At 38.1% G+C, this 57,671-nt stretch carries 41 protein-coding genes (1 of these 41 running past the window's edge); 30 read left to right on the top strand and 11 right to left on the bottom strand.

Translation table 11 applies throughout. The features are described 5' to 3' along the window. Both gpmI and OQX63_RS18355 read left to right on the top strand, forming a co-directional pair. On the top strand, positions 1-1,102 hold the 3' portion of the coding sequence (gene gpmI, locus OQX63_RS18360) for a 2,3-bisphosphoglycerate-independent phosphoglycerate mutase (protein WP_265852275.1). 422 nt of this gene lie to the left of the window's left edge; 1,102 of the gene's 1,524 nt are visible here — the last part of the coding sequence; its start codon lies off the left edge, out of view; the stop codon is at positions 1,100-1,102. Next, positions 1,102-1,632, top strand: coding sequence for a hypothetical protein (locus OQX63_RS18355; RefSeq protein WP_265852274.1), 531 nt, complete (start codon positions 1,102-1,104; stop codon positions 1,630-1,632). Before gpmI ends, OQX63_RS18355 begins: the two co-directional genes overlap by 1 nt. 53 nt (positions 1,633-1,685) lie before the next feature. Here OQX63_RS18355 and OQX63_RS18350 read toward each other — a convergent pair whose 3' ends face one another. Next, positions 1,686-2,306: a tetratricopeptide repeat protein gene (locus OQX63_RS18350; protein WP_265852273.1), complete on the bottom strand. Its 621-nt coding sequence runs from the start codon at positions 2,304-2,306 to the stop codon at positions 1,686-1,688. Positions 2,307-2,623: 317 nt separating this feature from the next. On the opposite strand from OQX63_RS18350, the gene lon reads away from it, so the two are divergent. Then, on the top strand, positions 2,624-5,095 hold the full coding sequence (gene lon / locus OQX63_RS18345) for an endopeptidase La (RefSeq protein ID WP_265852272.1): 2,472 nt from the start codon (positions 2,624-2,626) through the stop codon (positions 5,093-5,095). An 83-nt stretch (positions 5,096-5,178) separates the two neighbouring features. Further along, complete coding sequence (locus OQX63_RS18340; protein WP_265852271.1) at positions 5,179-6,129, top strand: lipid A deacylase LpxR family protein; 951 nt, start codon at positions 5,179-5,181, stop codon at positions 6,127-6,129. Positions 6,130-6,249: 120 nt separating this feature from the next. Here OQX63_RS18340 and arfB read toward each other — a convergent pair whose 3' ends face one another. Beyond that, entirely contained in the window at positions 6,250-6,657 is a 408-nt protein-coding gene (gene arfB / locus OQX63_RS18335; RefSeq protein WP_265852270.1) for an alternative ribosome rescue aminoacyl-tRNA hydrolase ArfB, read from the bottom strand. Between the two features lie 74 nt (positions 6,658-6,731). On the opposite strand from arfB, the gene cmk reads away from it, so the two are divergent. From cmk to rpsA, 5 genes are all read left to right on the top strand, one after another. After that, positions 6,732-7,412: a (d)CMP kinase gene (cmk, locus tag OQX63_RS18330; protein ID WP_265852332.1), complete on the top strand. Its 681-nt coding sequence runs from the start codon at positions 6,732-6,734 to the stop codon at positions 7,410-7,412. Positions 7,413-7,647: 235 nt separating this feature from the next. Next, complete coding sequence (locus OQX63_RS18325) at positions 7,648-8,478, top strand: 3-keto-disaccharide hydrolase (protein ID WP_265852269.1); 831 nt, start codon at positions 7,648-7,650, stop codon at positions 8,476-8,478. 60 nt (positions 8,479-8,538) lie between these two features. Further along, the gene (locus OQX63_RS18320) at positions 8,539-10,017 is read left to right on the top strand and encodes a TPM domain-containing protein (protein ID WP_265852268.1); all 1,479 of its coding nucleotides are present in this window, start codon (positions 8,539-8,541) and stop codon (positions 10,015-10,017) included. Positions 10,018-10,203: 186 nt separating this feature from the next. Continuing rightward, positions 10,204-11,184 (top strand): SH3 domain-containing protein, encoded by a 981-nt coding sequence (locus tag OQX63_RS18315; protein WP_265852267.1) that lies wholly within the window; start codon positions 10,204-10,206, stop codon positions 11,182-11,184. Positions 11,185-11,772: 588 nt separating this feature from the next. Continuing rightward, the gene (gene rpsA, locus OQX63_RS18310; protein WP_090500296.1) at positions 11,773-13,707 is read left to right on the top strand and encodes a 30S ribosomal protein S1; all 1,935 of its coding nucleotides are present in this window, start codon (positions 11,773-11,775) and stop codon (positions 13,705-13,707) included. Between the two features lie 248 nt (positions 13,708-13,955). On the opposite strand, the gene OQX63_RS18305 is transcribed toward rpsA, so the two are convergent. Beyond that, positions 13,956-14,093, bottom strand: a complete 138-nt coding sequence (locus tag OQX63_RS18305; protein ID WP_265852266.1) for a hypothetical protein — start codon at positions 14,091-14,093, stop codon at positions 13,956-13,958. 219 nt (positions 14,094-14,312) lie between these two features. Here OQX63_RS18305 and OQX63_RS18300 point away from each other — a divergent pair, with 219 nt between their 5' ends. Together OQX63_RS18300 and OQX63_RS18295 are read left to right on the top strand one after the other, a co-directional pair. Continuing rightward, positions 14,313-15,206 carry a S41 family peptidase gene (locus OQX63_RS18300; RefSeq protein WP_265852265.1) on the top strand — a complete coding sequence of 298 codons (894 nt, stop codon included), beginning with the start codon at positions 14,313-14,315 and terminating at the stop codon, positions 15,204-15,206. Between the two features lie 6 nt (positions 15,207-15,212). Continuing rightward, positions 15,213-16,877 carry a beta-N-acetylhexosaminidase gene (locus OQX63_RS18295; protein WP_265852264.1) on the top strand — a complete coding sequence of 555 codons (1,665 nt, stop codon included), beginning with the start codon at positions 15,213-15,215 and terminating at the stop codon, positions 16,875-16,877. Here the strand turns inward: OQX63_RS18295 and OQX63_RS18290 are convergent. Continuing rightward, positions 16,874-17,800, bottom strand: a complete 927-nt coding sequence (locus OQX63_RS18290; RefSeq protein WP_265852263.1) for an AraC family transcriptional regulator — start codon at positions 17,798-17,800, stop codon at positions 16,874-16,876. The two genes, OQX63_RS18295 and OQX63_RS18290, sit on opposite strands and share 4 nt — an antisense overlap. 333 nt (positions 17,801-18,133) lie before the next feature. Between OQX63_RS18290 and OQX63_RS18285 the strand changes: the two genes are divergently transcribed. The 3 genes from OQX63_RS18285 to OQX63_RS18275 all read left to right on the top strand — a co-directional run bounded on the left by OQX63_RS18285 (position 18,134) and on the right by OQX63_RS18275 (position 20,600). Then, positions 18,134-19,639, top strand: a complete 1,506-nt coding sequence (locus OQX63_RS18285; protein WP_265852262.1) for an aldehyde dehydrogenase family protein — start codon at positions 18,134-18,136, stop codon at positions 19,637-19,639. Between the two features lie 246 nt (positions 19,640-19,885). Next, positions 19,886-20,260 (top strand): DUF779 domain-containing protein, encoded by a 375-nt coding sequence (locus OQX63_RS18280; RefSeq protein WP_265852261.1) that lies wholly within the window; start codon positions 19,886-19,888, stop codon positions 20,258-20,260. Positions 20,261-20,402: 142 nt separating this feature from the next. Beyond that, positions 20,403-20,600, top strand: a complete 198-nt coding sequence (locus OQX63_RS18275) for a hypothetical protein (protein WP_265852260.1) — start codon at positions 20,403-20,405, stop codon at positions 20,598-20,600. 154 nt (positions 20,601-20,754) lie between these two features. On the opposite strand, the gene OQX63_RS18270 is transcribed toward OQX63_RS18275, so the two are convergent. After that, entirely contained in the window at positions 20,755-21,156 is a 402-nt protein-coding gene (locus tag OQX63_RS18270) for a thiol-disulfide oxidoreductase DCC family protein (RefSeq protein WP_265852259.1), read from the bottom strand. Positions 21,157-21,412: 256 nt separating this feature from the next. Here OQX63_RS18270 and pyrR point away from each other — a divergent pair, with 256 nt between their 5' ends. The 5 genes from pyrR (at position 21,413) to OQX63_RS18245 (ending at position 29,124) form a co-directional block, all read left to right on the top strand. Then, positions 21,413-21,961 (top strand): bifunctional pyr operon transcriptional regulator/uracil phosphoribosyltransferase PyrR, encoded by a 549-nt coding sequence (gene pyrR / locus OQX63_RS18265; RefSeq protein WP_265852258.1) that lies wholly within the window; start codon positions 21,413-21,415, stop codon positions 21,959-21,961. Between the two features lie 2 nt (positions 21,962-21,963). After that, a complete protein-coding gene (locus tag OQX63_RS18260; RefSeq protein WP_029279355.1) occupies positions 21,964-22,893 on the top strand; it encodes an aspartate carbamoyltransferase catalytic subunit in 930 nt (309 codons plus the stop codon). 491 nt (positions 22,894-23,384) lie between these two features. Beyond that, a complete protein-coding gene (locus OQX63_RS18255; RefSeq protein ID WP_265852257.1) occupies positions 23,385-26,408 on the top strand; it encodes a tetratricopeptide repeat protein in 3,024 nt (1,007 codons plus the stop codon). 4 nt (positions 26,409-26,412) lie between these two features. Beyond that, positions 26,413-28,110, top strand: coding sequence for a TonB-dependent receptor (locus tag OQX63_RS18250; protein WP_265852256.1), 1,698 nt, complete (start codon positions 26,413-26,415; stop codon positions 28,108-28,110). Positions 28,111-28,623: 513 nt separating this feature from the next. Continuing rightward, a complete protein-coding gene (locus OQX63_RS18245) occupies positions 28,624-29,124 on the top strand; it encodes a hypothetical protein (RefSeq protein ID WP_265852255.1) in 501 nt (166 codons plus the stop codon). 256 nt (positions 29,125-29,380) lie between these two features. On the opposite strand, the gene OQX63_RS18240 is transcribed toward OQX63_RS18245, so the two are convergent. From OQX63_RS18240 to OQX63_RS18225, 4 genes are read right to left on the bottom strand one after another with little or no spacing between them, the layout of a single operon-like run. After that, complete coding sequence (locus OQX63_RS18240; protein WP_265852254.1) at positions 29,381-30,976, bottom strand: SusD/RagB family nutrient-binding outer membrane lipoprotein; 1,596 nt, start codon at positions 30,974-30,976, stop codon at positions 29,381-29,383. Between the two features lie 7 nt (positions 30,977-30,983). Further along, positions 30,984-34,085 carry a SusC/RagA family TonB-linked outer membrane protein gene (locus tag OQX63_RS18235; RefSeq protein WP_265852253.1) on the bottom strand — a complete coding sequence of 1,034 codons (3,102 nt, stop codon included), beginning with the start codon at positions 34,083-34,085 and terminating at the stop codon, positions 30,984-30,986. 32 nt (positions 34,086-34,117) lie between these two features. After that, a complete protein-coding gene (locus OQX63_RS18230; RefSeq protein WP_265852252.1) occupies positions 34,118-35,131 on the bottom strand; it encodes a FecR family protein in 1,014 nt (337 codons plus the stop codon). 36 nt (positions 35,132-35,167) lie between these two features. Then, a complete protein-coding gene (locus OQX63_RS18225; protein WP_265852251.1) occupies positions 35,168-35,818 on the bottom strand; it encodes an RNA polymerase sigma-70 factor in 651 nt (216 codons plus the stop codon). Positions 35,819-36,100: 282 nt separating this feature from the next. Here OQX63_RS18225 and OQX63_RS18220 point away from each other — a divergent pair, with 282 nt between their 5' ends. The 7 genes from OQX63_RS18220 to OQX63_RS18190 all read left to right on the top strand — a co-directional run bounded on the left by OQX63_RS18220 (position 36,101) and on the right by OQX63_RS18190 (position 46,158). Next, a complete protein-coding gene (locus OQX63_RS18220) occupies positions 36,101-39,214 on the top strand; it encodes a SusC/RagA family TonB-linked outer membrane protein (protein WP_265852250.1) in 3,114 nt (1,037 codons plus the stop codon). A 17-nt stretch (positions 39,215-39,231) separates the two neighbouring features. After that, positions 39,232-40,869, top strand: a complete 1,638-nt coding sequence (locus tag OQX63_RS18215) for a SusD/RagB family nutrient-binding outer membrane lipoprotein (protein ID WP_265852249.1) — start codon at positions 39,232-39,234, stop codon at positions 40,867-40,869. A gap of 236 nt (positions 40,870-41,105) precedes the next feature. Beyond that, positions 41,106-42,062, top strand: coding sequence for an endo-beta-N-acetylglucosaminidase H (locus OQX63_RS18210; RefSeq protein WP_265852248.1), 957 nt, complete (start codon positions 41,106-41,108; stop codon positions 42,060-42,062). A gap of 334 nt (positions 42,063-42,396) precedes the next feature. Next, positions 42,397-44,217: a hypothetical protein gene (locus OQX63_RS18205; RefSeq protein WP_265852247.1), complete on the top strand. Its 1,821-nt coding sequence runs from the start codon at positions 42,397-42,399 to the stop codon at positions 44,215-44,217. Next, positions 44,217-44,921: a MotA/TolQ/ExbB proton channel family protein gene (locus OQX63_RS18200; RefSeq protein WP_090504722.1), complete on the top strand. Its 705-nt coding sequence runs from the start codon at positions 44,217-44,219 to the stop codon at positions 44,919-44,921. Before OQX63_RS18205 ends, OQX63_RS18200 begins: the two co-directional genes overlap by 1 nt. After that, on the top strand, positions 44,921-45,322 hold the full coding sequence (locus tag OQX63_RS18195; RefSeq protein WP_025144642.1) for an ExbD/TolR family protein: 402 nt from the start codon (positions 44,921-44,923) through the stop codon (positions 45,320-45,322). Before OQX63_RS18200 ends, OQX63_RS18195 begins: the two co-directional genes overlap by 1 nt. Then, complete coding sequence (locus OQX63_RS18190; RefSeq protein WP_265852246.1) at positions 45,322-46,158, top strand: energy transducer TonB; 837 nt, start codon at positions 45,322-45,324, stop codon at positions 46,156-46,158. Before OQX63_RS18195 ends, OQX63_RS18190 begins: the two co-directional genes overlap by 1 nt. A 269-nt stretch (positions 46,159-46,427) precedes the next feature. On the opposite strand, the gene OQX63_RS18185 is transcribed toward OQX63_RS18190, so the two are convergent. After that, positions 46,428-48,761, bottom strand: a complete 2,334-nt coding sequence (locus tag OQX63_RS18185; protein WP_265852245.1) for a gliding motility-associated C-terminal domain-containing protein — start codon at positions 48,759-48,761, stop codon at positions 46,428-46,430. A 269-nt stretch (positions 48,762-49,030) separates the two neighbouring features. Here OQX63_RS18185 and OQX63_RS18180 point away from each other — a divergent pair, with 269 nt between their 5' ends. The 4 genes from OQX63_RS18180 (at position 49,031) to OQX63_RS18165 (ending at position 56,148) form a co-directional block, all read left to right on the top strand. Next, positions 49,031-50,320, top strand: a complete 1,290-nt coding sequence (locus tag OQX63_RS18180; protein ID WP_265852244.1) for a bifunctional folylpolyglutamate synthase/dihydrofolate synthase — start codon at positions 49,031-49,033, stop codon at positions 50,318-50,320. Between the two features lie 67 nt (positions 50,321-50,387). After that, on the top strand, positions 50,388-52,046 hold the full coding sequence (pafA, locus tag OQX63_RS18175; RefSeq protein WP_265852243.1) for an alkaline phosphatase PafA: 1,659 nt from the start codon (positions 50,388-50,390) through the stop codon (positions 52,044-52,046). Between the two features lie 189 nt (positions 52,047-52,235). Continuing rightward, on the top strand, positions 52,236-52,604 hold the full coding sequence (locus tag OQX63_RS18170; protein ID WP_265852242.1) for a VOC family protein: 369 nt from the start codon (positions 52,236-52,238) through the stop codon (positions 52,602-52,604). 130 nt (positions 52,605-52,734) lie between these two features. Next, positions 52,735-56,148 (top strand): methylmalonyl-CoA mutase family protein, encoded by a 3,414-nt coding sequence (locus OQX63_RS18165; protein WP_265852241.1) that lies wholly within the window; start codon positions 52,735-52,737, stop codon positions 56,146-56,148. 55 nt (positions 56,149-56,203) lie between these two features. Here the strand turns inward: OQX63_RS18165 and OQX63_RS18160 are convergent, their stop codons facing one another. Further along, entirely contained in the window at positions 56,204-57,184 is a 981-nt protein-coding gene (locus tag OQX63_RS18160) for an acyl-ACP desaturase (protein ID WP_193423578.1), read from the bottom strand. Positions 57,185-57,671 lie beyond the last annotated feature (487 nt).

Raw genomic sequence — 57,671 nt, 5'->3', positions numbered from 1 at the left:
TGTACCAAACACTTTTATACATGCTTTTTTAGATGGCCGTGATACAGATCCAAACGCTGGCTTAGGTTTTATTACTGACCTTGAAAACCACATACAAAATTCTAATGCTAAACTGGCTACAATGGTTGGCCGTTACTATGCAATGGACCGCGATAACCGTTGGGAACGTGTGAAACAAGCTTATGATGTAATGGTGAATGGCGTTGGCGAAAAAACACAAGATGCTTTAGCCGCAATCAAAAAATCGTATGCGGATGGTATTACAGATGAGTTTTTAAAACCGATCGTATTAACACAAGATAATGGTACTCCTGTAGCGACTATTCAAAATGATGATGTGGTTATTTGTTTCAACTTCCGTACTGACAGAGGACGTGAGATTACCACAGCTTTAACACAAAAAGATTTCCCGGAGCAGCAAATGCATAAACTGCCGTTGTATTACGTGACCATGACTACTTACGACGAGAGTTTTGAAAATGTAAACGTAATCTTCACCAAAGATGATTTAACCCAAACCATAGGCGAAGTATTGGCCAATAACAATAAAAATCAGATCCGTATTGCCGAAACCGAAAAATACCCACACGTAACTTTCTTCTTTTCTGGCGGCAGAGAGGCTGAATTTGCAAATGAGAAGCGCATTTTAATCCCTTCACCTAAAGTAGCTACTTATGATCTTCAACCAGAAATGAGTGCTGCAGGCATAACTGATGCCATTACTAAAGAAATGGAAACAGGATGGGCTGATTTTATCTGCCTAAACTTTGCCAATCCAGATATGGTAGGCCATACAGGTGTTTTTGAGGCTGTGGTAAAAGCAGTGGAAACGGCAGATAAATGTGCCGAAACTGTAGTGAACAAAGGTTTGGAAAATGGTTATTCGTTCATTCTTTTGGCAGACCATGGAAACTCCGAATTTATGGTGAATGCTGATGGATCTGTTAATACGGCACATACGACCAACCTGGTTCCTTTCATTTTAATTGATAAAGATTATAAAACCATTGCCGACGGTAAATTAGGCGACATTGCCCCTACTATTCTAAAAATATTAGGCTTGGCTATTCCAGCAGAAATGACAGGAAACGTTTTAATATAATGATCAAAAAACTTTTTATCCCGGTATTTGCTTTGGCATTATTTTCCTGCAACCAGCGAAAAGAAGCTCAGGCAAATACTGATTTAGTGTATTTCGATATAAAAGGATATTTTAAAAAAGAAATTTCGCGTTTGCAAAAGCTAAATCCTATTATAAATAAAACGGTAAGCGTAAATGGTGAAACAGAAAGCAAAAGCTATAAAATTGCTGACTGGTCAAAGGAACTAGACATTTTTGTTAATGCAGATATCAATAAAACATCATGGAAAGGAAGTTTCAAAACAACAGAACAAAACGGAGTAGAAATTTATACTTCAGATCATAAAAAAATTCCCATTAAAAAGATTTCCATCACCTGGAAAGGTAAGAAGGCAGGTAAAATAGAGATTATTATCGATAATAAAAATATCTTATATCAGTCTCAGGATACTTTAACTTATTGCCCTGATAGCTTGTATGAAATCAAAAAACAACAGAAAATCAGATTGCTTAAGAATAAAAAGTACTCCATTGTTGGAAAACTAAAATAAAAAAAATGGGACCCGAATAGATCAGGTCCCATTTTTTATTTTAAAGGCTTTATTTATTTAAGGCTTGCAATCTGCGCCTTATCGTAAGTTACCCAATCGATTATATCTTTTCTCAATGGCTGTAAGGTTAATACCTTTTGAAAATCAGCAATAGAGTTATTAAACAGCGTTATGCAGGCTGCTTTTTCTTCTCTTTTCTTTGCTTTAAAAGACCTAAAAATTGCATAATCTTTATAAGCTAAGCCGCGGTTCTGAAACATCTGCGCATCCTCATCACCATTAATCTCTATGGCTTTTGTAAAATCTTTGAGCGATGCCAGATAAAAGTTCTCGCGCATGGTATTTAAAGACTCTTTAGGATCGTTGGCAATTTTTAACCTCGCTATACCTCGGTAATAATATGCCGAAACCTCAGTAGGCTTAATGTTTAATAATCGGCTGTAAGTGGCAATACATTTCTCGTACTCGTGATTTTGGAAGTAAGAATATCCAAGCATCTGGAGCACACGTGCATTATCAGGTGTTTTAGCATCAGCTTTTTCTAATTGCATAGCCGCAGTCCTGTAATCACCTTTCATCATGGCCTGCATGCTTCTTTCGTAATTGGTCTGCGCGAAACTACCCGTTGATGTAAAAATCATTAACCCTAAAATCACTTTTTTAAAATAGTCCATGTATGAGTAATAAGTGTAACAAATCTGACCCCTAACAGAATTTATAGGGGAATTTTTTCGCAATATAATCCTATTCTGATAATTTAAAAGTTTTTAATTTTCTTTCATTAAAAACCAGTTGTCCTAAACATTAGCTTAAACGCTAAAAAATGCTTTATATGATATTGGCAAAAATATTTATATTACTCTGCCTTTTTAACATATGATTAATATTATTTTCATTTTGGCACAAGAGTTGAATTTATGAAGTGAATACCAAAATTAAACAAATTAAATACGACTAAACTGCCAGTTTGTCGTTAGCGGAAAATGTGATAATGAGTAAACAAGATATATTTGATTTCCAAACAGCAATGCCAATTATAAATGAGGACACAGAGTTTTTTCCTTTAATGTCTCAACAGGACGAAGAGGAAATGAACAATGAGGAAACACCAGAAACCTTGGCCATATTGCCTTTGCGGAATACCGTTTTATTTCCAGGCGTAGTTATTCCTATTACAGTGGGAAGAGACAAATCGATTAAGTTGATTAAAGAAGCCTACAAAGGAAATAAGATTATTGGGGTGGTATCTCAAAAGGACGTTTCTATTGAAGATCCTACTTTTGACCAGCTTAATACGGTTGGTACGGTTGCCAATATTATTAAGCTATTGCAGATGCCTGATGGAAATACGACCGTTATTATCCAGGGTAAACAACGCTTCAGCTTAATTGAGGAAGTGCAGAACGAACCTTATATTAAAGCAGTTGTTAAAAAATTCGTAGAACAAAAGCACAAGGCAGATAAAGAGTTTAAAGCCTTGATCGCTTCTATACGGGAGATGTCTGCGCAGATTATCCAGCTTTCACCAAATATTCCAAGCGAAGCCAGTATTGCATTAAAAAACATTGAGAGCAATTCATTTTTGATCAATTTCATTTCATCAAATATGAATGCCGAAATGGCCGATAAGCAAAAAATCCTTGAAATGGATAAATTGCAGGAAAGAGCGCAAAAGGTAATGGAACTTTTGATGGTCGAATTACAGATGCTGGAGCTGAGAAATCAGATCCAATCCAAAGTGCGTACCGATTTAGATAAACAGCAACGCGATTATTTCTTAAATCAACAGCTAAAAACCATCCAGGAAGAACTGGGAGGAAATTCTGCCGATTTAGAATTTGATGCTTTACAGGAAAGGGCGAAAAAGAAAAAATGGACCCAGGCCGTTGCTGATCATTTTGATAAAGAAATAGATAAGTTAGGCAGAATGAATCCTGCTGCGCCTGATTATTCGGTACAGTTAAACTACTTAGAATTACTTTTGGATTTACCTTGGAGCGAATTTACAAAAGATAATTTCGACCTAAAAAGAGCACAGCGCATTTTAGATAAAGATCACTTCGGTTTAGAAAAAGTAAAGCAACGTATTATTGAATACCTGGCTGTACTGAAACTAAAACGCAATATGAAAGCACCTATTTTGTGTTTGGTTGGCCCTCCGGGAGTTGGTAAAACATCTTTGGGAAAATCAATTGCAAAGGCATTAGGGCGTAAATATGTACGTATGGCTTTAGGCGGTATCCGCGATGAAGCAGAAATCCGTGGCCACCGTAAAACTTATATTGGTGCCATGCCAGGCCGTATTATTTCATCCATTAAAAAAGCCGGAGCAGACAATCCTGTTTTTGTTCTGGATGAGATCGATAAAGTAGGTACCGATCACCGAGGCGATCCCTCATCAGCTTTGCTGGAGGTTTTAGACCCTGAACAGAACAATGCCTTTTACGATCACTATGTAGAGGTGGATTACGACTTATCAAACATCCTGTTTATTGCTACCGCAAACTCCTTAAGTACCATACAACCTGCTTTATTAGACCGTATGGAGATCATTGAAGTGAATGGATATACCATTGAAGAAAAAATAGAGATTGCCAAAAAATACCTGTTGCCTAAACAGAAAGAAAATCATGGTTTGCAAACCAAAGATATTGCCATTAAACCTGCCCTAATCGAAAAAGTAATAGAAGATTACACCAGAGAATCGGGCGTACGTGGTTTGGAGAAAAAAATAGGTTCGCTGGTGCGTGGTGTGGCAACAAAAATTGCCATGGAGGAAACCTATGAAGTAAATTTAACCAACGATGATGTAGAGCGTATTTTAGGTGCTCCTATTTATGATAAAGATTTGTACGAAGGCAATGAAGTGGCCGGGGTGGTAACAGGTTTAGCCTGGACAAGTGTTGGTGGCGATATCTTATTTATTGAATCTAGTTTAAGTCCTGGAAAAGGAAAATTAACCTTAACCGGTAACCTGGGTGATGTAATGAAAGAGTCGGCGGTGATTGCACTTGCTTATTTACGTGCACATGCTGCAGAATTTGGAATCGATTATACACTATTTGATAATTGGGACGTACACGTACACGTTCCGGCAGGCGCAACCCCTAAAGATGGTCCATCGGCCGGCATAACAATGTTAACGGCATTAACTTCGGCCTTTACCCAACGTAAGGTAAAACAGCATCTAGCCATGACTGGAGAGATTACTTTACGTGGAAAAGTACTTCCGGTAGGTGGTATCAAAGAAAAGATCCTGGCTGCCAAAAGGGCCAACATCAAGGAAATTATTCTTTGCAAGAGCAACCGTAAAGATATTTTAGAAATTAAGGAAAGTTATATCAAGGACTTACAGTTTCATTATGTAACCGAGATGAGCGAAGTAATTGATTTGGCATTAACTAAAAATAAAGTAAAAAAACCTTTAGATTTAAGTATTAAAATTGCTCCGATTGTAAACTAATTTATAATCTTTTAACAGAGAACGATCAAAAATCCAATTACAATAAATACTTTTATAGTCCCGATAATTATCGGGACTTTTTTATGAAATCACTTTTATTTGCACTAGTTTTTTGTTCGTTTGTATCAACTGGTTTTGCCCAATCTTTTAAAAATGAATTTGGTTTTAAAACCGAAAACGATGCTTATCTGGCAACTTTAAACGACAGGTACTATACGAACGGCCTATTTATTTATTTCCGCAGGGCTCTTAATGCCGAAAAATTATCGGATAAGATCGAAAAGAAAACATACGAAATTTCTGCAGGACAAAAAATGTATACGCCTTATTGGGGCCAGGTACCGAAAAAGGAAGATCAGGACAGGCCTTTTGCAGGTTATCTTTATGCAGGTGGTGCATACTCGGTTTTTTATAAAAATGAAAGCGTTTTAAAAACCAGTGTAGAATTAGGAACGGTTGGCCCTAACTCACTTGCTCAAAATGCGCAGCGTTTTCTCCATAAAACTGTTGGCTTTTATACCCCGGCAGGTTGGGATTATCAGATCAAAAATGAACTGGCTGTAAATCTTGCCGCCAACTACAGTAAATTACTTTTTAGGCCTGAAGATCCAATTGTAGATATTAGTGCACAGGGTTATGCCAATTTGGGCACCACTTTTTCGGGTTTGGGTACATCAGTTCTTTTTAGAGCCGGGAAAATCAATCAATTGTTCAATAGTGCTTACCATAATGCGATCATTGGAAATTCGAAAACCAAAAGCTTAAATAATTCCGAATTTTTCGTTTACGTAAAACCGCAGCTCAACTTTGTAGCTTATGATGCCACTATACAGGGAAGTCTTTTCAATAACAATAGCCCGGTAACTTTTGGCGTAAAGCCGATTGTTTTTGAACAACAGTTTGGTGTGAATTACAGTTCAAAAAGATTTACAGCCGATTTTAATGTAATTTTTAAAACAAAAGAAGTTAAAAGTGTGGCCAAAGCGCAGAATTATGGCGGTTTGAGTTTATATTATAGATTTGGGAAGAACTAGGTTAACTGTTAAAATCGGTTAATTGCTTAACTGATCTGCTAAAAGATTCAGGTGATGCCAGGTACTATCTGACATTGTAGATCCTTCAAAAGTCAAACAATGACAAATCTTTTCAAACAACTAAAAACCTAAAATTTTTCTATTTTTCTTCTTCTCCGCTGTTGAGGCCTTATTTTTTAACCTTTTTTCAATAACACCTTTTGGAATTTTGGTTGGTTTTCTTTTTTTCTGCACTACCAATGCCTTTTTAAGCAGATCAATTAATTTTACGATGGTTTTTTCTTTATTGAGCAGCTGGCTCCTATCCTCCTGCGATACGATATGCAGTAAACCTTCACTATCCAGACGGTTTTGAAGTTTTTCTTTGAGCCTCACTTTTTCCTCATCAGTAAAATACGCAAAGGCTTCTACATTAAAAACCAGCTCTACCTTACTCGAAACCTTGTTTACGTTCTGGCCGCCTTTACCCCCACTACGCGACGTTTTAAAAATGGCTGATCGTAAAATTTCTTCCCTGCTTGGTAACATTTGGCAAAAATATGAAGAATATCGATCTAAAAAAAGTTAGCAAACCTATCGGCTTTTTTTACCTTTGTAGCAGAATGAAGAAAAACTTGGTTATAGCTATTGATGGCTATTCATCTTGCGGAAAAAGTACATTAGCGAAAGCACTGGCTAAAAAATTAGGTTTCATTTATGTAGATAGCGGGGCTATGTATCGTGCTGTTACGCTATATTTTTTGCGCAACAGCATAGATGTAAGCAATGATACCCAGGTTGAAGATGCTTTACAGCACATTGAACTAAATTTCCATTCGCGCGATTATGAATCGCATATTACCCTTAACGGTGAAGAAGTTTCTGACGAAATCCGCTTAATGCCGGTTTCAGAAAATGTAAGCGAAGTTTCTGCACATAAAATTGTTCGCCATGAAATGGTGAAACAACAACAGCGTATGGGGAAATCGAAAAATATAGTAATGGATGGCCGCGATATCGGCACCACCGTTTTTCCACATGCACCTGTAAAATTCTTCATGACCGCCGATCCAAAAATCAGGGCCGAACGCAGGTTTAAAGAGCTGGAAAGCAAGGGCAATAATGCGACTACTTTAGAGGAAGTTTTTGAAAATCTGGCCCACCGTGATTACGCCGACACCACCCGTAAAGAAAGTCCGTTGGTTAGGGCTGACGATGCCATTATTTTAGACAATACTGATCTCACACAGCAAGAACAATTGGATTTTGCACTGGAAAAAGTAAATCCTTTTTTGGTTCATTAGTTCAATGGTTCATTGGTCATTAGTTAATTAGTCATTGGTTCATAGATGATTAACATTGACAAATTCTGAAAGAATCGTCGTCATCTCGACTGTAGCGAAGCGTAATGGAGAGATCTATCGGGATAGATTTTATTTCGCAGATATTCGGATCATTTAAATCCCCTCCCCAAAACGCTCTATCAGCCATTGATTTCAGGAAAAAATTCATATTTTAGCACATAACCCAAATGTTGCTATGAAATTAAAATCCATATACCTTACCGTATTATTTCTATCCTTCTTTATTTTAAATGCGAATGCCCAAAAAGGCTGGATCAACCTCTTTAACGGGAAAGATTTAAAAGACTGGAACATTAAAATTGCCAAACACGAATACAAAGAAAATTACGCCAATACTTTTCGTGTAGAAAATGGTGTAATAAAGGTAAGTTATGATGGTTACAATGAATTTGACCAACAATATGGCCATATTTTTTATAAAAAACCTTTTTCTGCCTATCTTTTAAAAGTAACCTATCGTTTTGTTGGCGAGCAGGCCAAAGGTGGCGAGGGTTGGGCTACACGTAACAGTGGTGCCATGTTACATTGTCAGGATCCGGCAACGATGTTAAAAGACCAGGATTTTCCAATTTCTATTGAAGGGCAGATTTTGGGTGGCGATGGAGAACATGAACGCCATACCAGCAATGTATGTACACCCGGAACGCTGATTAACTATAACGGTAAATTATTTACGCCACATTGTTTGGATTCTAAATCAAAAACCTATGCTGGCGACCAATGGGTAACTGCAGAATTTTTAGTATTAGGTGATTCTGTGATCAAACACATTATAGCGGGTGAAGTGGTTTTAGAATATACCAAACCTAAAATTGGTGGAGGTAACGTTTCTAACTTCGATCCTAAAGTTAAAATAGATGGTAAAGCTTTAACATCAGGTTATATATCTTTACAAAGTGAAAGCCACCCGATAGAATTTAAAACAGTAAAGCTTTACGATTTAGAGCCTTACCAAAAAAACAAGGCAAAACTGGATAAGGTATTGGCAAAAATCTTAAAAGAGTAAACCATATCGGCAAATGTTTGTTAAATGGTGACATCATAATTTTACAACTAAATTTATACGATGCTCACAAAACATTTAATCAAACCTCTTATTCTCTTCATTTTTCTTTTTTTAGGCAATTTTGTTATTGCACAAACGGCGTATAAAGTAAAAGATATTCCCGATCCTAAAAAAAATGGAGGTGGCTACGTTAGCGACCCTGATCAAATTTTAGGCGCTGATGCCGTTACGCAAATCAACAATACCATTGCCGATTTTGAGCTTAAAACCAATGTGCAAGTGGCCGTAGTAGTGGTTAACGATTTTGAACATGATAAAGAAGATTTCGACTTTGCCTACGAGTTGTTCAATACCTGGGGAATAGGCTCAAAAACCAGCAATAACGGCTTGTTATTATTTATTTCGAAAGAGCGCCGTAAATATAGGTTTATTACGGGCACAGGTACCGAAGGTGTTTTGCCTGATGTAAAACTCAAACATATTGCCGAGCAAAATTTAATCCCGGCATTTAGGGAAAATGACTATGACACCGGGATCATCAATACTTTAAATGCTTTAGGAGAAATTATTCTTAAGCCAGAAAACAAATCGGAATTAAATCAGTTTTTCACACCTAAAACTCAAAAATCAGTTGGTGATATTTGGCTTCCTGCAATAGCTATTTTAGCTGCATTTTTCGGTGTTTTTGGGTTAATCAACAGGCAAGCTAAAAAACTCCCGAAGCCAGATCCAAAGATTAAATCCAATTATGAAAAACCAATAATTACCGGATGTGTGTTTGTCTTTTTTTCAACTATCTTTACGATATTTATTATTGGATTTTCTGCTCCTAAGTTAAAATTATCCTACATACCGTACATTCTCTTTGGAGTTCTCGTGATCAGCGTATTTTTCAAATACATGTTTTACATTTCTAATCTCAGAAAAATCCATAATGATGATAAAAATTACCTGGAGGCTGTAAAGGCATTTAACCAAAAGAACTGGTGGCTGGTAATTGCATCTCCTCTTATTTTGTTTCCCTTAATTATTCGCTTATTCAACCGTTCTAAAAACAATGAAAGGTTTCAATCCATATTAGATAGCCGAAATCAAGAGATGATCCGTATAGACCGCGACATTAATATTGAGGGTAAACCATTCTTATCGGACGGACAACGGAAAGAAGAAGTTTTGCTAACTTATGACTATGATATTTGGCAAAGTGTGGATCATAAAGAGCACATCATTAAGCAATGGCCAGCGGAAACCTATAACGATTATTTAGAATGCCCGGAATGTCATTTCAGAACCTATAAGCTTAATAAACAAATTACCACCAGAACGGCAACATACAGTCATGAGGGGCAAGCAAAAATCATAAATGAATGTAGCTTTTGCAAAAAAACTGAATTTATCAGATGGGTTACACTGGCGATGCTGGTCGAATCAAAATCCTCATCAAGTTCATCTTCTTCTTCAGGCAGCAGTAGCTCGTCCTCATCAAGTAGCTGGGGAGGTGGCAGTAGCAGCGGTGGTGGTACTGGTGGAAGCTGGTAATGTAACTTACCTATTTATAAAATACATCCGCTTCCATAAAAGCTGCTTTGTGAAGAAAGATAATCCTTTTTTCAAACTTATCTTCACCTATCAAAAGTATTTTCTAATTTTGAAACACTTAGCACGGTGTTTGCTTATAGCGTGTTTGCGATTACCTATTAAACTGTTCGCAGAATCTTATAACTTATGACTAGAATTTTCTTCCTCCTGATTACGCTTTCTATTTTTGCTAACCGTTTAGATGCACAAGAATTGTATCGTGTTAAGGCCGACCAATTGCGTGTAAGGGAAAGCAGCGATCCGAAAAGTAAGGTTATTGGAAATATAGCTCAAAATGAAACCATTACAGTTTTGGATGCCAACAATGCCAAGTTTTACAAAGTAAAGTTTAAAAACCGCGAAGGCTGGGTAAGCAAAGATTTCGTTGAAAAAACTGCACCTGCAGCTAAACTTACAACTCCTCAGTCAACTACTGCGCAGACCAGTGCAGCTCCTGCAGCGGCAACAAGCACCGACATGTATCGGGTAACTGCCGACGATTTACGGGTTAGGCAGCAAGCTGATCCAAAAAGTAAAATTGTGGGATACCTACCTAAAAATGAAAATGTGGCCGTAATTGATTCATCTAATACAAGCTTCTATAAAATTAAAGTTACCAATGGTGAAGGATGGGTGAGCAAAGAATTTTTGGTTAGGATTTCTCCTGTAAAAGCAAAGGTTGAAAAAACAAATATTGCAGCATCTGTACCACAGGAAAAAAAAGATTATACGAACATTATATTTTTTGCAGTGGTAGCCTTAATACTCATTACCATATTATACTTTTCGATTAAATATGCAAGTGGCAACAAATTTTTGATCGGTTTTTCGGCAATTGTGATCCTGGTAATCGGCTATTTCTGTTATATTACTTTTATACAGGCAAAAGCGGTAACAGGTACCTTTGCCAGCAATGAAGATATACAATACAAAACCTTCAATTTTAAATCTAAAGATTCGGTAACCGTTACCGATGCCTATACCGATTCTGTTTTCACTTCTAAATACGTGATTGATGGCGATATGATCAAATTATACGATCAGCAGAACACCATTATGCTGTTGATCAGGGATGATAAAACGTTAGTTGGTGAGGGTTTTACGAGGGGAACTTTTACAAAAAAATAAATCTACCGTCATCAAACGTTCCTACGGAACGAAAAAAACATATATTTTTTTTTCTACCCATGATCCGTCCCGATGGGACGGCAAATATTGCTATTTCCGTTTACATTTAACTGGCATTCTTGTCATTTGTGTAAAACATCCCGGCAAATGGAAAAGATTGATTATTCATTTTATTGAACAGACATTTTAGACCCTTGCCCGTAAACCGTCCCGGCGGGACGAATCATGGCTAGCCAATTTGTTATTGGCGTTTCGTTCCTTAGGAACGTTTGGTGTTTTTTTTTACACGATCCGTTGTTTCTAAACCTGATAGAGCGGAATAGCCCGGAGTGCAGCGAGGACTATAAGCGATAGCGGGGCTGCTGTTCCCGATCAAATATGGAGCGCTCATTTTCAAATCCTAATGAAAAATCAATCCATAAAGCTGTAGCCCTCTTCGCCTAGATCCTGAAATAAATCCAGGATGACGGACCGATATATTATAATCAGCTAAAAATCAGCAAGATTTATTAAAAAAATCTTTTCTATTAATTAAAATATTTTTACCTTTGCAGTCCCTAAATAGGGAAAAAAGGAGACAATTAATTAATGGCTAAAAAACAAGTAGCAGAAAAAGAATTAGCAGCTAAAACAGCTGAACTTCAGGGAGAAGGCGGACGCCTGACTGAAAAAGAAACTATTGAATCAGAAGCTGATTCAGTTTCGATCGAATCGATCAAATCATCATTAGCAACACCAAGCGAAGATTTCGACTGGGATGCAGATGAAAAAGTTTTCGGTAATTACAATGATGCAGACCGTAAAAAGTTTGAAGATATGTATGCTGGAACATTCAACCAGATCACTAAAGGTGAAATCATCAGCGGTATCGTTGTTTCAATTAACAACAAAGATGTAGTATTAAACGTAGGTTTCAAATCAGACGGTTTAGTTTCTACTTCTGAGTTCCGTGATACACCAGATCTAAAAATCGGCGATTCAGTTGACGTATTCGTTGAAGCACCAGAAGATGCTAACGGTCAATTGATCCTTTCTCGCAAAAGAGCAAAAACCCAAAGATCATGGGAAGCAATTAATGAGGCGCTTGAGAACGACAGAATCATCAACGGTTTCGTTAAGAGCCGTACTAAAGGTGGTTTAATTGTTGACATCATGGGCGTTGAGGCTTTCTTACCAGGATCTCAAATTGATATTAAACCTATCCGCGATTACGATGTGTACGTGGGTAAAACAATGGAATTTAAAGTTGTTAAAATTAACCATGAGTTTAAAAACGTAGTTGTTTCTCATAAAGTGTTAATTGAAGACGATTTAGAAAGCCAAAAAGTAGAGATCGTTTCTAAATTAGAAAAAGGTCAGGTACTAGAAGGTACTGTTAAAAACATTACTGATTTCGGTGTGTTCATCGATTTAGGTGGTGTTGACGGTTTACTTCACATTACAGATATTTCTTGGGGCCGCATAGAGCATCCAAAAGAAGTATTATCATTAGATGAAAAAATCAACGTGGTTGTTTTAGATTTCGATGATGAGAAAAAACGTATCGCTTTAGGCTTAAAACAATTAACCCCACACCCTTGGGAGAATTTAAGCACTGACATCCAGGTTGGTTCTAAAGTAAAAGGAAAAATCGTAACTGTTGCAGATTACGGTGCTTTCTTAGAAATCATCCCAGGTGTTGAAGGTTTAATCCACGTTTCTGAAATGAGCTGGTCGCAAAATTTAAGAAATCCACAAGAGTTCTTAAAAGTTGGTGACGAGATCGAAGCTGAAGTTTTAACTTTAGACAGAGACGAGCGCAAAATGAGCTTAGGTATTAAACAATTATCTAACGATCCATGGCAAGAAGTTGCTGCTAAATTCCCAGTTGGAAGCAAGCACCAGGCAACTGTTAAAAACATGACTAACTTCGGTGTATTTGTTGAAATCGAAGAAGGTATTGATGGTTTAATCCACATCTCTGACTTATCATGGTCTAAAAAAGTAAACCACCCTAATGAATTCACTAAAGTTGGTGATGTATTAGACGTAGTTGTTTTAGAATTAGATGTTGATAACCGTAAATTAAGCTTAGGTCACAAACAATTAGAAGAAAACCCTTGGGATACTTTCGAAACAATCTTCACTTTAGATTCGGTTCACCAGGGTACTGTTGTTAAAGTAACTGATAAAGGTGCTGTTATTGCTTTACCATATGGTGTAGAAGGTTTCGTACCAACTAAACACATGGTTAAAGAAGATGGTACTTCAGTTAAAGCTGAAGAAACCAATGACTTCAAAATCATTGAATTCAACAAAGAAGCAAAACGTATCGTAGTATCTCACGCCCGCATCTGGGAAGAGGTTAAAGCTGAAGCTGTAGCAGAAGAAAGAAATGCTAAGAAAAAAGAAGCTAAAGCTGCTGTAACTGCGGTTAAAAAAGTTAAAGATTCTGTAGAGAAATCTACTTTAGGAGACTTAGACGTATTGGCTCAATTGAAATCGCAATTAGAAGGCGAAGAAAGCAAAGCTAAAAAAGGCTAGTTCTTTTTAACTGAATATATTAATCCCGATAGCGAAAGTTATCGGGATTTTTTTTGCGGTTATTTTTTGCCACGGAAACACGGAATGCACGGACCTCCTCCATGAATCGTCATTGCGGGAAGGTACAGTCTACTCCGAATTTTCAGGGAAGCAATCTCAATTCTTAACCATATAAGAAATATAAGATCATTTAAGATTGAAATGAACGAGCTTATATTTTCTTAAATGTCTTATATGGTCGGTCATAATTAGAAAACGAAAGTAAGCTTATCGGTAACTGCAATCCCGCTATACTTTCTGCAATAAAAAACGGCATTAATCCTATCACCTGCAGGCTGGAGTTTACTTAACAGAGCAAATAAACCTTGGCTGATAACTTCTTCCATCTTTTTAAACAAAACTAGTTGTAATATTTCCGGAAGGGATTAGTGCTCATTGGTCAAACTACCAACTTTCATCGGGTACGTTTTTTTCTTACTTTTGATTAATTCCCTCTTAATATGTATAAAATAAGCATTATAATCATTTTTTGTTTGATCTCCATTGCCAATACCGCATATAGTCAAGCGGATAGCGTTAAAAAATACTTAATATCTGCATTGGATATGATGAAAGTAAAATCGGTTAACAAGGGCAAAGTCAACTGGGATTCACTATATAATTCCTCTATAAAATCGGCTGCTACCTGCAAAACCATAAGAGATACGTACCCTATTATTACCGATGCCCTTAAAGGGCTAGAAGATGCGCACTCAAGATTTTATGCCCCGGAGATTGTAAAAGAATATTTGCTCGGTTATAGGGCAACCGGACAGGAATTTCCTGTTATTAAGGCTGACTTTTTAGAAAACAAATATGCTTACGTTACTTTACCAGAAATTGGAAGTTATAATTTTGATGACTGGAATGAATATGTAGATACCTTCTATAAGCGATTAACCGAACTGCAAAAACACAATCCTAAAGGCTGGATACTAGATTTGAGGGATAATATTGGCGGAATGTTTTACCCCATGTATGCCGCTATTTCCCCGCTTTTAAATGATCAAAAGGTAATTGCAACTAAAGATGCTAAAGGAGAAATCACATATTTCGCTTACAAAAACGGGAAATTTTACGAAGGGAAAAACCTTGCTCATCAATTTAACCTTAAAAACAAAGGCATTACTACAGTAACTAGCCCCCTGGTGATCCTCATCAATAAGAAAACAGGAAGTTCAGGCGAGTTTGCGGCCATCTCATTTGCCGGACAAAAAAACGTGAAATTTATTGGAGAAAACACTCAAGGATTAACTTCAGGGAATCAAGAGTATAAATTAAGCGATGGTGCATTTTTAGTACTTACCATTGGAAATACAGTAGATAGAAACCAAAAAGAATATACTAAAATTGGTGAAGGGCTTAGTCCTGATTTTAAAATAGAAACATCTGGTAAACAAGCAGAAACAAATCGGTTATACATGAGTAAAGCAATTGAAGTTTTAAATACCAGCAAATAAGAAATAATGAGAAGTATTTTTTTAATAGCAATAGTTTGTCTTTGCGTTAAACTTTCGGCACAGGAAACTAGTATTATCCCCCAACCTGTAAGTATTAAAACAGGAAAAAACACGGAAAAATTTATCATTGATCAAAACACAGAAATTATTTCAAATGATTCTTTATCAAATTCAGCTTTATTTCTACAAAATTATATTCAACAATATTATAATATAAAACTTCGAATTAATCCTTATTCAAATAGCAAAAAAAACATAATCAAATTAGAAATCATTAGCCGGTTATTAAAAAACTTAAACGAATACGAGCTTATAAGCAACAACAATCAAACAATAGTTTATGCATGTTCAGAAAACGGACTTTTTTATGGTATTCAAACATTAATTCAGTTAATACCTGAGACCAAATCTCAATTATTACAAATTCCTGCGGTCGAAATTACCGATTACCCCCGTTTCGGTTACCGAGGCATGCACCTCGATGTAAGCCGCCATTTTTTTGATGTAACCTTTGTAAAACAGTACATCGATTATTTAGCACTGCACAAAATGAATTATTTCCATTGGCATTTAACTGATGACCATGGATGGAGGATCGAAATCAAAAAATACCCTAAGCTTACTGAAGTCGGCGCATGGCGCAACGGCAGCATTATTGGTTTATGGCCTGGAAAAGGAAATGAAAACATTAAATATCAGGTATTGCCAACAGAAGTAAAGATTACGCCAAAAGATGGTGTACTCCAAACAGATGGCATTAAACATGGCGGATATTATACCCAGGAGCAGATTAAAGAGGTAATTGATTATGCAACCAAGCGTTACATTACCATTATTCCTGAAATTGAAATGCCTGCTCATAGTATGGCCCTATTGGCTGCTTATCCAGAGCTGGGTACCGAACCCAATAAAAAGTATGAAGTTGCCCAAACCTGGGGCATGATGAACAAATACAACAACGTACTACAAGCTTCTGATACCACATTTAAGTTTTTAGAAAATATTTTAACAGAAGTAATGGACCTATTTCCATCGCCATACATTCATATTGGTGGTGATGAAGCTTCGAAAATATGGTGGAAAAAATCGGATGTTTCACAAGAGATCATGAAAGCCAACGGATTGAAAAATGAAAGCGAACTACAAAGTTATTTTATCCGCAGGATGGAGAAATTTGTAAACAGCAAAGGCAAAACCATTATCGGTTGGAACGAGATTTTACAGGGAGGCCTGGCACCAAATGCTGTGGTAATGAGCTGGCAGGGAGAAAAAGGTGGTATAGCGGCTGCAAAGCAAAACCACAAAGCCATTATGACCCCGGAAAATAAGTTATACTTTAACCACGGGCAGTTTTTAAAAGAAGATAGTTTAACGGCAAGCACACCATCACTCCTAACAGATGTTTACAATTATGAACCTATACCGTTAGAATTGAATGCCGAACAGGCAAAATATATTTGGGGTGCACAAGGCTGTTTATGGAGCGAATATATTACCAATCCGGCTAAGGTACAATACCAGCTATTTCCACGCCTGGATGCTTTGAGTGAAGTATTATGGAGCCCGAAAGAAAAACGGAATTATCCTGATTTTCAGAAACGTCTGAAAGCACAGTTCAAGCGTTACGATTTGATGGGAATTACCTATTCGAAAAAATATTTAGAAAATTAGTGGATAATCTGCTTTGCCACCTGCATCTGATAAGTACCCGGTGTAATGCCTACGATCTTTTTAAATGCCCTGATAAAATAATTGGCATCATTAAAACCAAGTTCATAACTTATCGAAGCCACTTTTGCCCCAGGCTGGGTAAGTAAGGTCTTGGCTTTGTTAATTTTTTCTGCCAGGATAAAATCGTTAGGACTAATACCCAATTCGCGCTTAAACAACCTGTAAAATGTTGCCTTGCTCATACAGGCCTTATCGCTCAGACTATTGATGCTGATCTTCTCGTTAAGGTTAGATTTAATGTAGTTCAGTACAAAAGCCAATGGGTTTTGATTGAGGTTATAACCTTCATCGCTGATGGTTTTAAGATTCTGCGTTTGCATAATACGCACCAGCAGTTCTTTTAAAGTTAAATCGGCCAATACGTCTTTTTCTTTTGTCCGCTCCGAGCAGATGCGGATTACTTTGTTAATGAGATAGGCAATCTCCTCATTGTTATAAAAATGATATTCATCGTAGTTTAGCAGCCATTTCTCATTGCTGCCTTCTTTCGGGAAAAATTCGTTCAAATAAGAAATTGTTTTTTGGATCTGCTCCTGATCTATAGCTAAGGCGATACATTGGGTGGGATTAAGATTCGAAGCTTCAGGAAAATCAATTTCCATGGTAACGGCAGGCGGAACAATAACGGTTTGACCAGGAAAATAATCAAAACCTTTCTTATCAAATAAATGCATTACCTTTTTGCCCCTCAGCATGCTCGTAATCACAAAATCGTTAAAAGTAAGCGGAACTTTATACGATTCGGTATAGGTTTCGAAAACATTTAATTCGCAACGCTCTAAGGTATAAGATGTTCTGTTCTCTACCAAAGTTTGCAAGGTTTCCGATGCACTAAGATTTACCTGATCTAATGTATGTTGCATAAACCGAAAAGATTTGGTCAGACATATTTAATAAACTCAAATATAATTATTTCAGCTAGTTATATCGTATGGATAAATGCCAGCAACCTGCATGACATGACCTAATCTCCAATTGCTGCCTGTTAAGATCATTATGGTTTCAATTTGGTTACATAGCCTGAAATAATAATGCTATCAATTGATTCGATTGTACTATCTGCTCCATAGGCTTTGCCATTAGGTTTGTATTAACCAAATCTTAAAATCGCAAAAATCATGATGAGCCATCCCATTAAAAATCCTATACCAACCCTGCTCAAAATGATTTTTAAAATTTAATAATCAATAATAATTATGGAAAATTTAATTGAAAAACCATCATTCAAAAGTCATTACGATAATTACATTGGAGGGAAATTTGTAGCCCCCGTAAAAGGTGCTTACTTCGATAACATATCGCCGATTGATGGTAAAGTTTTTACTAAAGCAGCACACTCCACAAAGGAAGATTTAGAATTAGCCGTTGATGCCGCACATGGGGCATTTAAAACCTGGAGCAAAACATCTTCTACAGAAAGAAGTATCATTTTGAACAAGATTGCACAGCGGATGGAAGATAACCTCGAATACCTGGCTGCGGTTGAAACCATCGATAATGGTAAGGCGGTTAGAGAAACCTTAGCCGCTGATTTACCCTTAGGCGTAGATCATTTCCGGTATTTCGCAGGAGTAATCCGTGCCGAAGAAGGTTCACTTTCAGAACTCGATCAACATACTGTTTCGTTAATCGTACATGAGCCGATTGGTGTGGTGGCGCAAATTATTCCATGGAATTTTCCATTGTTAATGGGCATCTGGAAACTTGCCCCTGCCCTTGCAGCGGGAAACTGTGTGGTGTTAAAACCGGCAGAAAGCACACCAGTTTCGATTATGATTTTAATGGAATTAATCGGCGATTTATTGCCCCCGGGAGTAATAAATGTGGTAAACGGTTTTGGCGCTGAACTTGGACGTGCCTTAGTGACCAATCCCAAAATTTCGAAAGCGGCATTTACAGGCTCTACCCCTACGGGCAGATTGGTGATGCAATATGCAACTGAAAATATCATCCCGGTTACACTAGAACTTGGTGGAAAATCACCCAACATTTTCTTCAGTTCGGTAATGGCAGAAGATGATGCTTTTTTAGATAAAGCGGTAGAAGGTGCGGTAATGTTTGCTTTAAACCAGGGCGAAATTTGTACCTGCCCATCACGTTTATTGATTCAGGAAGATATTTACGAAAAATTTATTGCCAAAGTAATCGAGAGAACAGAAGCGATAAAAATCGGTAGTCCTTTGGATAGAACAGTAATGATGGGTGCGCAAGCTTCGAAAATCCAATATGAAAAAATTTCGCAATACATTAAATTAGGTAAAGAAGAAGGTGCCGAAGTATTAACCGGTGGTGAGGTAAATGAGCTCCCTGGCGAATTGGGTGGCGGTTATTACATCAAACCAACCATCTTTAAGGGCCATAACAAAATGAGGATTTTCCAGGAGGAAATTTTCGGTCCGGTATTGGCCGTTACTACCTTTAAAACAGTAGAAGAAGCCATTGAAATTGCAAACGACACTTTGTATGGCTTAGGTGCCGGTGTTTGGACGCGCGATGCGCATGAGCTTTATCAGGTACCGAGAGCCATTCAGGCAGGTCGTGTTTGGGTAAACCAATACCATGCTTACCCTGCAGGTGCTCCTTTTGGTGGCTACAAGCAATCGGGCGTGGGCAGAGAAAACCATAAAATGATGTTAGGCCACTACCGCCAGACCAAAAATATGCTTATTTCTTACGATAAAAATAAATTAGGTTTCTTTTAGTTGGTCTGAATGAGGAGCTGTGTTATAAATACAAATTGTCATCATGAAAATTCAGTCTTTAGCTAAAACATTGTATTTGTGATGACACTTTGATGGATATCGTCATTCCCAACTTGATTGGGAATCCTAATGCAATACGCTTTAAGATTCCCGCCTCCGCGGGAAGACGACCGCTCTTGGAATCTGGCATTACTTTTATAATACAACATCTTTCTAAAAACCCGTTTCCAACCTAAAAAAACGATTATGATCGAGCGAATAGACAGTACAGAAAAAGCAAAAGAGCTGATTGCGGTACTTAAAGAAAAACACGGAGAACTTATGTTTTACCAGGCCGGTGGATGCTGCGAAGGTACACAGCCACAATGTTTCGAAAAAGGAGGTTATTACCTGCGGATGCGCGATGTTTGTTTAGGTGAAATAGAGGGTTGCGAGTTTTGGGTAGACAGAGACCTGTTCGAGTATTGGAAATTCTCACACTTTACTTTAGATGTACTGGATGGATTTGGTGTAGGTGGTTTTTCGTTAGAAACCCCGCTTCAAAAAACATTCAAGATCCATTACCGCTTATTCTCTGAAGAAGAATTAAAAGATTTAACTCCAGTTAAAACGGCAGAGTAATTTTGGTTTATTTGGTTTAAACAGAAGCCAGTTCGGAGAAATCCAGCTGGCTTTATTTGCTTACTATTACGTCATGCTGAATTTAGTTCAGCATCTTTCTTGTTTTTAAAAATTTATGCAATCTTTGCATTAAAATTAAACCATGCGTAAATTATTTGCCGTCCTTTCTACCATCATTACCTTATTTGCCATTAAAGAAACGGTATATGTATTTACTTCTAATGAAGCAGACATGGTTAAGCAAAAAGCCATCATGATTGTAATTGCTTTAAGCATCACCATACCGTTAATCATTTTAACACTTTGGCTTTGGTCGCCAGGTAGAAAGAAAAATGGTTAAAAAAATTAAGAGCCTGTTTAAATTTTATAGTAAATATTACATCACCTTTTGCTGTCACGCTGAACGTAGATTGCTTTTATTAATACGTTGAAATAGTCTTCGACTACGCTCAGACTGACATATGAAATAATTGCAGGTAATTTTTAAACAGCTGCTAAGCAATAAACTTACTTTTTAATTCTGCCGTAGGCACCCAACAACTCTCCTGCTTTCCCCACCATTTATAACGGTTTTTGGCAATCCAATCATAAACCCAATCACGCATAAATTTGGGAACAATGATAAATATATAAAGAAGTGGAATTAATCCATTCAGTTTTCTAGCCACACGTAGTGCCGCTGAAGATTTGGTATAGAGTTTTCCATTCTCCAGCAATAAAATGGTATTCAATCTTTCCGGATCCGCATTAAATTTTGGCAGCGTTTCTTTGGCATAATCACCCTGTAGCGCAGTAAATTTAAACTGATCCTTTTGATCGTGTTCAATAACAAACTGCACGGATGAATTGCAGAGGTTACAAACGCCATCAAAAAAGATTACTGGTTGCTGGATCATAAACTATAAAAATAACTTTTTTAATTGCAAAAACAGTCATTTCTTTCTCAAACATATAATATTCAGGGTTAAAGGTATCATCAAGTAGTATTATCTTTAACCTAGATTTTTTCAATTTTTATTTCAACTATAAATAAAATTATTTTTTCGTTTTTACATTTTGATAAACAACAATTTAGCTATAGCTTCTGAAACAAATCGATCTTCAACTTTCTTACCTTAAAACATTTTTATATATTTGCCCAATCCTTCTTCAATGCAAAAGAAAACACTTCTTGACGGACAAAAAATTAAGATTACAATTAAGAGGCTCTGCCATCAATTAATTGAAAACCACGACGATTTCGCAAATACCGTTTTAATTGGCATTCAGCCCAGGGGTATTTTTTTAGCTGACCGCATCCACCAGGATCTTCAACAGATCTTAAAAAACAAGAAAATTTTAAAGGGAAACCTGGACATTACTTTCTTTAGAGATGATTTCCGCCGTAAAGACGGATTGGTTACCGCGAGCAGCAACTCGATGGATTTTATTATCGAAGGCAAAAAAGTAATCTTAATTGATGATGTACTTTGGACCGGCAGAACCATTAGGGCAGCACTTGATGCCCTGCTTGCATATGGCCGGCCAGAGAAAGTAGAACTTTTGGTTTTAATAGACCGAAGGTTTAGCAGGCACTTACCTATCGAGCCAGATTATATTGGCCATCAGGTAGATAGCCTAAACTCACAACAGGTAAAAGTAACCTGGGCGAGTGAAGGAAGTGAAGATAAAGTGATTTTAATATCGGACAATAATAAATAAAAATGGCAGCAGAAAAACTATCAACCCGACATCTTTTAGGCATTAAAGATATTAACCGGAATGATATCGAATTGATTTTCGAAACTGCAGATAATTTCAAGGAAGTAATTAACCGCCCAATTAAAAAGGTTCCTTCACTTCGTGATATCACTATTGCCAATATCTTTTTCGAAAACTCTACCCGTACCAAACTTTCGTTCGAACTTGCCGAAAAAAGACTTTCGGCTGATGTGGTTAATTTTGCTGCCTCATCATCGTCGGTAAGCAAAGGCGAAACCCTTATCGATACTGTAAACAACATCTTATCAATGAAAGTTGATATGGTGGTGATGCGTCATCCTTATGCCGGGGCAGGTCAGTTTTTAAGTAAACATGTGAAGGCCCAGATCGTAAATGCCGGAGATGGCGCACATGAACACCCTACACAGGCCTTACTTGATGCTTTCTCCATCCGCCAGAAATTGGGTGATGTAGCTGGTAAAAAAGTAGTAATTGTGGGCGATATCCTGCACTCACGGGTTGCCATATCCAACATCCTTTGCCTGCAACGTTTAGGTGCAGAGGTTATGGTTTGCGGTCCTACCACTCTAATTCCCAAACATATCCACCAACTTGGTGTAAAAGTTGAACATAATTTAATTAAAGCGCTGAACTGGTGCGATGTAGCCAACATGCTGCGTATTCAGTTGGAGCGTCAGGACATAAAATACTTCCCATCTTTAAGGGAATATGCCATGATGTACGGCTTAAATAAACAGATTTTAGATAACCTGGATAAAGAAATTATCGTGATGCACCCTGGACCAATAAACAGAGGTGTTGAGATTACCAGCGACGTGGCCGACAGCAAACAATCGATCATTTTAGAACAGGTAGAAAACGGTGTGGCCGTGAGAATGGCAGTGCTTTATTTGTTGGCAAGTCAGGGGTAGTGTTAGTTGGGAGTTCTTAGTAAGAAGTCCTCAGTCTATAGTCATGAGTCCAGAGTCCATCAGCTGCGTTGGTTGTTAGTATAGTCAGCAATTACATCTGTTGTAAATTCGTAGTTTGCAAAACAAATTGATTAATGAAAATAACCACTCCAGGTTAGATCCTGAACCAAGTTCAGGAGGACGTATTGGATTGGGTATTTGATCCGTTGGGAACAGTTAACCGATTTAAACAATTAACCAGTTAATCCTTCTACAAGAAGATAAAACTACTTCTATTGAGATTGCTTCGTGGGCTAAAAAGTCGCCTCGAAAACGTACGCGGCGGCACCAATTACGAATGAACCAATGAACTTAACTTTTCCACATTCCACCACCCCTTAATACCAAACCAAAAATCCTGTCGTTAATCTGTGTTATTAACAGATGTTAATTACTTCTGTTGATAAGCTTTGATACTATTTCTAATTTAGTACCAACCATATTTGAAACCAATGCAGAAAAAATACTTACTAATTCCGCTAATTTTAGCTGGAAGTTTCAGCACTTACGCCCAAGTTAGCGCGGTGCAGAACCTCAACAAAAACTACCAAACGGGCTTAGAATTATTAGACAAAGAGAAATATACGGCAGCTGCACAACAATTTAAACTCGTTGAGCTGCAACGTTATAAACCTTCTACCCAAACGGAAAGCAATGCCGAATTGTCTTTACTGAAGGAAAATGCAAAATTTTATGCAGCAGTTTGCGCACTGGAGTTAACCAATGCCGATGCCGAGAGTTTATTTCAGGCCTTTATCCGCGATTATCCGTTAAATCCCAATACCAAGCTTGCCTATTTCTACGTTGGCAAAACTTATTTCAACCAGAAAAACTATAAAAAAGCTTTAGAATGGTTCGAAAAAACAGATCCTTCTACCCTTTCGGGCAAACAAAGAAACGAGTACCAGTTTAAACAGGGTTATGCCTATTTTGAACTTAAAGACTACGATAAGGCAGAACCGTTATTCGAAAAAGTTAAAAAAGAAGAAGGAGATTTTCAGGAAAGTGCTACCTACTACTTTGCTTACATCAATTACTTAAATAAAGAATATAAAACGGCACTGGCCAACTTCGAAAAGTTAAAGGGCTCTCCTACTTATGAGGCGAGTTATCCCTACTACATCACTTCGATGTACTATCTTGATGAGCGTTACGATGATGTGATCAGCTATGCTTTGGCAGCCATTCAAAAAACCAAACAGCAGTTCGAACCAGAAATGTTGAGTTTGGTTGCCGCATCGTACTTTGCAAAATCAGAATTCAAAAATGCTGAAAAGTATTTTGCAGAATATTATGCAAAAGATAAAAGCGAAATGAAGAACAATCTCTTCATTTACCAATACGGATATTCTTTGTTTCAGAATAAAAAATACAAAGAGGCTGTTGCTGTTTTAGAAAAACTAAATACCGATGATATTTACCTGCAAAATGGTATGCATACGCTGGGTAAAGCATTCATCCAGTTGGGCAACAAACAGAAAGCACAAAGTGCGTTTTTCAGGGCTTCGCGTTTAAGTTTCGATAAAGGGATACAAGAAGAAGCCTGGTTAAACTATGCCAAATTAAGTTACGAGTTAGAATTTCATCAACAAGCTTTAGAAGCTACCCAGGGTTTCTTAAAAACTTTCCCGAAATCGCGTAAAATAAACGAGGCGAAAACTTTATTGGGGGAGGTTTTATTAACCACCAAAAACTATCAGGCAGCTGTTGATATTCTTGAGCCTATTCCGGATAAAAACCTCGAAGCTAAAGAAGCTTATCAAAAAGTAACCTATTTCCGTGGACTGGAATTTTATAACGAAAGAGCATTCCCAAATGCATTATCAATGTTTTTACGTTCTGAAACGTTCCCGGAAGATAATGAGATCAATGCATTAAATACTTACTGGAAGGCAGAGGCAATGTACGAACTGCGTAAGTATGGCGAAGCAGTTAGCACTTTCGAGAAATTTTTGAAAATGCCAGATGCCGATAAAACAGGTGTATATAATTTCGCGAATTATGCTTTGGCTTACGCAGCATTCGAAGACGAGAAATACAGCAAAGCAGCCAATTACTTCGAAAAATTCCTCGCCGGTAATGATAAAGATCAAAAAACCATTGACGATGCGACCATCCGTTTAGCCGATTCGTATTTCGTCAATAAGAATTATGGTGATGCAATGGCCAATTATAACAAAATCATCAGTCGCAAAACTACTTCTGAAGATTATGCTACTTTCCAGAAAGGAATGATCCAGGGATTGGAAAACCAATATGATGCAAAAATTGCCACCATGCAGAACTTATTGAATGCCTTTCCAAACTCGAACTACGCAGATGATGCCGGTTTCGAAACAGCCTATACCTATTTCAACAAAGGCGATTTTGATAAATCTAAATCAGATCTTGTCGCTTTGGTAGCCAAATACCCACGTAGCAGTTATGTGGCAAAAGCTTTGGTAACGATCGGTTTGGTTCAATATAACCAGGATCAGGATGATGCCGCTTTAGAATCGTTCAAAAAGGTAATCCGCGATTATCCAACTGCCGATGAAGCTAAACAGGCCATGGAATCGATCAAAAATATTTATGTAGACCGTGGTGATGCAGATGGTTTTATTGCTTATGCCGCTACTACCCCACTTGGAAATTATTCTGGTTCGGAGCAAGACAACATCGTTTTTGCTGCAGCCAATAATACTTATTTAAAAGGTGATGCCAATGGTGCATTACAGGCCGTTAATGCTTACTTTGATAAATTCCCGAAGGCAAACCATGAAAAAGAGGCAAAATTTATCAGAGCAGAATCGTTGGTTAAATTAGGTCGTCCGGATGAAGCTATTCCTGATTACGAATTTATCTTAAACGACTGGACAAGTGATTATACTGAACGTTCATTGGTTAGCATTTCGCAATTGTTCTTAAATCAGAAAAAATACAATGAGGCTATTGTTTACCTGAAAAGATTGGAAACAACAACCGATTACAAATCGCATTATAGTTTTGCCATCAATAATTTGTTAAAGGCTTACACCGCCCTGAACATGCCTGATGACATGCTTAAATATGCACAGCTGACTAAAGAATCGGAAAAAGCTTCAGAAGAAGAAAAAAACAGTTCTAGCTTATATTCTGGCAAAGCTTACCTATTGAAAGGCGACACTACCACAGCCATCAAAGAATTTAAAAATGTAGTGGCCAAAACAAAAACCATTGCTGCTGCTGAGGCAAAATACAACTTAGCTTTATTGGAATACAGCAAAGGTGATTTCAAAACCTCATCTAAAACCTGTTTTGATCTGATCAACAACATGGCTTCTTACGATTATTGGGTAGCGAAAGCCTTTATCCTGCTATCTGATAATTATGTAGCCCTGAAAGACAATTTACAGGCAAAAAGTACACTTCTCAGTATAATTGATAATTACGAAGGCAAGGATGATATCATCCCTACAGCCAAAGAAAAACTAGAAAAACTAAACCAGAAGAAGTAGCATTATGAAATCGATTAAATATATATATAGTTCCCTGTTTTTTTTAGCTGCCGGGTTAATGACCGCACAGGCGCAGGATAAAAAAACGGAGGAAAAAGGGGTAGTAAATGAAGAGATTGAAGTAGTGCGCCCATACAAACCAATTTTGGCAGAAGCGGTGAAGTTGAGAAGAAGCCCGAATTTGGACGACGTTAAAACGTATAAAGCAAAATTAAACTATAGCATTATGGATAGAAAGCTGGAATTGAACAGCGATATCCAAAAATTACAGGCACAGGCACTTGCTGAAGAAAAAGCGAGTATTTTAGTCAACAATTATGTAAAAGGTGGATTTGGTTCTTTAGGTACCCTTTTGGGAGAGGCCTATTTTAACACCGGCAAAGATGAAGGATTACAGGTTGGTGGTTATTTTAAACACTTCAGTCAGCAAGGAAAGTTAAATAAACAGAACAGTAGCAATCAACAATTAAGCGTTTTTGGCCGCAGCATTTTAGATGAAAACACCGTAAGTGGCCGCATTAATTTTGAGCGTAACGGCACGTATTTTTACGGCATCGACAACAACAGCCCTACGCTAAACCCCAATCCGGATAAGCAGGCTTTAACCACCATCGAATTGGAAGGCGAACTGGTTAAAAATTTTACCGAAGATGAAGATGCTTTTAGCTACGCTTTAAAAGCCAATGGCTATATCTGGAACGATAAATTTAGCGCTAAAGAAAATTACCTGAGCCTAAATGGTTATGTAAACAAACGCATCAATTCTTTTAACCTGGGTTTAGCAGCATCAACCGAATTTGGAAATACCAAAGATGCTTTAACCAGTGTTGGCAATAACCTGTTGCGTTTAAATCCTTATATCCGCTTACAGGTTAAAGGTGCTAAAATTACTGCAGGTGTTAATTTTGTACAGGAATTTGGTGCCTATAGCAGCACAAAGGTTTTCCCTGCAATTACGGCCGATTTTACGCTGATTCCTGATTATTTACAGGTTTTTGGTGAAGTTAAGGGTGATGTGAACAGAAACTCTTTAAAAGGCTTTACAGATGAAAACCCTTGGTTAAACAGCAATATACTGGTTAAAAACACTGTAGAAAAATTGAGTTTCAGCGCGGGTGTTAAGGGTACCGGCGGACCAGGTTTTGGTTACAAAGCCCGTATTTATGTAAAACAGTTTGATGATATGCCTTTGTTCGTAAACAACTTTACCGACTTTAACAAGTTTGATGTGATTTACGATTTCGGTAAAACGAAATTAACCGGTTTAGAAGGTGAAATTTCTATTCAGGTAAGCGATGCATTAAAATGGACAGGAAAATTAAATCTGGATGATTGGAAGCCCGCTTCTGAAACATACTCTTGGTTTAAACCAGGCCTAAAAGTAAGCTCGAACTTTATGTACACCTTCAACAAAAAACTAAGCTTTAATGCTGGTGTGGTGATTCAGGATGATGTTAAGGCTAAAGTTTATACTAGCACTCCCGTTCCTGCTTCACAATACGTAATCCCTAATACGGGTATAGAACTGATTGAAACCGTTAAAGGTTATGTAGATTTAGGATTGGGTGCTGATTATAGGATCAACAAAAAATTCTCTGTTTTTGCAAAGGCAAATAACATTTTAAATAATAATTACAGCAGGTATTTATATTATCAGGCTAACGGATTTAATATTTTCGGCGGGCTGACTTATTCTTTCTAATTAGATCTTTATACGAACAAACATGCCTTCCAAAATCGGGAGGCATGTTTTGTTTGGGCTGTTTAGTAAAATCTTAATTGCCTAAGGTCTGTTTCAAAAAACAAAGTATTTGGAATAACTGGTATAATCAGATAGTCATTTCTACCCTACCGTCATTGCTGAGAAGGCTTTTTCAGCCGATGAAGCAATCTTACAACGATCGATACCAGCGTGCGCATTAAGATTGCTTCGTTCCTTATAATGACTATTTACTTATCGGTTGGTGTCGCACAGACCGAAACCTAATACAGTTGCACAAAATAGAATAAGTTATCTTCCTGTTCAGTGAGTCACCGACCAATAGAAAAATAATTATCTTTCAATTTGCAAACTTTGTGCACTAGTGTTTTGACTGATTTTTTTATATTAGGGAAATGTACTCTTGTGCCTTTATGCTAGAATAATTGATCAAGAAGATGCCTTTTTACTCCGTGGCTTTAATAACGATAAAATAAACCCTTAAAAAACGCTCCTATGAAAATATTTAATGTAAAGCCCATCGTTGTAAATGAATACATCTATAATGATGAATATCTGGAAGAAAGCAAAACATCCAGGAATTATCAGTCTGGTTTTGAAATTACTGGTGAGAAGGTTGAATCGTTAAATACAATTTTTATTAAGTTTAATATTCTTTATTGTGTAGAACATCAAGAAGATGAAGAAAACATTGTTACGCCGATTAGTCCAAACAGCTGGAACATACAGGCTTCATTTACAATAGGTGAAGAAGAATTTATCTCTTATAAAAGTTCATGTCAGTTTAATTTTGAAAGTCAAGGTTTTGATGCTGATGTAGTTTCACTAATTGAATTTTTAACGGATTATCAGGCGCATACCAAATCATTTTTTAGTCAGTACGGATATAAACCTTTAATACCAATAGAAGAAGAAACACGTATATTGCTTACTTTAAAGGCTGACGCCGAGTTAGCTATTGAAAACTTGCGTGCGAATAATATGTATGATTTTTAACGCTACTGCTTCAACTATAAAACTGCTCTTATTTTGCAAGGAACTTTGATTTTACCTATCAGTTGGCATCATACCGACCAATCGAGATAACGGTATTTTGATTCCCGCTGATTTCGCAGATCACCGCAGAATTTCTTGCATCTTCCATTAGTTAACCACACAGAGAATAGGGCACAAGGAGCACCAAGCTGGATGTACAAATTATTTTCTTCCACATCATCCATCGTAAATTTCCATCTTACATCATCCCTTTCATTTACTTATCCCACCATACCCTGGCCGTAAGCACATCACCTCCTGCTATCCTGGCCACTGCATCCTTATAATTTTGAGGGTTGTTAAGTACCTCTGTTGAAAGATAAATCATCCGGCGGGGAATAGTTGCATTGGTCACGTTACCCTTGTAGTTTATCGGAACAAGCTTAGGATAATCGCTTCTTTTCCAGTTTAACCAGGCTTCTATAAAATTAAAATTGGTACCTGTGGCCACCCAATACTGTGTATTTATTAAAGCTAATGCATTTTGTGTGCTGCTTTCATCAAGTGGGTTCTGATTGACAAACGTAGTAATCTTATTGGCATCAACCGCAGCCAATGGATCCAACTGCGCAAGTGACTGTATGGCTCCGGTTAATCCGTTGGCATAATGTAGTTGTGCTGTACCATTAATATTCCAGCCCCTTACCTTTGCTTCGGCAAGTAAAAATTCAGTTTCGGCATAACTTAAAATAAAAATCGGGCCACCCAACTTTAGATACACCGCAGTACGTGGTCTGGAGTATTTCCCTAGCGGCGCAAAATCACTTCCGCTGCCTGTACCGCCCGGATAGTTTGGCGACTGACTGATATCAGTTGCACCGCCCTGTAAATCATATCCATTAGGCATACCCAATTGAGCAGCCGGGTCTGTATTTCCATTAAGGTTCTGATCTGCATTTTTAGCCAGGCCGTCTTTTGGCACCTCACCTATCACACTCAGCCTGGGGTCGTTGGTAATTTTTAACTGATCGATTAAGGTTTTGCTCCAACGTACTTCCAGATAATCAGAAAATGTTCTTAAAGCAAGTGATGTTCCGTTCTGGCTGTTAAACGAGGAGGCGTCGGTCACTATGATCGCATTATCGTTCATGCTGTAGAAGGTTTTGCCTGCAGCCTTCTCCGCCCATATTCTGGCTTTATCCGGATCCACTTTTGTTAAACGCATAGCAATTCTGAGCATTAACGAATAGCCAAATTTCTTCCATTTGGTAATATCACCTTTATAAAAAAGATCGGCAGTTGGGCCTGGTTTTTCAGGATCAAGTTGTGCAATAGCGGTATCAAGATCCTTCAGCATCTGGTTATAAATAACTTCCTGACGATCGTAAGCGGGATATTTAATACCCTGCATTGCCTTTACAGCTTGTGTATAGGGTACATCGCCATAGGTATCTGTAATTCTCTGTAAAATCAGTATGAATATGATATCGCCAATGGCAATCAAGTTTTTGTAGGCTTCCGGATCTTTCAGCCTGGCCAGTCTTTGCATCTCTCTGATGTAAGAAGCATCCATATATCCTTCATCAAAAATGCGCCCCTGGTAATCGGTAAAACTGCCTACATTGATGTATTTATCTCCATTATTATAATAATAATAAGTTGAAGCCAGCAATTGCATCATGGTACTTTGATATAAAAGCTGATAATAACCCAAATTAGCATATTTTAACTGCGCCTGTGCAAGCAGGCTATTCGGATCATAATTATTTTCTGTCAGTTTGGATGGGTCGGTATTAACCTGATCTAACTTTGCTTTAGAACAACTTCCCATTAAAGCCATAAAAATAACACCCAACACACACAACTTTCTCATGGCCATCTTATTTAAATTTGAAATTAAAATTAATCCCAAATGTACGCGTAGCCGGTAATGAAGCTCCTTCTATACCCGTATAACCCAGCGTGGGCGAAAACTGTGATTCGGGATCAATATTCTTACTGTATTTAAGTAGTGTAAATAGGTTTCGGGCTACCAAATCTACCCCAATACTGCTAAAAGGTGTTTTTTTTAAATAATTGGTATTGAAAGAATAACCTAAAGTAGCTTGTCTTAATTTAATAAAACTGCCATTAAGTACCGATAATGCAGAAATATTGGTGGCCAGTTCGGGGTAATAGGCATATGCAGGAACATTAATGGTATTTTTTTGTCCGTTCTCTAACACACCGTTGGCTACAATACCTGTTTCTCTCCCCACCAACGTTGCCTGATTTAAACCCTGTACGTAACTATAATATTCTGTTGCGGAAAGAATTTTATTGCCAAAGCGGTAATCGATCAAAAAAGAAAAATTAAATTGCCTGTAACTAAAACTGTTGGTTATCCCACCATACAAATTAGGCATTGTACTACCCATAGGGATAAAATTACCTCGTTTAGGTATACCATCAGATCCGATGATGATATTGCCACTGGCATCGCGTAGATAACCGTAAGCCATAACCTGTGTAATCGGCTTACCAACCACCAATGCGGTATTGGCATTTAAAGGTCTATAGGTACCTGTAAGTGTATAATTGCTATTGCCATCAATGGAAAGCAGCGTATTTTTTACCTTGGTGAAATTAAAATTAATCTGCCATTTGCTGGTGTTGGTAAGAATTGGTGTATAACCCAACGCCAGTTCTATTCCTGCATTACTTGTTTCACCAAGGTTGACGTAGGCCGAGGTAAAACCTGTGGTAACCGACTGTTTGGCATTGATAATTTCATTATGGGTAATGCGATTGAAATAGGTAAAATCGACTGCCAATCGGCTGTTAAAAAACTTAAGGTCTAGCCCAGCTTCGATTTCATTTAAGGTAAAAGGTTTTAAATTGTAGTTGGGTAAATCGCCAGAAAAACTGCCAACAGGCGTACCATTCACCCGTGTATCAACTGTATAATAAATCTGTGTAGTGTAGGGCACGATTGGTTCGCCACTGGTTTTGGCAAAATCAAGACGTAGTTTACCGAAGTTCAGCCCTTTTAAATTTAGTAGATCTGAAAAAATAAAACTACCCGAAATCCCTGGCACAAAAATCCCACGGTTATTGGCAGGTAAAGTCGAATAAATATCATAACGGCCAGTAACCGAGAAATTAAGAAACCGTTGATAACTCAGGTCTGCTGTGTAATAAGCAGATTCAGTTACAATCTTTGAGATAGCCAATGTTTTGGTACTGGTAATTAGATTTTCGGGCGTATATAAGTAAGGAACAATAAATTGGGAGCCTTTTAGCTTTTCGCTATTGCCTTTTCTTTCACGGTAATTGGCCCCCATGGAAAGTTCGAGATTTAGCTTATCGCCAAGATTTTGGGTGGCACTGAACAATATATCACTATTTAGTTCAGTAGTACGGTTCTGGTCGTAAGCATTTATACCGCCCTGTCGGTTAATGGAAAAAGCAATTCCGGTAGGCAAAATACTAACTACTTCGTCTTTGCTTGAATCGTATCCAATTCTTCCCTGAATAGCTGCCCAACTAGCCAGTTGATACTTCAGTACAGCAGATGAGATATAGCGGTTCCGGCTGGCATGATCGGCTTGTTTATTCATTAAAAAATATGGATTGGTTTTGTATTCATCGGCATTCCAGCGGGTTTCGAAACCTGTTTCCGCATCAAAACCAGGTGCCAGAATAGATTGATCCAGGCTGGTAGCCAGGGCAGAAATTCCATAATTAGGATTTAATGGACCATCGCTTAGGTAACTTTTGTTTTTATTCCATTCGTAAATATAATTACCTGTTAAACTCAGCGATAGTTTAGGACTTAGTGCCAATGTTCCATAAAAATTTAACGTTTTACGATTCAATGCGCCATTGCTCAGAATAGCATTGTAATCTAAATTGGAAACCGAAACGCGATAATTATTCTTTGTATTTCCACCTACAAGCGAAAGGGTATTGGTAAATGCCGGTGCTATACGGTAAAAAGACTGGATATTATTTTTTACAGGTGCGTATGGCCGCATAGAACCATCCACCTGAGTGCTTAGTTTGCCATCCATAATTTCTCCCCAGCTTAATAAACCGGTAGAAATGGCATTATACAAATCTGCAGGACGTTTATTTTGAGTGCCTTGTCCATATATATATTGAAAATCGGTTGAGTTAACAGGAACATCGAAAGCCAGGTTGGTGTTGTATTCAAATTTAGCTTTTGCATTTTCTCCTCCTCCTTTAAGATTAATCAAAATTACCCCATTTGCAGCCCTGGCCCCATACAAAGCAGAAGCTGCCGAACCTTTTAATATGGTTATGGTTTCAATATCATCTGGATTGATATTGCTGATCCCATCGCCATAATCTGCACCGCCATACTCATTGGCACTTCCCCTGATGCTATTATCAATGGGCACACCATTTACGATAAATAACGGAGAGGCAGCAGTCATACTCGATACCCCTCTGATGAGCACACGTGCGGAAGAACTCGGACCACCGTTTACACCGGTAATATTTAATCCCGCTACCCTGCCTTGTAGTGCCATAATCATGTTGCTTTCTCTTGCTTTGGTAATGGTTGATCCTTTAATGGTGGTAATGGCATAACCCACCTTATTATTATCTTTTTCAATACCCAGCGCGGTGATGACCACTTCTTTTAAAACACGGACACTATCCATATCCATTTTTGCGCCAGAACTTTGCCTGATCACGATGAGATGGTTGGGCAGAACGGAATAAGTATAATCACTGTTAAGCAGGAGCTGCCCGATCACCTTTACAGCTTCCTCTTCCTTTACCTTAATGGTTACCTGATGCTTAGGAATTTTAGATTCGCTGTAGGCAAAGTGATAAACGGTTTGTTGTTGTATCGCTTCTACAACCTGCTCAAAATTAGCCCCGGTAAAATTTAAGGTAACCTTAGTTTGCGCATTGGCGCATAGCGGAAAAGTCAATCCAATAAACAATATGATCCGCTGCGCACAATTCATGGCTACAAATATACATTGCTTAATTGTTTGTGTTAGCGGTAGATATATACTTTTTTACCCTTTATAGAATAATTAAAGTTCTCAATCAGTTTGAGCACATCTAAAGCTTCTGAAAGTGTTTCTTTATCAACATGCCCGGAAAATCGCACAGCTTTAAGTTCAGGTTCTTTAAAGGCTATTTTGATACCATACCAACGCTCAAAAAGTTTAGCAACCTCTTCAAAGCTATTATTTTTATAAATGAGTTCGTGGTTTGTCCATGCGGTTTCCACGATACGGTCAGTGCCGGTGCCGTTAAAGTGACTAAGCTGACTCATGCTTACTTTACCACCATTAAGTGTAAATTTATCGTTTGGCTTTAAGACAAATGTTTGTCCATTATTATTTTTTATAGCAATAGATACTTTTCCCCTAATTAAGGTTGTTTCGGTAAAGGTATCATTAGGATAAGCTTTAACATCAAAGGCAGTACCCAAAACTTTTACAGCCAATTGTTTGGTATGCACAATAAAAGGGTGTTGAGGGTCTTTTTTAACATCAAAAAATGCTTCACCAGATAAATAAACCTCCCTGGTATCTGCAGCAAAACGGTCAGAATATTTTAAGCTACTGCCCGAATTCATATTTACAGTAGAGCCATCTGCCAATACGATGGTTTTTACTTCTGTAGCTTTGGTTGACACCTGAGTTAAAACCGACTGATCTGTTTTGTTGAAGAAAATGGCTTCTCTATTGTAAACCAGGGCAGCAGCAATAACAATAGCTACAACTGCCGCAATTTTTAACCAGATGCCGTAAGATTTATTTTTAACAACCTTTAAATCCGTCTCACCTGCAACATTAATCTGGGCTTTGATCCGGTTAAAAACCTGGTCAACATGTTCATCCTCAACCGTTTCTGCATCAAAATAAGCTTGTAAGTGCTCATACTCCTTTCTAAGCGATGCACTACCGGCTAAAATAGATTTCAGTTCAATAGATTCATCTGACGAAATTTCGCCAGCCAATTGTTTTCCAAGCAATTCTGTAAATCTTTGATCTGTCATTTTTTTTCCGTCCTTTATTGTATGTTCCTTTTCTTGTTAAAATTGCCTACACAAAATATAAAAAAGATAATTACTGGCTAAGATAATCAGGGAGATCAGGTTTCCCAGTCTTTTATCATCATTTCCGTTATTATTTAAAGGCTGTAATACTGTACGGAGCTTGGCAATTGCCCTGAATAATTGTGTTTGTACGGTTCTGGGTGAGATATTTAAGAGTTCTGCCACTTCCTTATACTTCATTCCGCTTTCTTTTATTAACCTGAAAACAGTAGCAGCCTGTGGGGCCAAACCTGCAATGGCATGGTCTAGTTGTTGGTGCAGTTCTTTGGTTTCAAGGATGTAATCAGGTGTGTGGGTAGAAACCGAAATATTATCGTTTTCGTTAACTAAATCGATAAACGTAATGGAAGAATTTTTTTTAAGGTATTTAAGTGATTGATTTTTTATGGCGATAAAAAAGTAGCTTTCGGGATTTAACACATGGATACTTTCGGCCCGGTTTTCCCAACACTTCACAAATACCTCTGCTACAATATCTTCAGCAACCTGTTTGTCGCTTACATAATAAGTAGAAAATTTAATTAACCTGCTGTACAGAAAGCGGTAAAACTGCTCAAAAGATTTTATATCATCCTCGAGGCAAATCTTACTCCATAAAACGACTAGGTCTGGCTTAGCTGCTTTCAACTTGGTTAGTTTGGTGAATCAAATGTAAGTTAATTAAAAACATTTCATAAAAAAATCTTCCCGCCTTTAACTATTTAACAAAGTGGTTCTTCATACGGTAAGCACAATAAGGTACAAGCCAATCATAGCGTTATTGAAGCAAAAAAATATTTTAAAAATATTTCAATTCGCTGTAGGCAATTTGTGTAATCAAAATACTCTTATCTGAAATAGCCCGGACGGAAATCCGCGAGCCGAAAAACAATTAACCAAATACTTATTTCAATTTTATTCATAATGAATATGAAAAAATCTTTACAGCTCACGTGTTTATTGCTTTATGCATCCACAGGTCTGTATGCCGCAACACCAAAAAATCATTTTAACCATGCAGTCTCTTTCCATGCTGTTTATCAGGATGTGATTAAAGGAACAGTAAAAGACGAAACCGGTGCAACCTTACCTGGCGTAACCATTACCATAAAAGGAGCGCAGGGCGGAACTCAAAGTAATACTTCAGGGCAATACAGTATTACAGCCAAAACAGGCGACATATTGGTATTCTCATTCATAGGCTACCAGCGTAAAGAAGTTACCGTAGGTACACAAAACACTATTGATATCACTTTAACCCCCGACTCAAAAAATCTTGAAACCGTAGTGGTAACAGCCTTAGGGGTAAAAAGATCAGAAAAGTCATTAACCTATAATACACAACAGGTATCGGGCGACGAATTATCGAAAGTAAAGAGTCCAAACTTAATGAACTCCCTTAACGGTAAAGTTGCAGGTTTAACCATTAGCCCAAGCGCATCGGGTGTGGGTGGTTCAGCAAAGGTAATTTTAAGGGGAAGCCGTTCGGTAAGTGGTAACAATCAGCCTTTATATGTAATTGATGGGGTGCCCATCAGTAATAACGGTAATGCCAACGGACAGCAGAACAGTGTTTTTGGAGGCGGACAAGACGGTGGTGACGGTATTTCTAATCTTAATCCTGACGATATTGCAAGTATTACTGTTTTAGAAGGCGCATCAGCAGCAGCCCTTTACGGTAGTCAGGCGCAGAATGGTGTGATTCTAATTACCACTAAACAAGGAAAAGCCGGGAAAGCTGAAATTGGTTTTTCATCAGGTGTAACTATTGATCATATTGCTTACGAGCCAAAATTCCAAAACAGTTACGGACCAGCATCTGCCACTACAAGAGATAGCTGGGGTAGTACAATCGGCAATACCACAGATAATTTAAAAGATTTTTTCAAAACGGGGATCAATACCTCGAATGCGATAAATCTTTCAGGTGGTTCTGAAATGGCACAAACGTATTTTTCTTATTCCAATACCTATGCCAGCGGCATTCAACCCGGCAATAAATTAAACCGGAACAACTTGAACCTTCGCGAAACGGCTAAGTTTTTCAATAATAAATTAACGGTAGATGGAAGTGTAAACTACATCAACCAACGCATCAACAACAGCCCCTCTTTAGGCTTATATTTAAATCCATTATTGGGTTTATATCTTTTCCCAAGAGGTGTTGATATTACCCCATATAAAGATCAGTATTTACTGGCCGGGAATGAAGGCGCAGCCCGTCAGAACTGGTTGGGCGGTCCGGCAGATATTAACCAAAACCCATGGTGGCTAACCAATTTAAACCCAAATAGCTCCATCCGTAACCGCTTTTTATTAAGCGGAAGCGTTAAATACGATGTTGCGCCTTGGTTAAATGTACAGGTAAGGGGAAATATGGACCGTACTACGGATGATTATGAAAACCGCAGATATTCAGGTATTGCAACAAATTTCAACTCAACTGGAACAGGTTATTTTGCACAAAGCAACCAAACTTATGTACAGAAATATGTGGATGCGATTGCCAATATTACCATTCCAATGACTGGTTCTGATTTTAAAGTAAATGGACTAATCGGCGGAAGTATAAACGATCAGAAAACCTCTGGTTTATCGCTGGCTGGCAACCTTTCGGCGGTCGATTTCTTTTCACCTGCAAATACCATTGTTGCCCTTCCAGGTACTTTTACTGGCAATACATTAAGTAACGTAGTGCCTATTGTACCTAACCACAGTCAGTTACAGGCCGTATTTGGTAACGCCAACATCTCGTACAAAGACTGGGCTTTCTTAACCGTAACAGGAAGAAATGATTGGTCTTCTAACTTATCATATACACCAAACGATTCTTATTTCTATCCATCGGTAGGTTTATCATTCATCGTTTCACAGATGTTCAAACTTCCTGAGGCCATTACCTATGCCAAATTAAGGGGAACATATGCAGAAGTTGGAAATACGGTGCCTCCTTATCTTACTTTTATCCAAAATACCTTAAAGTCAGACGGTGCATTAAATTTTAATACCAATGCTGCCTTTAGAGCGTTAAAACCTGAAAGAACCAAATCTTTCGAGGTGGGTACAGATTTACGTTTCCTGGCAAACAGAATTAATTTCAGCTTTACCTATTATAAAACCAATACCAAAAACCAATATATTCCTGTAGTTGCACCTCCTTCTTCGCTGGTATCAACAGGATATTTGAACGCAGGTAATGTAGAGAATAAAGGTTTCCAGTTTATTTTAGGTGCTGATGTGATTAAGGGTGACGGGTTAAACTGGAACACTTCCATAAACGGTTCATTAAACAGAAATAAAATTATTGATATTGCATCTGCCGATAAAATCAACAGTGTAGATTTAACTGGCGCTGGCAATACTTCTTATATTTCAAGGTTAAAAGTGGGTGGTTCTTATGGCGATATTTATAGCTATACTTTACAAAGAGATGCACAGAACCGCATTATATTGGGTGGAGACGGAACGACAGCTTCGCCATTTACGCCACTAAAAAATAAAGAATTTAATTATGTAGGCAATCCTAATCCAAAATTCCAATTGGGTTGGAACAACAGTTTTAATTACAAAGATTTTAGCTTAAGTTTCCTGGTTGACGGTAAATTTGGCGGTCAGGTATTATCACTTACTGAAGCTTTAATGGATGAAGCAGGGGTATCTGAGGCCACTGGTAATGCAAGGGCTCAAGGCGGTGTTAAAATTGATGGTGTAGATACAAAAGGTAATGCAGTATCGGCAACTATTAATCCACAAGCTTACTATTCATTTGTGGGTGGCAGATCGGGTGTATCGGGCGAATATATTTACAGCGCTACTGTGGTACGTTTAAGAGAAGCTGCTTTAGGTTATACGCTTCCGTTAACTGGTAAAACGTTTAAAAGTGTTAAATTTTCGGTTACGGGCAGAAACCTTTTTTACTTCTATAAAAAAGCGCCTTTCGATCCAGAGATCACCATGTCAACCGGGAATGGTTTATCTGGTGTAGATGTTTTTAACCAGCCTGCTACACGCAGTTTAGGTTTCAATCTAAATGTATCATTTTAATTCTATTCAAAAACAACATGAAAACTATATATCATAAATCCCCGAATAACAGGATTAAAGGATTGTCTGCAATTTTGCTAGGGTCTTTAATGGCTGTAAATTTTGGATGTACAAAAAACTTTGAAGATTTTAATACCAATCCAACAGCACTATCACCTGAGCAAACCACTGCCCTTTTAAAATCGGCAATTGGCCCAATTGAACAGGAAATTTTTCATAACTATCAGATTGCACAAAACCTGAGCGCCGATGCTTTTAGTGGCTACATGATGGCACCTACGCCTTTTGGTGGAGGAATCAATAATATGAACTACTCGCTAAATGATGGCTGGAACAGTGCTGGTTTTAACGACCAATACAATTATGTAATGGCACCGATAGCTAAAATTGGGCAGAGCCAGGTTAAGAGCAAATCACCTGAAGCATGGGGAATTGCCCTGCTGGTTCAGGTAATGGCCATGAGTAGGGTAACGGATAAGTTTGGCCCTATTCCATATACTACTGCGGGTTCTTCTTTGGTATCTACACCTTATGAAGATCAGAAAACCGTTTATAATGCCTTTTTTAAACAGATTGATACCGCGGCTAACAATTTACAGGCATATATTACAGCTAATCCTGGTAAAACTGCCTTTTATGATAAAGGTGATCTAATTTATGCAGGAGATCCGGCTAAATGGTTAAAACTGGCCAATTCTTTACGTTTACGTTTAGCTATGCGTATTGTTAAAGCAGATGCCACCACCGCCAAATTACAGGGAGAAAAAGCATTAAGTGCTCCGGGTGGTTTATTAACTACAGTTGCTGATAATGCTGCTGTTGCGCAATCAGGAACAAGAGATAACGATTTATGGGTGGTTACTGTAGCTTATGATGGTGATAATGCCTTAGGTGCAGCTTTGCAAACCTATTTAGTAGGTTACAATGATCCACGCTTGTCTATTTACGCCAAACCCGCTACAGATCCTTTATTTACCGGACAATATGTGGGAATCAGATCAGGTGCAAACACTTCATTTAACGGATTGGGTAAAGCAGGTTATAAAACCTATTCCAGTTTAAATTCTACTGACGCGGCTAAATCGCCAATAGGACAAAAAGCACCACAGCTTTTAATGACGGCGGCTGAAGTTTGGTTTTTGAAAGGTGAAGCTGCCTTACGTGGCTGGACAGGCGCCGGAGATGCACAAACCAATTATGAGACCGGAATTACCACCTCATTTCAGCAATGGAGTGTATCTTCTGGAACTTATTTATCAGATGCGACTAATATGCCTACCGCTTACGTAGATCCGAAAAATGCGGCAAATAATGCTGCTGCCGTAAGTACAATAACTGTAAAATGGGACCCTACTTCTACCAATGAACAAAAATTAGAGCGCATTATTACACAAAAATGGTTGGCTATTTTTCCTGATGGACAGGAAGCCTGGAGCGAGTACAGACGTACAGGTTATCCTAAATTATTTACTGTAGCCAATAACAACAGTGGCGGTACTATTAATACCCAAACCCAGATCAGAAGATTGCCGTATCCGGCAACCGAGTATGGTAACGGAAACAGTTCCGAAGTGGTTAAAGCAGTTGGCCTTTTGGGCGGACCAGACAATGGCGGTACCAGATTGTGGTGGGACGTGAACAAAGCAAATTTCTAACACACAAATACCCAGGTAGGATGACGAAAGTTATCCTACCTTTTTTATATCAAACCAATTTCTAACCAAAATTTTTAAACCTATGAGAAAACTTACCATTTTCGGCGTTCTGCTATTAATGGCTTCTACCTTATTTTGAGGAAAAATATTATTAAAACATCAATATCTTTTTACATAAATTCCGTTTGTAGCGGTTTATGGAACAAAATCAATTTCTAACCAATTAAAAAAAAATTATGACAACTACCAAATTGTTTAACAGCACACTGGCCCTGGCCCTATTTTTAACCGTTACCATCAGCGGCTGCAAGAAAAAAGACATCACCCAGGATGAAACCTTAACCGGTCCTGCAAAAAAAGAAGCAACTAATTCTACCTCAGCTATCGGCGTAAGTGGTCCAAAGGGCGTATGTTATGTGGAAGTAAATGGTGCAGATATCCGCAACGTAGGAAAATACAAGCTTTCTACCGGGCAACAGTTGTTCGATATCGCAATCATTTTTGCAGCGAACATTAACTACAATACCGCTACACAAAAAGCTGTATTAGGTTTCAATAGTAATGTTTCAAACATTTTAAATAACAAAACAACTTACATCAAACCATTGCAGGATAAAGGCATTAAGGTTTTGCTTTCCATTTTGGGCAATCACCAGGGTGCAGGTTTTTGCAATTTTCCTTCTCAGGCAGCGGCACAGGCATTTGCACAGCAATTGGCTGATGCCGTTAATACCTATGGCCTTGATGGTATCGATTTCGACGATGAATATGCGGAATATGGTGTTAACGGTACCGGACAGCCAAATGCCAGTTCGTTTGTGTACCTGGTAACAGCATTGAGAGATTTGTTGCCAAATAAAATCATATCGTTTTATTATTATGGTCCGGCCGCTTCAAGATTATCTTATAATGGTGTTACCGTAGGTTCAAAAATCAACTACAGCTGGAATGCTATTTATGGAACCTATTCGGTACCAAACGTAGCAGGGCTGGCCAAAGCAAACCTTGGTCCTGCCGCAATTGACATTCAGGCTACAAGTTCTTCAACAGCTGCATCTTTAGCCACACAAACCGTTAACAATGGCTATGGCATTTACCTATATTACAATTTACCAAATAGCGACGTGCATACCTATTTATCAGGCATATCAAGCAATTTGTACGGCGGTAAAACCACAGTATATGCTCCGTAATTTATAATCAGACAATTTTTAACCGCTACAAATGTTTAAAGTAGGGCGACTTCGGTTGTCCTGCTTTTTTATTATAATCCCTACACAGCTCACGCCGTTAATGCATTATATCGATTTAGCCATTTGCTTACTAGCATACCATTTCTATCTTTGTAACCGTTATCTTTGCACGGATACAGCTATAGGTTTAAAAAATTGTGATTTTTTCATGATTAAAATAATAAAACTGTACCCGTTTTTGTCCCTTTTTGGAATAGGATGTTTAATAGCACCCACAGACACTATTTGAAGGTAGAATATATTTTTTAATTTTATAACGCTTAATTTTACCCGAATGGATATCTTATCATACCTTTTAGAACTCTTGCAACAACGCAAAGAAGTTGGTATTACCGGCTTGGGCACCTTTTACAAAAAGAAATACCCTGGCAGATACGATAAAGAAAAACAAACTTTTTTGCCTCCGGGTTATACACTACAGTTTTCTATAGATGTAACTGAAGAGGTTGCCCTTTCAGATTTTATTTCCGCCAAAAGAAATATCTCTAATGATAGTGCCAAATACTATATCGAGCAGTTTGTTGAAGAAGTAAATCAAAAGCTAGAGTTAAATCACGAAGTCGAACTTGAAAACACCGGCCGTTTATTTTTTACGGAACAGGGCCTGGATTTCGAACCGGTAAAAAACATAAATTATGGTTCGGAATTTTACGGACTTCCTTCATTGGCAGAAACCGTAGCTGAAGAAACTCAACCTGCTTTACCTCAGATTGAGGAAGAAGTTTATGACGAAATTACTGAGGCGCCAAATGCCCCTTCACCATTCGAAAATAAATCATACCAGGCACCTATAATTGAGAATATAGAACTGGATGAAGTTAAAGATGATTTTAAAAACACCTTAAAACATACAGAAACAGATGCAACAGCAATTACTGAAGCACCTGAGTTTATCAAAGAGCAGCACGAAGAAAATCCAAACCGCTTTGGCCATACACCAGAATCGGAAGTAGAAAATATTGCGGCAGAGCAACATACCATTGAACACAAACCTACTGAAAAACAAGAAGAAGCAAATCCAGTTAAGGAAGTAGACATACCAGAATCGGTTATCATACAGCATGAAGAGCATCCAAACCGTTTTGGTCATACGCCAGAATCAGAGGTAGAAAATATTGCGGCAGAGCATCAGACTGTTGCAGCTAGTCATATTGATGAAACTGAACATGTAGAGAATAAAGCGACAGATAATCCGGTTGAAGATGTTAATCAGGTTGAGGTTCCACAATCAATAGTAGAGCAGCATGAAGAAAACCCTGATCGTTTTGGTCATACGCCAGAAGCTGAAAAAAATCTTGAAAAGCCTTTAGAAACAGTAATTCCCGAATCGGCTTTACCACAACAAGAATATTCTAGCCGTTTTTCATTAAGGTCAGAAACTGATGAACCAAAAACATACATCAATTTAGAGGACGAGGTTAAAAAAGAAGAACCTGTAATTGAGGCACCAGCTTTTATAAAAGAACAGCATGCCGAGCATCCAAACCGTTTTGGCCACGACCCTATTGAACATCATGACGAACCTAGGCAAGGTATGTCTACCTGGTTAATGATTACTATTGCAATTGTAGCTTTGCTTGTTATTGCAGCAATAACCTTTTTAATTAAGCCCGAATTATTTACGGGCGAAACTGCAAACACTGTGAAACCTGCTCAAGCAGTTGTCGATTCACCGAAGGTTGTTGTTGATACCTTGAAGGCCAAACAAGATTCGATAGCTAAAACCGATAGTATATTAAAGGCTAATCAGGTTCAGAAAAAAACAGATACGGTAAAAAAAGAGGCAGCAAAACCAGTTGTTAAGCCGGCTATCGAAACACCTAAAGAAAATAAAGTTGTACCAAACACTGGTCCTTCTACGTTCTATGTTATCGCAGCATCTTTCCAATCAGAAAAAAAGGCACTTGTTTTTATCAAGCAGATGGAAAAAATTGGTTTAAAGGCCGAAATAGCATTAGTGCCAGGCCGTTTGAAAAAAGTGAGCATAGCAAGCTTCAGCACTGAAAAAGAAGCCAAAGCGCAAAAAGATATTTTAGAGAAAAAACTTAAAGGTAAAGGGTATTTCGTACAACAAAAACACAACACACAACCATAATGATAACTTTATTAATTCAAGACACCACACAAGCATTACAAGACACAGCAAATGCAATTAACCAAGCTGTAACACAACCACAACCAGAATTACATTTTATCGATCTGCTTTTTAAAGGCGGCTGGGTAATGATTCCATTGGCTTTTCTGGCTTTTTTAGCTTTAATAATTTTTGTTGAACGCTATCTAACCATCAAAAAAGCAACTAAAGATGAGGCTAATCTCATGGCACAAACCAGGTCTTATATCCAATCTGGAAATTTAGATGGCGCCATGTCGCTTTTAAGAAATAATAACTCTCCTCTTTCCCGCATGTTGCAAAAAGGTTTAAAACGTATTGGTCGCCCGATCAAAGATATTGAAGGTGCGATTGAAAATGTGGGTAAATTAGAGGTTTCTAAATTAGAGAAGAACATCAGTATATTGGGTATTGTTGCAGGTATTGCGCCAATGCTTGGTTTCGTAGGTACAATTGTGGGGGTAATTACCATTTTCCACCAGGTATCAATTAAAGGAGCCATCGAAATCGGAACGATTTCTGGTGGTTTATATACCAAAATGATTACTTCTGCGACAGGCTTAATTATCGGTATCATTGCTTATGTACTGTATCACATTTTAAATATCATGGTCGAAAAAATCATTCTTAAAATGGAAACCGATGCAATTGACTTTATTGATTTACTAGAAGAACCGGGCAAATAATGAATTTACGCAAAAGAACAAAAGGATCGGTAGAAGTACATACTTCAGCGTTGAATGATATTATGTTCTTCCTGATGCTGTTTTTCTTATTGGCCTCTGCAGTAGTTAATCCTACTGTAGTAAAATTATTGTTGCCACAATCATCAAGCGGACAGCAATCTACCGCCAAAAAAGCAGTTACCGTTACCATAGACGAAAACTTAAAATATTTCGTTGAAAAGAAACCGGTTAGCATTGAGGAACTTGAGCCTACCTTGGCATCATACCAAAAGTTGGCGCCAGATATGACCATTCTTTTATATGTATCGCGCAATGTGACATATCAGGATGGATTTGTGGTTAACGATATTGCCAATAAACTGAAATTGAAACTTGTTGTAGCCGTTGAGCCTAAAAAATAATGAACTACAAAGTACAAATACCTAACGAGGAAAATAATTACCCTAAGGCCATTGCCATAGCAAGCGGCATTATGGGCTTTTTATTGTTGATCAGCTTTTTTATTGTGATTGGTTCTTTCCAGCCACCGGAAGAAGTGGGTATGGGAGGCATGGTGGTTAATTACGGAACCTCTGCAGAAGGTATGGGCGATGATTATACCAGTATCGAAGAACCATCGGCAGATCCGAATGCTAACGGTAAACCGCCAGAAAAAGTAACGCCTGAAGAAAAGGTTACCCCAACCACCTCTACAGAAAGTAGTGATAAAGAAGTGCAGACACAAAATACCGAAGATGCCATTGCTGTAAATACCAAACCCACAAAACCTACTACTGCTGCGCCCACTCCGGTTACAGAAGATAAACCTGCCAAACCGGTGATTAACCAAAATGCACTTTACAAAGGCAAAAAAAATACTGGGCAGGGACAAGGAGACGGTACAGGAAAAACACCAGGCAACCAGGGCGATAAAGATGGCGATCCATTGGCTTCTAATTATGGCGAAGGTGGTTCTGGAAATGGTAATGTACAATTATCATTGGCGAGCCGGAAATTTATCGATATCCCAAGGATTCAGGACGATGGACAGAGCGCAGGTAAAATTGCTGTTCAGATCCGTGTAGATAAAAACGGTAAGGTAGTTCAGGCACGTGCAGGTGCAAGAGGCACTACCTTATCTGATTTAGCCCTTTGGAGAAAATGCGAACAAGCTGTATTAGGTGCAAGTTTAAATAAATTGGAATCCGCTCCAGATGTACAAACCGGAATTGTGATGTTTAATTTTAAAGTGAAATAATAATATTAAATTGCCAAGGTCTGCATCCCACGAGACCTTTTTCGATACTATGGTCTGTGTTTCACAGACCATTTTTTATTCCCAAAACATTGATCAGACATTGCTATATTTTGCTGTCAGATATTACTATCTGACAGAAGATTTGTTCATAAACTTGATAGGATTTTTCAACGATTAATGATGTGTTATCATAAGATACATCGTAACTGTAACACCTAACCACACTCTTACTCCGCAGTCTTTGGCCCACAGACCAATAGATTTAAATGTTACCGAATGAGTGTAACCGAGCCTTTTTTAATTATCTTCTTATTTTCCTGGGTCGTAAATGATGCGGTCCAGAAATAAACCCCAACAGGAAGAGGTGCTCCTTTATAATCACCATTCCACGCGTCGTAGAGTTTGTTCGAAGAAAATACAATCACTCCTCTCCTGTCAAAAATCTGCAGCTGAAAATTAAAAGCCCTACTTCCTTCTTTTGCTTTAAAGCTATCATTTATATTGTCGGAGTTAGGACTAAATGCCGTTGGAAATGAAATATCATTACAAGCCTCTGTTTCTAAGGCAACATCTAGCTCATCTACTATACAACCATTCAGCTTTAAAATCGAAAAGGTATAATTTCCTTCATATAATCCAGAAAAAATGTAATTGCCTGGATAAACGACACCATTATACCTGATATTATAGTCAGCCGAATGGTTACCAATCAAAAAGGAAATCTCACCGGTTAAATCACAAACAGGATTTTTTGCATTAACAATAGTAATAGGCTTTGTTAAAGAATAATCTGGCACTATTACAGTTCTGTATGCTGCAGGCGCACCACCCGATGCTTTAACTTCAATATTATAACTACCTGGTTTAAGCAGGTTAAAAACACCTGTACTATTGGAAACAGCATTATTAAGGGTAAATGTATAGGTCTCTGGAATCGGCGGACAATCAATCCTGATAAAGCCTTTACCCAAGACATTACATTCTTGTATAGTTTCGATATTACTGATGATGATTGGACAAGGTTCATAAATCAATGCTACATCATACTCATCTATCAGACACCCTTCTTTACTTAACACAACGAAATGATAATTACCTACTTCCAGATTGGTGAATTTATAATCATAAGGAAAAACATCATTTTTGAATTTGATTTTATAATTATCGCTGCCAGCGAAAGCATTAAATTGAATGGCACCCTTATTGGCGCAGGCTGGATTAACCTTGGTAAAGGAAAAGTTTGGTTGCAACTGTTTATAATCAGGTACGATTACAGTGTTTTCAAATACATCTTCATCCGAAGTAATTTTCACCGGGTAAGCGCCAGCAGCTAAATCCTTAAATACCCCGGTCGAACTATTAATCGTATTATTTAATGTATAGGTATAAGCTGCGCTATGTGGTTTTGTTAAAATGCTAATGACACCCTTATGAAAAGCATCGCATTGTTGCACCACATCAACCTTATCAAATTTGATCTGACATTTATCCTGCCCAACAACAATATCCTGTTCATCAACTTTACAACCATATTTATTTACGATTTCAAAGTGATAGGGTCTTACACTTGATAAATTAGTGAAGGTACTATTTAGCGGATATAACTTACCATCATACCTGAGCTGATAAGTGCTGTTTTGTTCTGGCGTACTGAAATTGATTTCACCCAATGTTTCACAAAGCTGATTCCTGATCTGCCAATTATAGACAGGTTTGATCAGGTTAACCTCCGGAACATCAACAGTTGTGGTATATGAATCTGATGCAGAAGTGATTGAAAGTGTATATTGACCTTTAGATAAGCCAACAAACTTGCCCGTTGAGTTGGTAACTCCATTTAAGGTGTAGGTAAAATCTTCTAAATGCGGAGCTGTTACTACATCTACGTTTGCAAGATTTGCTGAAGCGCAATCTTGATTGATATCTACCCGATCTAATTCGATGCCTAAAATACTACCATCTTCTACCATACTTGCGGCATCAAGAACATTATATGGAAGCGTTCCCACCACACCAACCATTTTCTGATTTGCCATATCAAATTCAATAATGTTGGTTTGAGCCCCTGAATTTGCCAACCCATAAACCGTATTTTTTCGAACACCAGTCGAAACACTAACGATCCCATAAAGGGACATATTTGCAGGCAATGGAATATGAAGGGTACTTTTATTAGGTTCTTTAACATTAATCTTAACTATGCCTTGGTAGGCTGCCATGTAAAGGTCTTTTTTATAAAAGCAGATATCTCCTGTAGGTGAATAATTCAGTAAACCCAGGGCTTCTGATTTTCCAGTATTAATATCTGTACTAAATAAGTAACCAGAGCAATAATATAACTTGTTATCAGCCCCAAGTGTTAGTGAGTTTGAACCGGACATACCTGAAAAGAGAAGCCTGCAATTTTCAATAGTATTTTCTTTTACATCGGCAACATAGATTTGAGAACCATTCAGCCAAAATAAATTGCTTTTATTCATGGCAATCGAAAAATACTGATCACGAGGTGAACAGTCTACAATTTTCGTGGATTTTACCCCTTCGGATGTAATATCTACTTTATAGATATCACTGCCACCTTTATTATAGTTATAAGAACTCACATAAAAAGTTTGGGCCGCAAGATTAAAACAACAAGCCAGAAGTATTAAAAGGAATAGACTAATTTTATTAATCACTATGATTGAGATTGTTAAATAATCGGCAAATATAGCAACATGGAGTAAATCATCACAAAATAATTTATACCGAAGGTTTCTTACATCAATTTTAATGACCTTTCGCTAACGACCAATAGTTTATTCGCTGACTCCTGGAGTTCTCCTTCGCAATTTGAACTTCAATCCCCAATCGCTTATATTTGACGCATATTATGAACTACCAACAAACGCTTGATTTTTTGTACAGTAAACTCCCGATGTTTACCCGGATTGGCGCGTCTGCTTTCAAAAAAGATTTAACCAATACCATTATCCTTTGCGAAGCTTTGGATAATCCACAGGATAAATTTAAAAGCATCCATGTAGCCGGTACAAATGGAAAAGGCTCAACATCGCACATGCTGGCCTCCATACTACAGGCTCAGGGATATAAAACAGGATTATATACTTCGCCCCATTTAAAAGATTTCCGCGAGCGCATCCGCATCAACGGAAAAATGATCAGCAAAACCGAAGTGGTATCATTTGTAAAAGAACAGCAAAAACTCATCGAAAAAACCGAGCCTTCCTTTTTTGAAGTAACTGTTGCACTTGCCTTCGATCATTTTGCAAAACATCAGGTAGATGTAGCCGTAATCGAAGTTGGATTGGGCGGTAGGTTAGACTCAACAAATATCATTACGCCGCAAATTTCAGTCATCACCAATATCAGCCTCGATCATATGAATATGCTAGGAAATACATTGGCAGAAATTGCAGGCGAAAAAGCAGGCATCATCAAAAAGAACATTCCCGTGGTGATTGGTGAAACGCAGGAAAAATCGGCACCGGTTTTTATAAAAAAAGCCAAAGCTGAACAAGCCCCTATTGTTTTTGCTGATCAAATGTTAACGGCAAAAGATTTTAAAATCAAGAATGGTAAACTTTCTTTATCTGTTTATCAAAAAGAAAAAATAAAATACAAAGATCTTCAAAGTGATCTTACCGGAGTTTATCAACATAAAAACATATTAACCGTTCTGGAAACCCTGGAAGTACTGAATGAGAAAACTGAAATTAAAATCGATCAGGAAAGTATTTATAAGGGAATAAGCCAGGTTAAAAAGCAAACTGGTTTACAGGGCCGTTGGCAAACTTTGTCTAAAAATCCTTTAATCATCTGCGATACCGGCCATAACGAAGCGGGAATTAAAGAGGTGATCAAAAACATTTCACTAACCCCACATCAGCACTTACATATTGTTTTCGGTATGGTAAACGATAAGGATATTTCGAAAGTGTTGTCCCTAATGCCAAAAAAGGCCACTTATTATTTTTGCAAACCCGATTTAGAACGCGGTTTAGCTGCAGATAGCTTAAAAGAACAGGCGGCAGTATTCAACTTAAACGGAAACACTTATGCGTCAGTTGCCGAAGCAAAAGCTATTGCCATTCAGGCAGCCGATATAAAAGATCTTGTTTTTATAGGTGGAAGTACATTTGTAGTGGCCGAAGCAATATAAAATCTTTACACAAACTTCAAAGTAGCTTTATCTAAATTGATTACTTTAGCCCTTTAACTAAAACACAATGAATAAAATATCCCGTCTAATCTTTACCATTTCTATTTTTTCGATCTCACTTTCCTCAGCTCAAACCAAAAAACCTACTACAGTAACTTCTAAAGCATTTCCAGCTGAGGTTGCACGCCCCAAATTGGTGGTTGGCTTAGTGGTAGACCAAATGCGTTGGGATTATTTATACCGCTACTACAACCGCTATAGTAACGGTGGATTTAAAAGATTAATTAACGAGGGTTTTTCTGTGGAAAACACCTTTATCCCCTATACACCAACTTATACTGCATGTGGACATACTTGTATCTACACGGGTTCGGTTCCGGCTGTTCATGGCATTATCGGTAACGATTGGTACGATCCTGAAACCAAAAAGATTGTTTATTGTACAGAGGATTCTTCGGTATCTACTGTTGGCAGTACCCCCTCATCAGAAGGTAATATGTCGCCAAAAAATATGCTTACCACTACCATTACCGACGAGTTGAGATTAGCCACAAACTTTAAAGGCAAGGTAATCGGTATTTCATTAAAAGACAGGGGTTCGATCCTTCCGGCTGGCCATGCAGCAAATGCTGCATATTGGTACCAGGGCAGTACCGGAAACTGGATTACCAGTTCTTACTATATGAAAGAAGTACCAACATGGATTGCCGATTATAATAAACTGAAACTGGCGAACAAGTTCTATGCAAAAAACTGGGAAACTTTATACCCGATTAATACCTATGTAAACAGTACCAAAGATGAGAATGCTTACGAAGGTAAATTGAGTACATTCCCACACCAGTTAACGCAAAATGTTGATAAAAATTTTGACGCCATCAGAAGTACACCTTACGGCAATACCATCACTTTAGACCTGGCCAAATTAGCCATCCTATCTGAAGATTTAGGTCAGGATAATATTACCGATTTCCTGGCGATAAGCTGCTCATCTACTGATTACGTTGGTCATGCCTATGGTCCAAATTCAGTAGAAGCGGAAGATACCTATTTGCGTTTGGATAAAGATTTTGAAGAGTTTTTTAACTACCTGGATAAAAAAGTAGGTAAAGGAAACTATACTGTATTTTTAACAGCCGACCATGGTGCAGCCCATGTACCAGGCTTTATGCAGGAGAATAAGCTACCTTCTGGCGTAGTAAGCGATAGAGATATTGCAGACAAATTAAATGCCTATTTAAATGACAAATTTAAAGTAAACAATGTTGTTTTAAGATCAATGAACAACCAGATCATTTTTGATCATGATAAAACAGACAAAGGTGATGTGAGTTTCGATGTGATTAAATCAGCATCAGTTGAATTCTTAAAAAGAATAGATGGTTTCCAAAATGCAGTTGATATTGCTAAAATATCACAGGCTACTCTTCAGGAAATCCAGAAAAAGATGATTACCAACGGATACAATGCCCGTAGAAGTGGCGATATTTACTATGTTTTGCAACCAAACTGGTTTAACGGAAGCAGTACAGGTACAACCCATGGAAACTGGAACCCTTATGATTCGCACATTCCTTTGGTTTTTATGGGCTGGGGAATCAAATCTGGCGCTTCTAATAAAACACATTACATGACGGATATTGCACCAACGCTGGCGGCACTGCTCCACATTCAGATGCCAAATGGTAATGTTGGAGAACCGATCACAGAAATCACCAATAAATAATTTTTAAAAACTATGCCCACCAGCATAGTTTTTTGTTTTTACTTAAATCGTCATCTCGACTGGAATGAAGTGGAATGGAGAAATCTGCCTCGATAGATTCCTCGACTACGTTGCACTCCGCTCGAAAGGACGACCTTGTAAAATATCCTACATGGTAAAAAAATTTAGCCATTTTTCTTATTTTCGATCATGTCAACATACACCGCTACCAAACTTATACCCATGCTCGAGTCGCATGACATGCTGGCAACATTAAAGTTTTATACGGAAATTTTAAAATTTACATGTGATGTAAAACTTGATGACCTCAGTTGGTTAACCCTCCGCAAAGATGAGATAGAAATCATGTTCTGTAGCCCTAACGAGCACCGAAATATTCCTAAATCCATCATGAGTGGTTCACTTTACATCAATACAAACGAAGTAGCCGCACTGTGGGAAAACTTAAAAGATCATTGCGAGGTCTGTTACCCTCTTGAAGATTTTGACTACGGCATGAGGGAGTTTGGCATTTACGACAATAACGGCTATTTACTGCAGTTCGGGCAAAATTTGTAACTGAACCAAAAGCCATAACGGTATAGGGTATTCATGCTTTAAGCTGCTTAATTTAGTACATTTGCATACCAAATATATTTGGAAACAAGGATCGGTAACCAGAGCATACCGATCGTTAAAATCCTATAGTATGCAACAAGTAGAAATCTATAAGCCAAAATGTAAAATCCGTTTTGTAACCGCTGCTTCCCTTTTCGACGGGCATGACGCCACCATTAACATTATGCGTCGTATCCTCCAATCTTCAGGTGCTGAAGTCATCCATCTTGGCCACAACCGATCGGTTGATGAAGTGGTAAACTGTGCCATTCAGGAAGATGTTCAGGGCATTGCAATGACGTCTTATCAGGGTGGCCATATGGAATATTTTAAATATATGTACGATCTATTGCAGGAAAGAGGATCAGGTCATATCAAAATATTTGCAGGTGGTGGTGGTGTAATTTTACCTTCTGAGATTGAAGAATTACAGGCCTATGGAATTGCTAAAATCTATTCGCCTGATGATGGCCGCAAGATGGGCTTGCAAGGTATGATTAACGACATGCTGATCCAAACCGATTTCGTTACCAAAAGCGATATCACTAATGAGCTCGAAACCATTCCTGCAAAAGATATTAAAGCCATTGCAGGAGCCATTACCGTTGCAGAAAATGATCCGGAAGGTGCCCAGAAATTTGTTGATGAATTAAAGAAACTCTCCAAAAATAATACTGCCCCTATTTTAGGAATCACCGGAACAGGTGGAGCCGGAAAATCATCATTGGTAGATGAATTGGTGCGCCGTTTCCTGGTAGAGGTGAAAGATAAAACACTCGCTATTATCTCTGTCGATCCTTCAAAAAGAAAAACAGGCGGTGCATTACTCGGCGACCGTATCCGCATGAACGCCATCAACAATCCAAGGGTTTACATGCGCTCACTAGCCACCCGGCAGGCCAATCTCGCCTTATCTAAAAACGTACAGGAAAGTATTGATATCTGTAAGGCCGCCGGTTATGATCTAATTATTGTAGAAACTTCCGGCATTGGCCAGTCTGATACCGAAATTACCGAGCACTGCGATGTTTCATTATATGTAATGACGCCTGAATTTGGCGCAGCTACACAGCTCGAAAAAATCGACATGCTAGATTTTGCTGATTTGGTAGCCATTAATAAATTTGATAAAAGAGGAGCATTAGATGCTTTGCGCGATGTGCGTAAACAATATAAACGCAACCACAATATTTTCGACGCCAAAGATGATGAGATTCCTGTTTATGGAACCATGGCTTCGCAGTTTAACGACCCAGGTATGAATAACCTGTTTGTGGCTTTAATGGAGCAGATCAAGTTAAAAACCGGAACTGATTTTAAAGCCAAAATGGAGTTAACATCCGATCAATCTGAAAAGATCTATATTATTCCTCCCGATCGCATCCGCTATCTTGCAGAAATTGCCGAATCAAGCCAAACCTATAATGAGTGGGTAGATAAACAGGCCTCCATCGCCCGTAAAATGTATCAGCTTAAAGGTGTGATTGATTTAGCTGGTGACATTAATTCCCCTCTCCTAGAGAGCCTGCGGCATGACGGAGGGTGTTCGCAGGACGAGGTGTTAAATAACTTAAATTCAACTTATCATTATTTCGAAGAGCAATTAGATGGCGAATGCAAACGTTTACTCCGCCAATGGCCGGAAACCAAAAGAGCTTACAAAGAAGAATTTTTCATTTATAAAGTTAGAGATAAGGAAATTAAACAGCCCTTATTTTACGAATCACTTTCCAAACTGAATATCCCAAAAGTAGCCTTACCAAGATACGAAGATTGGGGCGATATTTTAAGATGGTTGTTAACAGAAAACCTTCCAGGCGAATTTCCCTATGCGGCAGGCGTTTTTCCACTAAAAAGAGATGGCGAAGACCCAACCAGGATGTTTGCAGGAGAAGGTGGTCCCGAGCGGACCAATAAACGTTTCCACTATGTGTCATTAGGTCAACCAGCGCACCGCCTATCCACCGCTTTTGATTCTGTTACACTTTACGGTGAAGATCCGCATATCCGCCCCGATATTTATGGCAAAATCGGAAACTCGGGTGTGAGTATTGCCACTTTAGATGATGCCAAAAAATTATACTCCGGTTTTGATCTTTGTGCACCATCTACTTCAGTATCCATGACCATTAACGGCCCGGCACCGATGTTATTGGGTTTCTTCATGAATGCTGCAATCGATCAGCAGTGCGAAAAATACATTATTGAAAATGGTTTAACAGAAGAAGTAGAGGCTAAAATTGTTTCAATCTATAAGGCCCAAAATATAGAAAGACCATCATACAATGGTGCGCTTCCAGAAGGAAACAATGGCTTAGGTTTGATGCTTTTAGGCGTAACAGGCGATCAGGTTTTACCGGGCGATGTTTATGCAAATATAAGAGCAAAAGCCATTAGTTCAGTTAGAGGAACCGTTCAGGCCGACATTTTAAAAGAAGACCAGGCGCAAAATACCTGCATATTTTCAACAGAATTTGCGTTAAGGATGATGGGCGACATCCAGAAATATTTCATTGATGAAAAAGTAAGGAACTTCTATTCAGTTTCTATTTCTGGTTATCACATTGCAGAAGCAGGCGCTAATCCAATTTCTCAGCTGGCCTTTACTTTAAGCAATGGATTTACTTTTGTAGAATACTATTTAAGCAGGGGTATGCATATTGATGACTTTGCCCCTAACCTGTCATTCTTTTTCTCCAATGGCATCGATCCGGAATACGCTGTAATCGGTCGCGTAGCCAGAAGAATCTGGGCCAAAGCCATCAAGAATAAATACAAAGGAAATGACCGTTCACAGAAGCTTAAATACCATATTCAAACTTCAGGCCGTTCATTACATGCCCAGGAAATCGATTTTAACGATATCCGAACCACTTTGCAGGCCTTGTATGCCATATACGATAACTGCAATTCGCTGCACACCAATGCCTATGATGAGGCCATTACCACGCCTACCGAAGAATCGGTTAGAAGAGCCATGGCAATCCAACTGATAATTAACAGAGAATTGGGTCTGGCCAAAAACGAAAATCCGCTACAGGGTGCTTTTATTATCGAAGAACTGACTGACTTGGTTGAAGACGCTGTTCTTGCCGAATTTAAGCGCATAAACGATCGTGGAGGTGTTTTAGGTGCAATGGAAACCATGTATCAACGTGGAAAAATCCAGGAAGAAAGTTTGTACTATGAAACTTTAAAACATACAGGAGAATACCCTATTGTAGGTGTAAATACATTTTTAAATAAAAATGGCTCGCCTACTATTGTTCCCGGAGAAGTGATCCGCGCTACTGAAGAAGAAAAGCAGTACCAGATTTCTGCATTGCAGAAATTTCAGGACCGTAATGCAGACCGTTCAACAGATTTACTGAAACAATTGCAAAAATCAGCCATTGCAGGCGATAACATTTTTGGACAGCTGATGGAAGTTTGCAAAATTTGCTCTTTAGGTCAGATTAGTAAAGCGCTTTACGAGGTAGGCGGACAATATAGAAGAAACATGTAATAAAAAAAAGCCCTCAATGTAAAATCGAGGGCTTTCATATATCTTCTGTATGCTATTATCCAGCAATCCAGCTAAATTTATAATCAATAGTTGGTGTTTTCATACGTTCCGCAACCCGCAATAAACGCGAAGGTAATGCCATAATGTAATCACGGGCTTTTTCTCCAGCTTCATTTAAATCGCGCATGCCTTCAATTTTCCAATCTTCGATTAACTGTTGCATAATTTCAACATAATCAATGGCGGTATAAACACCTAAACGCTGTGCAGCGTCAGTAAAATGACCAAAAGTTTGGCCAATTTTTAAACCTACCTCACGTAAGAAATGTGCCGGCATTACAATCTTCTGGCGCATCATATCTTCGAAAGCCAACATCGCTTCATTAGGATCAACCTCAAAAATACGGTTCATGAAATCTTTATAGGCCTTAGCATGTCTCGCTTCATCTGAAGCAATTACACCACACATTCTAGATAACAAAGTATCACCATCTTTTTTGGCTAGAGAAGCTACCCTTCTGTGCGAGATGTTGGTGGCCATTTCCTGGAAAGAGGTGTAAATAAAATTACGATAAGGATCATGCCCGGTTCCGATATCGAAACCATCGGCAATAAGATATTGCGTAGAAATTTCCATCTGGCGCATATCTACACGCCCTGATAAATATAAATACTTATTTAACAAATCACCATGACGGTTCTCTTCAGCAGTCCAATGTCTGTTCCACTTCATCCAGCCACCATCTTCTTTCATGCTAGGCCCCTGCACCATGGCTAACCACGATTCGTATGTAGGCAATGCTTCTTCAGTGATCGTATCACCAATCAATACTGCCACAAGATCGTAAGAAAGATCCTTTGCATTATCCCTTAATATTCTAATGTCTTGATAAAATGTTTCGCTAGTAGAATCAGGAAGAAAATCAGACGGTTGCCAGTTAGTATCTATTGGTTTAAGATAGGTATCCATCATCTCCAGCATATACTTTTCTATATGCACCATTACTTCCCTTCTTTTATCTGCAAAAAAACTCATTATTTATACTTATATTTTTGTTAAAACAAAGATAACCAAATATTGTGGCAAATCTTATGATATTAACATATTTAGCGCTAAATCAGTTTTAAATGTGATCAAAATCAGTAAGACACTCTTAAATAGTATCCTCTAGAGGGTGAGTGATGAATTTAATATAATCTTTCCTGACTGTTTTTTATTTTTTTGGAGCGCAGTTTCCTGTTCTTTTAGGTTGGGTTCCGTCCTGCTGTACCTTTTACTCCGCCAATGAAGAATTGGCTCCGTGCTCACTTCCATCAGGGCTATTTAACCTGTGAAAGAAGAAGGAAAAACGTGTAAGATTGAAAATGGGTTATGGAATGGCCTATGCGGAGATCTGCGTGAACAGCCCCTCAACCTTTCTTCACTCCTTAATGGTGAAAACAATATGGAACTGTTAATATAAAAAAGGTAGTAAATAAAACGCATTTCAAAAAGTCTATAAACGAAGAAAACCCTTCAACAT

Origin of the sequence: Pedobacter sp. PF22-3 (assembly GCF_026239555.1) — a bacterium.
Classification (GTDB): domain Bacteria; phylum Bacteroidota; class Bacteroidia; order Sphingobacteriales; family Sphingobacteriaceae; genus Pedobacter.
The sequence above is the reverse complement of the archived record's forward strand: the minus strand, read 5'-3'. Positions and strand labels throughout refer to the sequence as shown.

What these genes read in the sequence shown, in the direction of transcription:
- OQX63_RS18295 (WP_265852264.1), top strand. Translation starts at nt 15,213, where the DNA reads ATGAGAAGTATTTTTTTAATAGCAATAGTTTGTCTTTGCGTTAAACTT.
- OQX63_RS18200 (WP_090504722.1), top strand. Translation starts at nt 44,217, where the DNA reads ATGATAACTTTATTAATTCAAGACACCACACAAGCATTACAAGACACA.
- OQX63_RS18340 (WP_265852271.1), top strand. Translation starts at nt 5,179, where the DNA reads ATGAAATCACTTTTATTTGCACTAGTTTTTTGTTCGTTTGTATCAACT.
- OQX63_RS18240 (WP_265852254.1), bottom strand. Translation starts at nt 30,976, where the DNA reads ATGAGAAAGTTGTGTGTGTTGGGTGTTATTTTTATGGCTTTAATGGGA.
- arfB (WP_265852270.1), bottom strand. Translation starts at nt 6,657, where the DNA reads ATGTTACCAAGCAGGGAAGAAATTTTACGATCAGCCATTTTTAAAACG.
- pafA (WP_265852243.1), top strand. Translation starts at nt 50,388, where the DNA reads ATGAATAAAATATCCCGTCTAATCTTTACCATTTCTATTTTTTCGATC.
- OQX63_RS18350 (WP_265852273.1), bottom strand. Translation starts at nt 2,306, where the DNA reads ATGGACTATTTTAAAAAAGTGATTTTAGGGTTAATGATTTTTACATCA.
- OQX63_RS18170 (WP_265852242.1), top strand. Translation starts at nt 52,236, where the DNA reads ATGTCAACATACACCGCTACCAAACTTATACCCATGCTCGAGTCGCAT.
- cmk (WP_265852332.1), top strand. Translation starts at nt 6,732, where the DNA reads ATGAAGAAAAACTTGGTTATAGCTATTGATGGCTATTCATCTTGCGGA.
- OQX63_RS18190 (WP_265852246.1), top strand. Translation starts at nt 45,322, where the DNA reads ATGAACTACAAAGTACAAATACCTAACGAGGAAAATAATTACCCTAAG.
- OQX63_RS18215 (WP_265852249.1), top strand. Translation starts at nt 39,232, where the DNA reads ATGAAAACTATATATCATAAATCCCCGAATAACAGGATTAAAGGATTG.
- OQX63_RS18290 (WP_265852263.1), bottom strand. Translation starts at nt 17,800, where the DNA reads ATGCAACATACATTAGATCAGGTAAATCTTAGTGCATCGGAAACCTTG.
- OQX63_RS18320 (WP_265852268.1), top strand. Translation starts at nt 8,539, where the DNA reads ATGCTCACAAAACATTTAATCAAACCTCTTATTCTCTTCATTTTTCTT.
- OQX63_RS18300 (WP_265852265.1), top strand. Translation starts at nt 14,313, where the DNA reads ATGATGAAAGTAAAATCGGTTAACAAGGGCAAAGTCAACTGGGATTCA.
- OQX63_RS18275 (WP_265852260.1), top strand. Translation starts at nt 20,403, where the DNA reads ATGCGTAAATTATTTGCCGTCCTTTCTACCATCATTACCTTATTTGCC.
- OQX63_RS18195 (WP_025144642.1), top strand. Translation starts at nt 44,921, where the DNA reads ATGAATTTACGCAAAAGAACAAAAGGATCGGTAGAAGTACATACTTCA.
- OQX63_RS18255 (WP_265852257.1), top strand. Translation starts at nt 23,385, where the DNA reads ATGCAGAAAAAATACTTACTAATTCCGCTAATTTTAGCTGGAAGTTTC.
- OQX63_RS18305 (WP_265852266.1), bottom strand. Translation starts at nt 14,093, where the DNA reads ATGGAAGAAGTTATCAGCCAAGGTTTATTTGCTCTGTTAAGTAAACTC.
- OQX63_RS18260 (WP_029279355.1), top strand. Translation starts at nt 21,964, where the DNA reads ATGGCAGCAGAAAAACTATCAACCCGACATCTTTTAGGCATTAAAGAT.
- OQX63_RS18325 (WP_265852269.1), top strand. Translation starts at nt 7,648, where the DNA reads ATGAAATTAAAATCCATATACCTTACCGTATTATTTCTATCCTTCTTT.
- OQX63_RS18315 (WP_265852267.1), top strand. Translation starts at nt 10,204, where the DNA reads ATGACTAGAATTTTCTTCCTCCTGATTACGCTTTCTATTTTTGCTAAC.
- pyrR (WP_265852258.1), top strand. Translation starts at nt 21,413, where the DNA reads ATGCAAAAGAAAACACTTCTTGACGGACAAAAAATTAAGATTACAATT.
- OQX63_RS18210 (WP_265852248.1), top strand. Translation starts at nt 41,106, where the DNA reads ATGACAACTACCAAATTGTTTAACAGCACACTGGCCCTGGCCCTATTT.
- OQX63_RS18220 (WP_265852250.1), top strand. Translation starts at nt 36,101, where the DNA reads ATGAAAAAATCTTTACAGCTCACGTGTTTATTGCTTTATGCATCCACA.
- OQX63_RS18235 (WP_265852253.1), bottom strand. Translation starts at nt 34,085, where the DNA reads ATGAATTGTGCGCAGCGGATCATATTGTTTATTGGATTGACTTTTCCG.
- OQX63_RS18285 (WP_265852262.1), top strand. Translation starts at nt 18,134, where the DNA reads ATGGAAAATTTAATTGAAAAACCATCATTCAAAAGTCATTACGATAAT.
- OQX63_RS18245 (WP_265852255.1), top strand. Translation starts at nt 28,624, where the DNA reads ATGAAAATATTTAATGTAAAGCCCATCGTTGTAAATGAATACATCTAT.
- OQX63_RS18230 (WP_265852252.1), bottom strand. Translation starts at nt 35,131, where the DNA reads ATGACAGATCAAAGATTTACAGAATTGCTTGGAAAACAATTGGCTGGC.
- OQX63_RS18180 (WP_265852244.1), top strand. Translation starts at nt 49,031, where the DNA reads ATGAACTACCAACAAACGCTTGATTTTTTGTACAGTAAACTCCCGATG.
- OQX63_RS18205 (WP_265852247.1), top strand. Translation starts at nt 42,397, where the DNA reads ATGGATATCTTATCATACCTTTTAGAACTCTTGCAACAACGCAAAGAA.
- rpsA (WP_090500296.1), top strand. Translation starts at nt 11,773, where the DNA reads ATGGCTAAAAAACAAGTAGCAGAAAAAGAATTAGCAGCTAAAACAGCT.
- OQX63_RS18160 (WP_193423578.1), bottom strand. Translation starts at nt 57,184, where the DNA reads ATGAGTTTTTTTGCAGATAAAAGAAGGGAAGTAATGGTGCATATAGAA.
- OQX63_RS18250 (WP_265852256.1), top strand. Translation starts at nt 26,413, where the DNA reads ATGAAATCGATTAAATATATATATAGTTCCCTGTTTTTTTTAGCTGCC.
- OQX63_RS18355 (WP_265852274.1), top strand. Translation starts at nt 1,102, where the DNA reads ATGATCAAAAAACTTTTTATCCCGGTATTTGCTTTGGCATTATTTTCC.
- OQX63_RS18165 (WP_265852241.1), top strand. Translation starts at nt 52,735, where the DNA reads ATGCAACAAGTAGAAATCTATAAGCCAAAATGTAAAATCCGTTTTGTA.
- OQX63_RS18280 (WP_265852261.1), top strand. Translation starts at nt 19,886, where the DNA reads ATGATCGAGCGAATAGACAGTACAGAAAAAGCAAAAGAGCTGATTGCG.
- OQX63_RS18270 (WP_265852259.1), bottom strand. Translation starts at nt 21,156, where the DNA reads ATGATCCAGCAACCAGTAATCTTTTTTGATGGCGTTTGTAACCTCTGC.
- lon (WP_265852272.1), top strand. Translation starts at nt 2,624, where the DNA reads ATGAGTAAACAAGATATATTTGATTTCCAAACAGCAATGCCAATTATA.